General features: G+C 43.8%; 48 protein-coding genes, 4 pseudogenes and 1 other annotated feature (1 of these 53 running past the window's edge). Of the genes and pseudogenes, 44 read left to right on the forward strand and 8 right to left on the reverse strand.

What is annotated here, in order from left to right; all coding sequences use genetic code 11:
* Window positions 1-276: 276 nt before the first annotated feature.
* From DWZ38_RS19500 to DWZ38_RS19510, 3 genes are all read left to right on the forward strand, one after another.
* On the forward strand, window positions 277-1,683 hold the full coding sequence (locus DWZ38_RS19500) for an MATE family efflux transporter (protein WP_243000404.1): 1,407 nt from the start codon (window positions 277-279) through the stop codon (window positions 1,681-1,683).
* Window positions 1,684-1,952: 269 nt separating this feature from the next.
* Window positions 1,953-3,365: a sensor domain-containing diguanylate cyclase gene (locus DWZ38_RS19505; protein ID WP_178105387.1), complete on the forward strand. Its 1,413-nt coding sequence runs from the start codon at window positions 1,953-1,955 to the stop codon at window positions 3,363-3,365.
* A complete protein-coding gene (locus tag DWZ38_RS19510) occupies window positions 3,352-3,630 on the forward strand; it encodes a kinase (protein WP_243000405.1) in 279 nt (92 codons plus the stop codon). Before DWZ38_RS19505 ends, DWZ38_RS19510 begins: the two co-directional genes overlap by 14 nt.
* On the opposite strand, the pseudogene DWZ38_RS23680 reads toward DWZ38_RS19510, so the two are convergent.
* Window positions 3,570-3,800, reverse strand: a pseudogene (locus tag DWZ38_RS23680) (DUF6783 domain-containing protein). The gene DWZ38_RS19510 and the pseudogene DWZ38_RS23680 overlap by 61 nt on opposite strands.
* Here DWZ38_RS23680 and DWZ38_RS23685 point away from each other — a divergent pair.
* From DWZ38_RS23685 to DWZ38_RS19590, 16 genes and pseudogenes are all read left to right on the forward strand, one after another.
* Window positions 3,738-3,899: pseudogene (locus DWZ38_RS23685) on the forward strand (DUF6783 domain-containing protein); the annotation flags it as partial. The pseudogenes DWZ38_RS23680 and DWZ38_RS23685 overlap by 63 nt on opposite strands.
* Window positions 3,900-3,902: 3 nt before the next feature.
* The gene (locus tag DWZ38_RS19520; RefSeq protein ID WP_021924909.1) at window positions 3,903-4,091 is read left to right on the forward strand and encodes a DUF6472 family protein; all 189 of its coding nucleotides are present in this window, start codon (window positions 3,903-3,905) and stop codon (window positions 4,089-4,091) included.
* Between the two features lie 42 nt (window positions 4,092-4,133).
* Window positions 4,134-4,270: a sequence feature (ribosomal protein L10 leader region), on the forward strand.
* A 30-nt stretch (window positions 4,271-4,300) separates the two neighbouring features.
* Complete coding sequence (rplJ, locus tag DWZ38_RS19525; protein WP_117854801.1) at window positions 4,301-4,816, forward strand: 50S ribosomal protein L10; 516 nt, start codon at window positions 4,301-4,303, stop codon at window positions 4,814-4,816.
* Window positions 4,817-4,883: 67 nt separating this feature from the next.
* A complete protein-coding gene (gene rplL, locus DWZ38_RS19530; RefSeq protein ID WP_117854804.1) occupies window positions 4,884-5,255 on the forward strand; it encodes a 50S ribosomal protein L7/L12 in 372 nt (123 codons plus the stop codon).
* 176 nt (window positions 5,256-5,431) lie between these two features.
* Window positions 5,432-7,753, forward strand: coding sequence for a right-handed parallel beta-helix repeat-containing protein (locus DWZ38_RS19535; RefSeq protein WP_178105388.1), 2,322 nt, complete (start codon window positions 5,432-5,434; stop codon window positions 7,751-7,753).
* 173 nt (window positions 7,754-7,926) lie between these two features.
* The gene (locus tag DWZ38_RS19540) at window positions 7,927-11,781 is read left to right on the forward strand and encodes a DNA-directed RNA polymerase subunit beta (protein ID WP_117854809.1); all 3,855 of its coding nucleotides are present in this window, start codon (window positions 7,927-7,929) and stop codon (window positions 11,779-11,781) included.
* Window positions 11,782-11,798: 17 nt separating this feature from the next.
* Complete coding sequence (gene rpoC, locus DWZ38_RS19545) at window positions 11,799-15,527, forward strand: DNA-directed RNA polymerase subunit beta' (RefSeq protein WP_117854812.1); 3,729 nt, start codon at window positions 11,799-11,801, stop codon at window positions 15,525-15,527.
* A 478-nt stretch (window positions 15,528-16,005) separates the two neighbouring features.
* A complete protein-coding gene (locus DWZ38_RS19550) occupies window positions 16,006-17,241 on the forward strand; it encodes a glutathione S-transferase C-terminal domain-containing protein (RefSeq protein ID WP_117854869.1) in 1,236 nt (411 codons plus the stop codon).
* A 37-nt stretch (window positions 17,242-17,278) separates the two neighbouring features.
* Complete coding sequence (locus tag DWZ38_RS19555; protein WP_117854815.1) at window positions 17,279-18,136, forward strand: transporter substrate-binding domain-containing protein; 858 nt, start codon at window positions 17,279-17,281, stop codon at window positions 18,134-18,136.
* Window positions 18,137-18,160: 24 nt separating this feature from the next.
* The gene (locus DWZ38_RS19560; protein WP_207661335.1) at window positions 18,161-18,679 is read left to right on the forward strand and encodes a GNAT family N-acetyltransferase; all 519 of its coding nucleotides are present in this window, start codon (window positions 18,161-18,163) and stop codon (window positions 18,677-18,679) included.
* 25 nt (window positions 18,680-18,704) lie between these two features.
* Window positions 18,705-19,457, forward strand: a complete 753-nt coding sequence (locus tag DWZ38_RS19565; protein WP_117854818.1) for an amino acid ABC transporter permease — start codon at window positions 18,705-18,707, stop codon at window positions 19,455-19,457.
* Complete coding sequence (locus DWZ38_RS19570) at window positions 19,444-20,202, forward strand: amino acid ABC transporter ATP-binding protein (protein WP_021924465.1); 759 nt, start codon at window positions 19,444-19,446, stop codon at window positions 20,200-20,202. Before DWZ38_RS19565 ends, DWZ38_RS19570 begins: the two co-directional genes overlap by 14 nt.
* 72 nt (window positions 20,203-20,274) lie before the next feature.
* A complete protein-coding gene (locus DWZ38_RS19575; protein WP_243000406.1) occupies window positions 20,275-21,390 on the forward strand; it encodes a M20/M25/M40 family metallo-hydrolase in 1,116 nt (371 codons plus the stop codon).
* Window positions 21,391-21,560: 170 nt separating this feature from the next.
* Window positions 21,561-23,312, forward strand: a complete 1,752-nt coding sequence (locus DWZ38_RS19580) for a serine/threonine-protein kinase (protein WP_117854823.1) — start codon at window positions 21,561-21,563, stop codon at window positions 23,310-23,312.
* A 14-nt stretch (window positions 23,313-23,326) separates the two neighbouring features.
* Entirely contained in the window at window positions 23,327-24,151 is an 825-nt protein-coding gene (locus tag DWZ38_RS19585) for a protein phosphatase 2C domain-containing protein (RefSeq protein ID WP_021924462.1), read from the forward strand.
* Entirely contained in the window at window positions 24,148-25,386 is a 1,239-nt protein-coding gene (locus tag DWZ38_RS19590) for a hypothetical protein (protein WP_021924461.1), read from the forward strand. Before DWZ38_RS19585 ends, DWZ38_RS19590 begins: the two co-directional genes overlap by 4 nt.
* A 191-nt stretch (window positions 25,387-25,577) precedes the next feature.
* Here the strand turns inward: DWZ38_RS19590 and DWZ38_RS19595 are convergent, their stop codons facing one another.
* The 3 genes and pseudogenes from DWZ38_RS19595 to DWZ38_RS23690 form a co-directional block, all read right to left on the reverse strand.
* Window positions 25,578-26,774 (reverse strand): serine hydrolase, encoded by a 1,197-nt coding sequence (locus tag DWZ38_RS19595; RefSeq protein ID WP_021924460.1) that lies wholly within the window; start codon window positions 26,772-26,774, stop codon window positions 25,578-25,580.
* Window positions 26,774-27,499: an N-acetylmuramoyl-L-alanine amidase gene (locus DWZ38_RS19600; protein ID WP_243000408.1), complete on the reverse strand. Its 726-nt coding sequence runs from the start codon at window positions 27,497-27,499 to the stop codon at window positions 26,774-26,776. Before DWZ38_RS19600 ends, DWZ38_RS19595 begins: the two co-directional genes overlap by 1 nt.
* 163 nt (window positions 27,500-27,662) lie before the next feature.
* A pseudogene (locus DWZ38_RS23690) lies at window positions 27,663-27,917 on the reverse strand (DUF6783 domain-containing protein).
* Here DWZ38_RS23690 and DWZ38_RS23695 point away from each other — a divergent pair.
* The 5 genes and pseudogenes from DWZ38_RS23695 to tuf form a co-directional block, all read left to right on the forward strand.
* Window positions 27,867-27,980, forward strand: a pseudogene (locus tag DWZ38_RS23695) (DUF6783 domain-containing protein); the annotation flags it as partial. The pseudogenes DWZ38_RS23690 and DWZ38_RS23695 sit on opposite strands and share 51 nt — an antisense overlap.
* A gap of 262 nt (window positions 27,981-28,242) precedes the next feature.
* Entirely contained in the window at window positions 28,243-28,662 is a 420-nt protein-coding gene (gene rpsL, locus DWZ38_RS19605) for a 30S ribosomal protein S12 (protein WP_117854826.1), read from the forward strand.
* A gap of 158 nt (window positions 28,663-28,820) precedes the next feature.
* Window positions 28,821-29,291 (forward strand): 30S ribosomal protein S7, encoded by a 471-nt coding sequence (gene rpsG / locus DWZ38_RS19610; RefSeq protein WP_207661336.1) that lies wholly within the window; start codon window positions 28,821-28,823, stop codon window positions 29,289-29,291.
* 17 nt (window positions 29,292-29,308) lie between these two features.
* Window positions 29,309-31,432 carry an elongation factor G gene (gene fusA, locus DWZ38_RS19615; RefSeq protein WP_262579919.1) on the forward strand — a complete coding sequence of 708 codons (2,124 nt, stop codon included), beginning with the start codon at window positions 29,309-29,311 and terminating at the stop codon, window positions 31,430-31,432.
* A 155-nt stretch (window positions 31,433-31,587) separates the two neighbouring features.
* Window positions 31,588-32,781: an elongation factor Tu gene (gene tuf / locus DWZ38_RS19620; RefSeq protein WP_117854831.1), complete on the forward strand. Its 1,194-nt coding sequence runs from the start codon at window positions 31,588-31,590 to the stop codon at window positions 32,779-32,781.
* Between the two features lie 258 nt (window positions 32,782-33,039).
* Here the strand turns inward: tuf and DWZ38_RS19625 are convergent, their stop codons facing one another.
* Window positions 33,040-33,522: a helix-turn-helix transcriptional regulator gene (locus tag DWZ38_RS19625; RefSeq protein ID WP_015541737.1), complete on the reverse strand. Its 483-nt coding sequence runs from the start codon at window positions 33,520-33,522 to the stop codon at window positions 33,040-33,042.
* A gap of 232 nt (window positions 33,523-33,754) precedes the next feature.
* Here DWZ38_RS19625 and DWZ38_RS19630 point away from each other — a divergent pair, with 232 nt between their 5' ends.
* The 14 genes from DWZ38_RS19630 to DWZ38_RS19695 all read left to right on the forward strand — a co-directional run bounded on the left by DWZ38_RS19630 (window position 33,755) and on the right by DWZ38_RS19695 (window position 49,998).
* On the forward strand, window positions 33,755-33,949 hold the full coding sequence (locus DWZ38_RS19630; protein WP_055258613.1) for a hypothetical protein: 195 nt from the start codon (window positions 33,755-33,757) through the stop codon (window positions 33,947-33,949).
* Window positions 33,950-33,960: 11 nt separating this feature from the next.
* Window positions 33,961-35,046 (forward strand): site-specific integrase, encoded by a 1,086-nt coding sequence (locus tag DWZ38_RS19635; protein ID WP_055258611.1) that lies wholly within the window; start codon window positions 33,961-33,963, stop codon window positions 35,044-35,046.
* A 175-nt stretch (window positions 35,047-35,221) separates the two neighbouring features.
* Window positions 35,222-36,292 carry an AAA family ATPase gene (locus DWZ38_RS19640; RefSeq protein WP_081020991.1) on the forward strand — a complete coding sequence of 357 codons (1,071 nt, stop codon included), beginning with the start codon at window positions 35,222-35,224 and terminating at the stop codon, window positions 36,290-36,292.
* Window positions 36,293-36,359: 67 nt separating this feature from the next.
* On the forward strand, window positions 36,360-36,599 hold the full coding sequence (locus DWZ38_RS19645) for a hypothetical protein (RefSeq protein WP_055258607.1): 240 nt from the start codon (window positions 36,360-36,362) through the stop codon (window positions 36,597-36,599).
* Window positions 36,600-36,773: 174 nt separating this feature from the next.
* Window positions 36,774-37,001, forward strand: a complete 228-nt coding sequence (locus tag DWZ38_RS19650; RefSeq protein ID WP_055258605.1) for a DUF5348 domain-containing protein — start codon at window positions 36,774-36,776, stop codon at window positions 36,999-37,001.
* Between the two features lie 235 nt (window positions 37,002-37,236).
* Window positions 37,237-38,655 carry a plasmid recombination protein gene (locus tag DWZ38_RS19655; RefSeq protein ID WP_117854834.1) on the forward strand — a complete coding sequence of 473 codons (1,419 nt, stop codon included), beginning with the start codon at window positions 37,237-37,239 and terminating at the stop codon, window positions 38,653-38,655.
* A gap of 4 nt (window positions 38,656-38,659) precedes the next feature.
* Window positions 38,660-39,034: a TnpV protein gene (locus tag DWZ38_RS19660; RefSeq protein WP_055258600.1), complete on the forward strand. Its 375-nt coding sequence runs from the start codon at window positions 38,660-38,662 to the stop codon at window positions 39,032-39,034.
* Window positions 39,035-39,166: 132 nt separating this feature from the next.
* Complete coding sequence (locus DWZ38_RS19665) at window positions 39,167-39,490, forward strand: PadR family transcriptional regulator (RefSeq protein ID WP_055056227.1); 324 nt, start codon at window positions 39,167-39,169, stop codon at window positions 39,488-39,490.
* Window positions 39,487-40,074, forward strand: coding sequence for a DUF2812 domain-containing protein (locus DWZ38_RS19670; RefSeq protein ID WP_055056226.1), 588 nt, complete (start codon window positions 39,487-39,489; stop codon window positions 40,072-40,074). The genes DWZ38_RS19665 and DWZ38_RS19670 overlap by 4 nt, the downstream gene beginning before the upstream one ends.
* A gap of 220 nt (window positions 40,075-40,294) precedes the next feature.
* Window positions 40,295-41,350 (forward strand): helix-turn-helix transcriptional regulator, encoded by a 1,056-nt coding sequence (locus DWZ38_RS19675; RefSeq protein ID WP_117767285.1) that lies wholly within the window; start codon window positions 40,295-40,297, stop codon window positions 41,348-41,350.
* A gap of 837 nt (window positions 41,351-42,187) precedes the next feature.
* On the forward strand, window positions 42,188-43,168 hold the full coding sequence (locus DWZ38_RS19680) for a hypothetical protein (RefSeq protein WP_117854836.1): 981 nt from the start codon (window positions 42,188-42,190) through the stop codon (window positions 43,166-43,168).
* Window positions 43,169-43,266: 98 nt separating this feature from the next.
* Complete coding sequence (locus DWZ38_RS19685; protein WP_021924510.1) at window positions 43,267-44,877, forward strand: hypothetical protein; 1,611 nt, start codon at window positions 43,267-43,269, stop codon at window positions 44,875-44,877.
* Window positions 44,878-44,882: 5 nt separating this feature from the next.
* Window positions 44,883-45,596 (forward strand): DUF6063 family protein, encoded by a 714-nt coding sequence (locus DWZ38_RS19690; protein WP_117854839.1) that lies wholly within the window; start codon window positions 44,883-44,885, stop codon window positions 45,594-45,596.
* Window positions 45,589-49,998, forward strand: coding sequence for a hypothetical protein (locus tag DWZ38_RS19695; protein ID WP_117854841.1), 4,410 nt, complete (start codon window positions 45,589-45,591; stop codon window positions 49,996-49,998). The genes DWZ38_RS19690 and DWZ38_RS19695 overlap by 8 nt, the downstream gene beginning before the upstream one ends.
* Window positions 49,999-50,188: 190 nt before the next feature.
* Here DWZ38_RS19695 and DWZ38_RS19700 read toward each other — a convergent pair whose 3' ends face one another.
* The 3 genes from DWZ38_RS19700 to DWZ38_RS19710 all read right to left on the reverse strand — a co-directional run bounded on the left by DWZ38_RS19700 (window position 50,189) and on the right by DWZ38_RS19710 (window position 51,763).
* Window positions 50,189-50,701 (reverse strand): hypothetical protein, encoded by a 513-nt coding sequence (locus tag DWZ38_RS19700; protein ID WP_243000415.1) that lies wholly within the window; start codon window positions 50,699-50,701, stop codon window positions 50,189-50,191.
* 70 nt (window positions 50,702-50,771) lie between these two features.
* Window positions 50,772-51,251 carry a sigma-70 family RNA polymerase sigma factor gene (locus DWZ38_RS19705; protein WP_021924514.1) on the reverse strand — a complete coding sequence of 160 codons (480 nt, stop codon included), beginning with the start codon at window positions 51,249-51,251 and terminating at the stop codon, window positions 50,772-50,774.
* 161 nt (window positions 51,252-51,412) lie between these two features.
* Entirely contained in the window at window positions 51,413-51,763 is a 351-nt protein-coding gene (locus tag DWZ38_RS19710; RefSeq protein WP_317259482.1) for a MerR family DNA-binding protein, read from the reverse strand.
* 326 nt (window positions 51,764-52,089) lie between these two features.
* Here DWZ38_RS19710 and DWZ38_RS19715 point away from each other — a divergent pair, with 326 nt between their 5' ends.
* The 6 genes from DWZ38_RS19715 to DWZ38_RS19740 all read left to right on the forward strand — a co-directional run.
* Entirely contained in the window at window positions 52,090-52,524 is a 435-nt protein-coding gene (locus DWZ38_RS19715; protein ID WP_347520223.1) for an SseB family protein, read from the forward strand.
* A gap of 293 nt (window positions 52,525-52,817) precedes the next feature.
* Entirely contained in the window at window positions 52,818-53,795 is a 978-nt protein-coding gene (locus tag DWZ38_RS19720; RefSeq protein WP_117854843.1) for a hypothetical protein, read from the forward strand.
* A 13-nt stretch (window positions 53,796-53,808) separates the two neighbouring features.
* A complete protein-coding gene (locus DWZ38_RS19725; protein WP_021924518.1) occupies window positions 53,809-54,039 on the forward strand; it encodes a helix-turn-helix domain-containing protein in 231 nt (76 codons plus the stop codon).
* A complete protein-coding gene (locus tag DWZ38_RS19730; protein WP_117854845.1) occupies window positions 54,029-55,078 on the forward strand; it encodes a hypothetical protein in 1,050 nt (349 codons plus the stop codon). The genes DWZ38_RS19725 and DWZ38_RS19730 overlap by 11 nt, the downstream gene beginning before the upstream one ends.
* Before the next feature lie 117 nt (window positions 55,079-55,195).
* Window positions 55,196-55,903 carry a GDSL-type esterase/lipase family protein gene (locus DWZ38_RS19735; RefSeq protein WP_117854848.1) on the forward strand — a complete coding sequence of 236 codons (708 nt, stop codon included), beginning with the start codon at window positions 55,196-55,198 and terminating at the stop codon, window positions 55,901-55,903.
* A gap of 356 nt (window positions 55,904-56,259) precedes the next feature.
* Window positions 56,260-57,671, forward strand: partial view of a peptide ABC transporter substrate-binding protein gene (locus tag DWZ38_RS19740; protein ID WP_243000417.1) — the 5' portion only. Its footprint extends 181 nt past the window's final position; 1,412 of the gene's 1,593 nt are visible here — the first part of the coding sequence; the start codon lies at window positions 56,260-56,262; its stop codon lies beyond the right edge, outside the window.

The raw sequence follows: 57,671 nt of genomic DNA on the forward strand, positions 1-57,671 counted from the left end.
TGCGGCAACGCACGGAGCTGACTGCTACTAATAGGGTGAGGGCTTGACCTGAGCGCAAAGCGCACAGGTCGTTCCATCGAACGAAGTGAGATGGAACTTCCGATTTATTCGCAAGGTTGAGAAATGATTCGAAAAGATTCCGAAGAGGATACAGCATGTATGTAGTTTTGAAGGTACAGGACTTAAACGGTAGCCGGTTGGTTATCGTTTTTTTGTTACCTGGATTTTTTTATAGATTGGTAAAGATTTGAAAAATAGTAAACAGGAAGAAACCAGATGAAATTTAGTAGAAACAAACTAAAAAGGACAGATGAAGACACAAAGGAAATGCTGCCAATTATTTTCTCTCTGGCATGGCCAACTATGCTAGAGCAGCTTATGCAGACTGCTGTGCAGTACATGGATACAGGAATGGTTGGTGTACTTGGAACTCGCGCTACTGCGGCTGTAGGTGCTACCAGCACAGTCAATTGGCTGATCGGCAGTACTATTTCTGCAATTAGTGTAGGATTTTTGGCATACATTTCTCAGTCAATGGGAGCTGGAAAAAAACAGCAAGCTAAGAAAGCTTCTGCACAGGCTGTAATCACAGTTCTGATTGTAGGAATTTTATTTACACTTCTGACGATCGGACTTAGCAGCAAAGTGCCAGTATGGATGCAGGTAGATCCTTCTATACGAAGAATGGCATCCAGCTATTTTTTGATTTTATATTCCCCAATGCTATTTAGAACTGCAAATATTATTTTTGGAACAGTTCTCAGGGCTGTGGGTGATACCAAAACTCCTATGCAGGTAGGTGTTGCATTTAATGTTATCAACATTGTGCTGAATTATTTCCTCATATATTCCACAAGGACGGTTTCCATCGGTGGAAAAAATGTGTTAATCCCAGGTGCTGGATGGGGCGTTCAGGGCGCTGCTGCAGCAAGTGCAATTGCATATACCATTGGCGGTATAGCCATTACAATTAAATTATGGAAACACCCGGATATCTCGCCAAAAGGACAGAGCTTTAAGCTGGATAAGGTAGTTCTTAAGCCATGTCTGAAAGTGGCAGTTCCAAATATGTTTCAGCGCTTTGCAACATCTCTTGGCTACGTAGCGTTTGCATCTATGATTAATTCACTTGGCGAAACTGCAACTGCGGCTCACACGATTGCAAATACAGTTGAATCAGCATTCTACATCCCAGGTTGGGGAATGCAGACAGCTGCAGCCACTCTGGCAGGAAACGCTTTAGGTGCTAATGATAATAAGAAGCTAAGCGGACTTGCAAGAGCAATCATGCCATTAGAAATCGGACTAATGGTTGTTTCAGGCGGGCTTTTGTTCATTTTTGCACCAGTATTGATCAGGCTTTTTTCATCAGATGATCAGATTATTAGTCTGGGAAGTACAGTACTTCGTATGGTTGCTGTTTCCGAGCCATTTTACGGAGTTCCTATTGTTATAGAAGGAATGATGCAAGGTGTGGGAAAAACCGTGACGCCGTTTGTATTCAATGTAGTTGGTATGTGGGGAGTTCGGATTTTGGGAACATTTGTCTGCATTCATATGCTGGGAATGGGACTGATTTCTGCCTGGGGATGCATGATTGGGCATAATTTGCTGCTGTTTATATTATTTGCAGGACACTATTTAAGCGGAAAATGGAATCCTATGACTTCAGCCCATAGATAATGGCTCTAAGTATGTGACGTTTTGTAACTGTTCACAGGTAATATAAGGTTAACTTGACAGAGCTATGTGCAAGATTTATACTTAAATAAAAGCTTTTAATTAGGATTGGATGTCATTATATGGAAAAAAGCATGAAAGATAATTCTGAATATAGAACGAAAAGGCAATGGTTTTTTATAGTCTTAATTTGTTTGCTGGTGATGGTTTTTTTGACTACGTTCCTCATGAAAAGATATCGTCAGAAAACTGAGAGGGTTTTTTCCGAACTAATGGAAGAAACTCTATTGTCCGCTCATTCAGAGGCATTATCAGAAATAGAGGCTTTTTGTGATGATCAGGGAGAAACTGCTGGTTTAGAGAAAGCCTGGGAAATGATTAAACAGGATAAAAACAGGGTGTTCCATTACCTATGTGACTCTAAAGGTGTGATTCTGGCTGGCGATATGAAGATTTTTGATATCGAATATACAGTAGACACGGAATTGAGGTCTATTCGGATCAAAGACAAAGATATTGAGGAAATAGAAGATATCCTTGCAAATCTTACTTTCGGACAGCCGTATTTATTTTCCGAATTAGAGAAATCAGATATTTATCTGGCGGCGTCTAAACTGGAAGACAGAGATTGTATTCTGGTATCAGGCTATCGCTCCAATAAAATAAAAAATTACAGAACAATGCTTATTAACGGAAATCGTGCTTTAATAGTAACATTGTTTGGTTGTATGTCAATTATAATCATTCTGATTGGCCGCTTGTATATGAAGCAACAGAAGCGTGCAATGAAGGGGCAGGCGCGATACGATATTCTGTCTGAGTTTTCCGACACGGTACTTTTTGAATACGACTGTCTGGATAAGACACTGGTATTTACTCCGAATATAACCACCTTGTTTGGATTGAAGGAAATTGGCCAGATACGTCCATTTGAGAATGACACTGATTTTGCAATGGTACATCCGGATGATGTAGAGAAGGTAAAGAATCTTCTTTCCACTATCGGAGATAAGAAAGATGAGATTGACGATTTCGTAATCCGCTTTAAGGATAAGAATGGCAACTATCGCTGGGTTCGCTGGATGGGCCGATTGGTACGCGGACGTCTTGGTACTCCCCAGGTATTCCTTGGCAAGATTTCGGATGTGCAGGATGAAATGACCAAGGAACAGGATTTGCTGGAAAAAGCTTCGATAGATGGTCTGACCGGAGCTCTCAACCGTAAATCCGCAGAAGCGAAGATTGGTGAGCTTATGCAGAACAAAAACTGCAAAGGCTATCTGTTCATGATCGATATTGATGATTTCAAGACAGTTAATGATACTATGGGACATGCCATGGGAGATTTGGCGCTGATCAATCTTGTGAAGATTCTGAAAGAGAATTTCCGCAAGGATGATATTGTGGGAAGGCTTGGCGGTGATGAATTCATTGTATTCATGACGGATACAGAATTCGCTGCAGATGCGGAAGCAAAGGGCGCTGAGATTCTGGATGTGCTGGCGGCCTCCAAGGAGGAACCGCATTTTACCATCAGTGTTGGTGCTGCGGCTTATCCTGCAGCAGGACAGGATTACGAAAACCTGTATCTGTCTGCGGACCATGCAATGTATGTTTCAAAGAAAACAGGCAAGAACCGTATCCATGTTGATAACGGAACTGTAGAGAAGAATGACGAAAAGTGAGGTGTGCAAAATGCGGCTGCAGATCGTACAGGATGCATTAAAGAAGAAAAACATTAAATATGAATATACAGAGACAGACGGCTGCGGAAGCCTCGATTTCCTTTTCCGGGGACTGAAATTCCATGTATGGGAATATGAGGACCGGGTATGGGGCGCTGAGACCAATATCTATGAAGCAGGACGGAGCCAGGATATAGAGGGTGATTATGAGAATATTATTGCCAGAGAAATTTTGTCATGGCCGGATATGCTCCCAGGAAGCTGACGAAAGCGAAAACGCCAAATGGATTCGGGGGAAGCCTTAGAGCCTGTTTGAAAAATCATTCCCGCAATCTGCACGCCCCACTTTGCGGTATATTTTGCCCGAATTCAGTTGCCGTAGCCCGCTACGGCGCCCTCATCCGGACAAAATCTCCCACAAATTGTGACGCACATCTTGCAGAAAGCCTTTTTCAAACACGCTCTAGAGCCTTTTTCAAACATGCTCTAATTTTCCCGAATAATGAAATTCCTGTAGAAAGGCAGGTTTTATAAATAATGAAGAACAAGCAGGGAGTAAACTGCGAGTACTGTGTAAATTATTCTTATGATGACGATTATGAGTGCTATACCTGTGAGATGAATCTGGATGAAGATGAGATGTACCGCTTTGTTACCGGAACCAATCACGATTGTCCATATTTCCGCATGGGAGATGAATATCGGGTAGTAAGAAAACAAATGTAAAAAAATGAAATTACCTATTGACAAATAAAAACGAACATGGTATTTTATTACAGAACGCTGCCGAAGACAGTAGGTGCCGTAAGGCATAAGGATTAAAACGCCTACCGAGGACTAAGTATTCTTAAGTAAGAATTACGTTAAGCCTTGCTGTCTTACAGCAAGGCTTTTTTTGGCGGTATATCAAATTTTATAAGGAGGTGTACCATTTCATGGCAAAAGTAGAACTGAAACAGCCAATCGTAGAAGAAATCGCAAACAACATTAAAGACGCACAGGCAGTCGTACTGGTTGACTACAGCGGTCTTACAGTTGAGCAGGATACTATTTTACGTAAAGAGTTAAGAGAGTCCGGCGTACAGTACAAGGTTTACAAGAACACTTTAATGCGTCGTGCATTTGAAGGTACTCCATGTGCAGATCTTGACAAGCACTTACATGGAACAAACGCTATTGCAATTTCTGCAACAGACGCTACTGCTCCTGCAAGAATCCTTGCTAAATTTGCAAAACAGTATCCGGCACTTGAATTAGTTGCAGGTATTGTTGAGGGTAACTACAACGATCAGGCAGGAATCCAGGCTCTGTCCCAGATCCCGTCCAGAGAAGAACTTCTCGGCAAACTGCTTGGAAGTATCCAGTCTCCTATCACCAACTTTGCTCGTGTGCTTAATCAGATTGCAGAACAGCAGGGCGAGGGTGCAGCAGAGGCTCCAGCAGCAGAATAATTTAAGAATCTGCCGCTGAATCGAATCATTGATTCCACAAAAATTTTAAAAATGGAGGAAAATTATAATGGCAAAGTTAACAACAGCTGAGTTTATCGAAGCAATCAAAGAGTTATCTGTATTAGAGTTAAATGATTTAGTAAAAGCTTGCGAGGAAGAGTTCGGTGTATCCGCAGCAGCAGGCGTTGTTGTAGCAGCAGCTGGTGCAGCTGAGGCAGCAGAGGAGAAAGATGAGTTTGACGTAGAGCTTACAGAAGTAGGTCCTAACAAAGTTAAAGTTATCAAAGTTGTTCGTGAGATCACAGGCTTAGGTCTTAAAGAAGCTAAAGAAGTTGTTGATGGTGCTCCTAAAGCAGTTAAAGAGGGCGCTTCCAAAGCTGAGGCTGAGGACATCAAAGCTAAACTTGAGGCTGAAGGCGCTAAAGTTACTCTTAAATAATTTAAGCGAACCAAGCTCCCCGCAGAAGTCTGTTTGCAGGCAACTGCGGGGATTTTTTTTGCAAAGGATTTTGTCAGCGAGGATCCTTTATGTAAAAGGGAAACAGATGATATTTCTTTTTTACATAAAGGATCCTGCAGGGAAAGACTATGATGATTTAAGGCAGGAGGATGAATATGAAGAGACTTGTGGCTGGAATTCTGTTGGGATTGTCATTGGAACTGGGCTGCAGCGGAGCTGCTTATGCAGAGGCACCGGAAATTGCAGCTGAGTTTTCCGATACGACTGAAAGTGATAGTTTTTACACAGACGGAACTGAGAAAGTGCAGGTTCCGGATGACACAGATGATCCGGAGATGCTGCCGGAAAGCGGAGAAGAAGCTGAGGCAAGCTTTGGATCTGATTCAGAAGAACAGCAAAGTGAGGCTGCTTTTTTCAGCGGCAGCAGTGACGAGATGGCATTCACAGATGGAAGCTCGGATGAGGCACAGGCAGAAGTACAGGCTGCCGATCTTTCCGAAGAGGAAGCAGAAATTCTTGCCAAAATTCCGGCAGATGCCACAGAGGTTACCCTGGATGTCCAGGATGGAACTGATATCACCAATGTGCTGAACCTTGTTTTGAAATTTATGGGGCAGCGTGCTACAGATGTGTCTCCCTGTAAAGTGATCATTCCTCCGGGAAATTATTATATTTCCAATACCATTCATCTGTACAGCAATATGACTCTTTATGCCCAGGGTGCAGTTATCACGAAGAGCAGCACCAACAAGCACATTATTCTCCGGCTTGGGGAAGAAGTGCTTTCTGATGGCGGCTATAATGGCTATCGGAATGTTACCATTGATGGCGGAACCTGGGATCTGAACTATCAGAATGTAGAAGGCAAGGAGAATCCAGGCGGTTTCGTTGGCTTCCGTATTGGACATGCTACCAATATAACCGTGAAGAATGTCACCTTTCTTAACAACCTGAAGTCTCATTTCCTTGAACTTGCAGGTGTGAAGGATGCTGTAGTGACCGGCTGCACCTTCCGTGGCTACTGGAAAGATTATGAGGGCGGCGGACAGGAATGTATTCAGCTGGATGCCTGCCTGGACTATATTTTCCCAAGATATCAGCCGTTCGACGGTGCTGTCTGTGAAAATGTGCTGATTGAGAATAATACTTTCGAGGATGTTTTTGCAGGCGTGGGAAGCCACAGCATGGTTTACGACCGTCCGTATCGAAACATCCAGATCCGCAATAACACTTTCCGAAACATCCGCAAGCGTGCGGTATGGTGCTTGAACTATGTGGACTCCGCAGTGGAAGACAACACGATGGAACATGTAGGCGGCGGAGTACTTGTATGCAGCATGTATACGCCCAATACCCATCTGGCACCTGACGCAGCGCCGGGAACTGCTGGAAATCAGTATTCATCCAATATTTCTGTGAAAAATAATCGGATATTTATTTCTAATACAGATAAAATTAATGGAAAAAGCTGGAAGGGATATGGAATCCAAATACAGGGCAGTAAAGTGAATGCGAATGCAGCTGGTATACCAGAAGGAATCTATAAAGTAACAAATGTTACGGTAGAGAACAATTTAGTTTCTGATGTAGGCAATGCAATTTACATGTATCTTGCAGATAATTGTGTGGTAAACAAAAACCGGATTTCATTAGTGCATGCCAGTTCCTTTTCTATCACGGGAATTTATTTGGCCGGATCATCTGGAAATGTGATAAGCAGTAATAAGATTGGTGACTGCAAGGGGAATGGAATATGTGCTAATAACGGCGGCAGGACATTGAATGCTGCTTCAACAGACAATAAAATTACGGGAAATATTATAAATAACACTTTAAATGATGGAATCTACATTGGAACGGGAAGTACAGGTACTGTAATCAGCAAAAATGATGTTGGTGTCAACAATAAAAGCGGAATTGTGGTTCTGGACAGCAAGAAATGTCAGGTGATATCCAATAAGGTATCTGACTGCAGACTAGACGGAATATACCTGAAAAATATTGGCGATACTGATATAAAATCTAATAACGTAACTACTGTAAAACGCTATGGAGTACAGGTGATCTCCAGTCAGCTAAAATCCCTTTATGGAAATACGATCACAGGAAACGGGAACTGCGGTCTGCGGATCGTCCAGTCCAGGATTTCAGGCAATCAGCAAAACCGGCTGCGGAATAATGGAAGTTCCTATGCCGTCTATTCCAGGAACAGTACAGGTTCTGTTCTGGTAAGGCTTCCAGCATCCGCAAGAATCACCAGAAACACCGCAAGAATTACCGGAACGGCAGCAGGAGGCAGAAGGCTTACTGTATATGTTGTGACAAAATCCGGAAACAAAAGGATCGGACAGGGCAATGTTACTTCCAGAGGAAGATACAGTGTCTCCATTCCAAAACAGAAAAAAGGAACCGTGCTTCTGTTGCTGCTGACAGATAAATATGGAAACCGTTCCTACACAGAGCAGAAAGTATTATAAAGACTGCTTCAAATTGAAATAAATTAAAAAAACAACAGGAAAAGTGCTTGACAGGCTTTTTTTGTTGTGCTATAGTGAAGAATGCTATATTATGGCAAGATATGCCTACTATGCTTAGTAAGCAGGGCTGGCTGATGTTGTAATAAATAAAATAAAACAGGGGTGAAACGTCAATGGAAAAAAACAGAATTCGTTCTGTAAAAACTGGAAAAAGCATGCGAATGAGCTACCAGAGACAAAAAGAAGTCCTGGAAATGCCGAATTTGATCGAGGTCCAGAAGGATTCTTACCAGTGGTTTCTCGACGAAGGATTGAATGAAGTGTTCGATGATATTTCTCCAATCGCAGACTACGGCGGAAAGCTCAGTCTCGAGTTCATCGGCTTCACATTTGATGAAAAAGATGCTAAATATACCATCGAGCAGTGTAAAGAACGTGACGTAACTTATGCCGCACCTTTGAAGGTTCGAGTGAGACTGATTAACAAGGAAACAGAAGAGATCAACGAACACGAGATTTTCATGGGAGACCTGCCGATTATGACTGCGACAGGAACCTTCGTTATTAACGGTGCTGAGCGTGTTATTGTCAGCCAGTTAGTACGTTCCCCTGGAATCTATTATGCCATTGCACACGATAAAATCGGTAAAAGACTGTTTTCCTGTACAGTAATTCCTAACAGAGGAGCATGGCTGGAATATGAGACTGACTCCAATGATGTGTTCTATGTACGTGTGGACAGAACCAGAAAGGTTCCGATCACTGTACTGATCCGTGCACTTGGTGTTGGCTCCAATGCAGAGATCATCGATCTGTTTGGTGAAGAGCCGAAGATCCTTGCAAGTTTTACAAAAGATACTTCTACAAATTATGAAGAAGGTCTTCTTGAGCTGTATAAGAAAATCCGTCCAGGCGAGCCGCTTGCAGTTGAGAGCGCAGAGAGCCTGATCAATGCGATGTTCTTTGATCCGAGAAGATATGATCTTGCCAAGGTCGGACGTTATAAATTTAATAAAAAGCTTCATTTTAATAAACGAATTGTTGGCCACAAACTGGCTGATGATGTGGTGGAAGGCTCTACAGGCGAGATCCTGGCAGAGGCTGGCCAGATCGTGACCAGAGAACTGGCTGATGCCATTCAGAACGCTGCAGTTCCATTTGTATGGATCCAGGGTGAAGAAGACCGCAGAATTAAAGTTCTTTCCAACTTAATGGTAGACATGCATCACTATCTGCCAGAAATCGAGAACCTGGAAGAGCTTGGTGTTACAGAGTTAGTATACTACCCTGTACTCGAAAAAATTCTGGAAGAAAATGACACACTTGAGGACAGAATTGCTGCTATCCGCAGAGATATCCATGATCTGATTCCGAAGCATATTACAAGAGAAGACATTTTTGCCTCCATTAACTACAATATGCATCTGGAATACGGCATTGGAAATGACGACGATATCGACCACTTAGGAAACCGTCGTATCCGTGCGGTGGGTGAGCTGCTTCAGAACCAGTACCGTATCGGTCTTTCCAGACTTGAGCGTGTGGTTCGTGAGAGAATGACAACACAGGATGTGGAGAGCATTTCCCCGCAGTCCCTGATCAATATCAAACCTGTTACAGCTGCTGTAAAAGAGTTCTTTGGATCTTCCCAGCTGTCACAGTTCATGGATCAGAATAACCCGCTTGGTGAGCTGACCCATAAGAGACGTCTTTCCGCACTTGGACCTGGCGGTCTGTCACGAGACAGAGCCGGATTCGAGGTTCGAGACGTTCACTATTCCCATTACGGAAGAATGTGCCCGATCGAGACTCCTGAGGGACCGAACATCGGTCTGATCAACTCCCTTGCATCCTATGCAAAGCTGAATCAGTACGGATTTGTTGAGGCACCTTACCGTAAGATTGATAAGACAGATCCTATGAATCCGCGTGTAACCGACGAAGTTGTTTACATGACAGCAGATGAAGAGGATAACTACCATGTAGCACAGGCGAATGAGGCACTTGACGCAGAGGGACATTTCGTTCGTAAGAACGTTTCCGGTCGTTTCCGCGAAGAGACTCAGGAGTATGAGCGTCAGATGTTTGATTACATGGACGTATCTCCTAAGATGGTATTCTCTGTAGCTACAGCCCTGATCCCATTCCTTCAGAACGACGATGCGAACCGTGCGCTGATGGGATCCAACATGCAGCGTCAGGCCGTTCCGCTTCTTACTACAGAGGCACCGGTTGTTGGTACAGGAATGGAAGCCAAGACAGCTGTTGACTCCGGTGTCTGCATCGTTGCAAGAAAGTCCGGTACTGTACTTCGTTCCACATCTACTGATATCAGTATCAAGAATGATGACGGAACAAAGGATGATTATCATCTTACCAAATTCATGCGCAGTAACCAGAGCAACTGCTACAACCAGCGTCCGATCGTAAATCAGGGCGAGCACGTTGAAGCAGGAGATGTTATTGCAGATGGTCCGTCTACCTCTCAGGGAGAGCTTGCCCTTGGTAAGAACCCTCTGATCGGATTTATGACCTGGGAAGGTTATAACTACGAGGATGCGGTACTTTTAAGTGAGAAACTTGTTCAGAACGATGTTTACACATCTGTTCACATTGAAGAATATGAAGCAGAAGCACGTGATACCAAGCTGGGACCGGAAGAGATCACCCGTGATGTTCCAGGCGTTGGTGATGACGCACTCAAGGATCTTGATGAGCGCGGAATCATCCGTATCGGTGCAGAGGTTCGTGCAGGGGATATCCTGGTAGGTAAGGTAACTCCTAAGGGAGAGACTGAGCTTACAGCAGAAGAGAGACTTCTTCGTGCAATCTTCGGTGAGAAGGCACGTGAGGTTCGTGATACTTCCCTTAAGGTACCTCATGGTGAGTACGGTATCGTTGTAGATGCCAAGGTATTCACAAGAGAAAATGGTGACGAGCTGTCTCCTGGAGTAAATCAGTCTGTACGTATTTACATCGCACAGAAGAGAAAGATCTCCGTTGGTGATAAGATGGCTGGTCGTCATGGTAATAAGGGTGTCGTTTCCCGAGTACTTCCGGTTGAGGATATGCCATTCCTTCCGAACGGCCGTCCGCTGGATATCGTGCTGAATCCTCTGGGTGTACCTTCCCGTATGAACATCGGACAGGTCCTGGAGATCCACTTAAGCCTTGCTGCCAAGGCACTTGGCTTTAACATTTCCACACCGGTATTCGATGGTGCAAACGAGAATGATATCCAGGATACACTGGAACTTGCAAATGACTATGTAAATACAGAGGACTTTGAGGAGTTCCGTGAGAAATACAAAGATATTCTGGCACCTGATGTAATGCAGTATCTGGATGAGAACAAAGCCCACAGAGCACTGTGGAAGGGAGTTCCGATCTCCAGAGACGGTAAGGTTCAGCTCCGTGACGGACGTACCGGAGAGTTCTTCGATGGCCCGACCACAATCGGACACATGCATTACCTGAAGCTGCATCATCTGGTTGATGATAAGATCCATGCCCGTTCCACAGGTCCTTACTCTCTGGTTACACAGCAGCCTCTGGGTGGTAAAGCCCAGTTCGGTGGACAGCGTTTCGGAGAGATGGAGGTTTGGGCTCTGGAGGCATATGGTGCATCCTATACACTCCAGGAAATCCTGACAGTTAAATCCGATGATGTTGTCGGTCGTGTGAAGACTTATGAAGCAATCATCAAGGGTGACAATATTCCTGAGCCTGGTATTCCGGAATCCTTTAAGGTACTTCTTAAAGAGCTTCAGTCCCTGGCCCTGGATGTGCGCGTACTCAAGGATGATCAGACAGAAGTTCAGATCATGGAGAATGTAGATTACGGCGAAACCGACCTTCGAGCAGTTATCGAGGGAGATTCCAGAGGACACAGAGACCAGGAATCCTTCAGCAAACACGGCTACACCAAGCAGGAGTTTGACGGTGAGGAGCTTGTTGATGTGGACGAGGACGAAGATGAGGATTATGAATCCGAAATCGACGATTCCTACGATGATATCGAAGAGTAGAAAGGGGAAAAGAATACATGGCAGAATCAACCAATACCAATGAAACATATCAGCCAATGACTTTTGATGCCATTAAAATCGGACTGGCGTCCCCGGAAAAGATCAGAGAGTGGTCAAGAGGTGAGGTTTTAAAACCGGAAACCATCAACTACCGTACCTTGAAACCGGAGAAAGACGGACTTTTCTGTGAAAGAATTTTCGGACCGAGCAAGGACTGGGAGTGCCACTGTGGTAAATATAAGAAAATCCGTTATAAAGGTGTTGTCTGCGACCGATGCGGCGTTGAGGTTACCAAGGCTTCCGTTCGTAGAGAGCGTATGGGTCACATTGAGCTTGCTGCTCCTGTTTCCCATATCTGGTATTTCAAGGGTATTCCGTCCCGTATGGGACTTATCCTGGATCTGACTCCAAGAACACTGGAGAAAGTCCTTTACTTTGCAAACTATATCGTACTGGATCCGGCTGATTCCGGACTCCAGTACAAGCAGATCCTGACTGAGAGAGAGTATCAGGATGCCCGTGAGTCCTACGGAAACAACTTCCGTGTGGGCATGGGTGCTGAGGCCATCAAGGAGCTCCTTATGGCAATCGACCTTGAGAAGGATTCCGCTGAATTAAAGGCAGAGCTGGTTAAGGCAACAGGCCAGAAGCGTGCAAGAATCATCAAACGTCTTGAGGTTGTTGAGTCCTTCCGTGAGTCAGGCAACCGTCCTGAGTGGATGATCCTTGACGTTGTTCCTGTAATCCCGCCGGATCTTCGTCCTATGGTACAGCTGGATGGCGGACGTTTCGCAACATCTGACCTGAATGACCTGTACAGAAGAATCATTAATCGTAACAATCGTCTGAAGAGACTTCTTGAGCTTGGTGCTCCGGATATCATTGTCCGCAATGAGAAACGTATGCTTCAGGAAGCAGTTGATGCCCTGATCGACAATGGCCGCCGCGGCCGCCCGGTAACAGGTCCTGGAAACAGAGCCCTGAAATCCCTTTCCGATATGCTGAAAGGTAAATCCGGACGTTTCCGTCAGAACCTTCTTGGTAAGCGTGTTGACTACTCCGGACGTTCCGTTATCGTCGTTGGACCTGAGCTGAAGATTTATCAGTGCGGTCTTCCGAAAGAGATGGCAATCGAGCTGTTCAAGCCTTTCGTAATGAAAGAGCTGGTAGCAAACGGTACCTCTCACAATATTAAGAATGCCAAGAAGATGGTAGAGAAGCTTGAGCCAGCTGTATGGGATGTTCTCGAAGATGTTATCAAAGAGCATCCGGTTATGCTGAACCGTGCACCTACACTGCATCGTCTGGGTATCCAGGCGTTCGAGCCGATCCTTGTAGAAGGTAAGGCGATTAAGCTTCATCCGCTTGTTTGTACCGCTTTCAACGCTGACTTCGATGGTGACCAGATGGCTGTCCATCTTCCGCTTTCCCAGGAAGCACAGGCAGAGTGCCGTTTCCTGCTTCTGTCTCCGAACAACCTTCTGAAACCTTCCGATGGTGGCCCGGTAGCCGTTCCTTCACAGGATATGGTCCTTGGTATCTATTATCTGACCCAGGAAAGACCTGGAAATAAGGGTGAAGGCAAGTTCTTCAAGAGCGTAAACGAGGCAATTCTGGCATATGAGAACCAGGTAATTACCCTGCAGTCCAAGATTCTTGTACGTACCAGCAAGGTAATGCCGGATGGAAGCACTTTCACAGGCAATGTACAGTCTACACTGGGACGTTTCCTGTTCAATGAGATCCTTCCGCAGGATCTTGGATTTGTTGACAGAAGCATTCCGGGAAATGAGCTTCTTCTTGAGGTTGACTTCCTGGTTGGTAAGAAACAGCTGAAACAGATTCTTGAAAAAGTTATTAACACTCACGGAGCAACCAAGACCGCTGAGGTTCTGGATGCTATCAAGGCTATGGGTTACAAGTATTCTACAAGAGCTGCCATGACTGTATCTATTTCTGATATGACCGTGCCGCCGCAGAAGCCGCAGATGATTAAAGCTGCCCAGGATACTGTAGACAAGATTACCAAGAACTACAAACGTGGTCTTATTACCGAGGAAGAGCGTTACAAAGAGGTTGTTGATACATGGAAGAAGACTGATGATGAGCTTACTCACGCACTTCTGTCAGGACTTGATAAGTACAACAACATCTTCATGATGGCTGACTCCGGTGCCCGTGGATCTGATAAGCAGATCAAACAGCTTGCTGGTATGCGTGGATTGATGGCCGATACAACCGGACATACAATCGAGCTTCCTATCAAGTCAAACTTCCGTGAAGGTCTGGACGTACTGGAATACTTCATGTCCGCTCATGGAGCTCGTAAAGGACTTTCCGATACTGCTCTTCGTACAGCCGATTCCGGTTACCTGACAAGACGTCTTGTTGACGTATCTCAGGACCTGATCGTACGTGAGATGGACTGCTGTGAGAACAGATCCGAGATTTCCGGTATGTATGTAAAAGGTTTCATGGATGGCAAGGAGGAGATCGAGAGCCTTCAGGATCGTATCACAGGCCGTTTCTCCTGCGAGACCATTAAGAATAAAGAAGGTGAAATCCTTGTAAAAGCAAACCATATGATTACTCCGAAGCGTGCCGCACGTATCATGAAAGAGGGCGTGGACAACATTACCGGAGGTGCTGTAGAGCAGGTTAAGATCCGTACCATCCTTAGCTGTAAGTGCAAGGTGGGTGTGTGTGCGAAATGTTATGGTGCCAACATGGCTACCGGAGAACCGGTACAGGTTGGTGAATCCATCGGTATTATCGCAGCACAGTCTATCGGTGAGCCTGGTACACAGCTGACCATGCGTACTTTCCATACTGGTGGTGTTGCCGGTGGAGATATCACGCAGGGTCTTCCTCGTGTCGAGGAGCTTTTCGAGGCAAGAAAGCCGAAAGGACTTGCCGTTATCACTGAGATTCCTGGTGTTGCTACAATCAACGACACCAAGAAGAAGAGGGAGATCATCGTAACAGATCCGGAGTCTGGAGAATCCAAGACCTACCTGATCCCATACGGTTCCCGTATCAAGATCATGGACGGACAGGTTATGGAAGCTGGTGATGAGCTTACCGAAGGTAGTGTAAACCCGCATGATATCCTTAGAATCAAGGGTGTTCGTGCCGTTCAGGATTACATGCTTCGTGAGGTTCAGCGTGTATACCGTCTCCAGGGTGTTGAGATCAACGATAAGCATATCGAGGTTATCGTTCACCAGATGCTGAAGAAGATCCGCATCGAGGACAACGGAGACTCCGAGTTCCTGCCAGGAACACTTGTTGACTTCCTTGAGTATGAGGAAGTAAATGAGAAACTGGAAGCTGAGGGCTTACGTCCTGCAGTTGGAAAACAGGGAATGCTTGGTATCACCAAGGCGTCTCTTGCAACCGATTCCTTCCTGTCAGCTGCTTCCTTCCAGGAGACCACTAAGGTTCTGACTGAAGCTGCGATCAAGGGTAAGGTTGACCATCTGATCGGTCTGAAAGAGAACGTTATCATCGGTAAACTGATTCCTGCTGGTACAGGTATGAAGTGCTACAGCGATGTAGAGCTTGATACAGGAATGCCGGAGGAGCCGGAAGAAATCGAATTCGACGAGATGGATGACGATCAGGACATGCTTGATGTAGCGGAAGATTCTGAAGATCTGGAGATCAGTGAAACTCCGGAAGACGCAGAGGATGAGGATGCATTCGATGATGAAGAGGTTGACTCCGCTGACGACAGTGAAGAATAAATGAATTAGGATCCCTCAGGGTGACAGAAATGTTGCTCTGGGGGATTTTTTTGCCTTTTTACAGCTGAAGTGTGCCCAAAAATACCACCTGCTATAGCGTAAAGCTATAACTAGCTCTATAAAACTGCGATTTCCAAAACGCTATTTAGTGGTTGCATATGGTGAAGTTCTGTTTTATAATAAGCAACATCAAGAGAAATATATAAAACATATCGAGTTACTAGGAAAGGAGAAACCAATATGACAGTATCAATTAGAACCGCGAAGATGTGTTGCAGCATGAAGATGGAAAAAGAGGTTATGTGTTGTTGCTGTTGTTGCGGCTCCATGAAGACAGAAAGAAAATAGAACAGATTTACATACATATGCGTTGATGCTATATAAGAACAAAGAAGTTTTTTGAAGCAGGGATTCGGATATGGGACCTGCTATTTTTGTACCCATTTTTAGAAAATCAGACAATTCGGAGGAAAATAAAATGAGTGGATGCGGATGCAGTTTTTCACCAGCAGAGGAAATTAAGGAAGAAGTAAAATATACAGATGCACTTGCAGAGCAGTTTGCGAAAGAAGTTGGAGTTGATCCAAGACCAAATGAAACTTTAGTAGAAATCGATGAGAGAGGCGCATTTATCAGACAGCCAAACGCTTTTATCCAGCCATTCGGTGATGAAGAGGGAGACCTGAAAGCAGAGGCAAACCGTTACGGAATCTACTGGGCAACCGGATGCAACTGGTCAAACAGACCGATCATTGTAAGAGATCTTCTTGGACTTCAGGATGTGATCTCAGATACCAGAGTGACTCATTCCGGCGAGACTAACCGCTACGGACATGCATTTGGAGATCAGCCAGGATTCAAGGATCCCAAGACAGGCGCTTACTTCTTAAGCGAGTTTTACAAAAGAGCCAATTCGGATTTCAAAGGAAGAGCTACCACCCCAACTCTGGTAGACATCAAAGAAAAGAAAGCAGTAAACAACGATTATCATCGTCTTACAAACTACATTGAAGTTCAGTTCCGTCCCTTCCAGCCAAAGGATGCGCCGGACCTGTACCCGAAGAAATTCCGTAAAGAAATCGATGAATTTAACGACTGGCTTTTCCCACATGTAAACAACGGACATTACCGCATGGCATTCTGCCAGTCACCGGAGGCTTATGATGAAGCATATGAAGATTTTTATGAATCACTTGAGAAGCTGGATAAGAGACTGGAAACAAACCGTTTCCTTTTCGGAGATTACATTACAGACAGCGATGTCCGCGTTTATGTTACCCTGGTACGCTGGGATGTAAGCTATTTCCATAACATCGGTCCGGTGAAAAAGCCAATCCGTGATTACAAAAACATCTGGGGCTACTTAAGAGAGCTCTACGCAATCCCGGCATTCCGCCACGGAAGCGATCCGCAGGTACTTGCATTAGACGGCCCCAGAAAGAAATTAGGAGAGGTTCTTTTCCGTGGATACAACGACAGAATCCTTTCAAAAGTTGATTTCGAAAAGCTTTGGGCAGACGACGGCGAGAGAAGAAAATTAAGCAAAACACCAGATGAGTTATTCCTTCGCCATCCGGAAGGAGAGACCTACGAGGATTACGCAGGCCCCATTTCCAAGACTATCTGGAACAGCCCGAAATGGGAAGACAGAAATCCGAAGAATGGAACCTTATCCGTGGACGCATCCATTAACCCGCTGAAGGGACTTTTATGAGAATCAGGCAAAAAATTTACGAGAGAGGATAGAGATTATGAAAAGATTTAATAGATTAACAGCAGTTTTACTGGCAGGTGTGACAGCAGCAAGCCTTACAGGCGGTGCAGTCAGCGTATTTGCAGATTCCGACGTAAAGGTGATCAAAGGTGTTACAAGCGGTTCCCTGGCTCCTTACTTTTATGTAGGAGATGACAATGAACTGACAGGAGTTGATATTGACATTGTGAAAGAGGTTTTTAACCGTCTTCCTCAGTATGAGCTTCAGATTGATACAGCAGATGCACTACAGGGCGTAATCAGCGGCCAGTATGACATTGCAATCAACAATTACGGCTACACAGACGAGAGAGCAGAATCCTATTACTTCTCTTTCCCATATAAGACAAGTTTTAATGAGTACATTCAGCGGGCAGATGATGAGCCGCTGACCTCCCTTCAGGATCTGGCAGACAGAGGCTACAAGATCGAGCTGACAGCCGGAAGCCTGACAGCCAATGCACTGGAGCAATGGAATGAGGAGAACCCGGATCATCAGATCGAGATCGTTTACGACAACACCAATTTCCAGGTTCGTTACCAGAACATTGTAGACGGTGTTACAGACGTTGCCATTGACGATGGCCCGCTGATCGACAACCTTCTTCCAAACTTTGGACTGGAGGGACAGCTGGTTCCAAATCCAATTGACGACGAAACACAGGAATTCCTTTTCCCACAGAACAACACCTATTTTCTCTTTGGAAAAAATGAGGAGGGCGCAGCTCTTCGCGAGGATGTGGACGCAGTGCTGAAGGAAATGAAAGAGGACGGCACCTTAGCTGAGATCACCGAGAAATATCTTGGAAAAGACACAAGCCCGGACGAGAAATACTTCGAAGAGACAATCAACTAAATCAGAGATGCAAGGAGAACGATCATGGTGGAAATTTATCGCATAGAAAAAGGGGCAGAGACCTGGAAATACAAAGCTTATGATTACGTGAGGACAGATGCCTTCTGCGTGGGACAGAGCATTCCCATAGAGCTGGAATTTTCCCATGACGAAAAGGAAGAGGACCTGCAGGCTGTGATCCTGATTGAGGATCACAAGCCAGTGGCAGGCTGCCGAATCGCTTTTCCAGACGAGAAGATCGGCAAGATCGAACGTGTCTGCGTCGTCCGGGGAAAACAAAAAGGCGGTTACGGCAGAATCCTGATCCAGGAAGCAGAGAACTGGTTAAAAGAGTACGGAGTAAACCACATCGTGATCAGCAGCCAGGACCGTGCTGCTGGTTTCTATGAAAAGCTGGGTTATCAGCTGAACCCGGATGTGGACCCGTCCGTATACGACAAGCATCATAAACAGGAAGAGAAGCCGAAGCAGGAGCCTTCCAGACCGAAGAATGCGCCGGGACCTTTTGGATTTACCTGTGTGCTTGTAGAAAAATATTTATAGAAACTGAACTTGTAGGAGAAAAATCATGGGAAAATTATTTGACGTATCACTGGTATTCACATCGATCCCGGAATTGCTGGGAAAATTACCAATCACTTTGGAGCTGGCATTGCTTTCCATGCTTCTGGGGCTGATCTTAGGACTTGTGATGGCGATCATAAAAATGCATAAGATCAAGGTACTGACACAGCTTACCAACCTTCTGATTTCTCTCCTTCGAGGAACTCCTGTAATCGTACAGCTGTATGTGGCATTCTTTGGAATCCCAATGTTTTTCAAAGCCATCAACCAGAAATTCGGCACCAACCTTGCAGTGGCAGACATTCCTGGAATTGCCTATGCAATGATCGCACTTGGACTGAATCAGGCTGGCTTTATGGCAGAGATCATCCGTTCCGCACTTCAGTCCGTAGACAATGGACAGATTGAAGCCGCCCACGCACTTGGAATGACTTATCCGCAGGCACTTCGCAGGATCATTCTTCCGGAAGCTTTTGAGGTAGCGCTTCCTACACTGGGAAATGCCCTGATCAGCATTATCAAAGGAACATCACTGGCCTTCACCTGCGCAGTTGTGGAGATTACCGCACAGGGCCAGATTATTGCAGGAAAAACATACCGCTATTTCGAGGTTTACGTATCACTTGCTATTATTTACTGGGTAATTACCTTGATTATTGAGCAGCTGATCCGTATAATTGAAAATAAGATTCGTATTCCGGATCAGGTGGAGCTGGTAAATTTTGCCGAGGAGGACGCAACCCATGATAAAAATTGATCATTTGTCAAAAAAATTTAATGATAATGTTGTCCTGGATGACATCAGCCTAGATATCAAAAAAGGCGATGTAGTGGGAATCATTGGTCCTTCCGGAACCGGTAAATCCACCCTTCTTCGCTGCGTGAACCGCCTGGAAACACCGGAACGGGGCACTGTGACCATCGGGGATAAAACCATTGATCTTTCCGAGAAAAAGCCAAAAGACCTTTTATATCTGAGACAGAATACAGGAATGGTATTCCAGCGCTTTAATCTTTTTGAGAAAAAAACAGCTCTTGAGAATGTAATGGAAGGTCTGATCGTGGTAAAGAAGATGTCAAAGGCGCAGGCCAGAGAGATTGCCATCGAGCAGCTGAAGCTGGTAGGCATGGCACCCTGGGCAAATCATTATCCCAAGCATTTGTCGGGCGGACAGCAGCAGAGAGTTGCGCTGGCAAGAGCCCTTGCAATGAAGCCGCAGATCCTTCTTCTGGATGAGCCTACCTCCGCACTGGATCCGGAGCTGGTTGGCGAGGTGCTGGACGTCATCCGCAAGGTTGCAGCACAGGGCTACACTATGCTTCTGGTATCCCATGAGATGAACTTTATCCGTCATGTATCCAACCGTGTGATTTTCCTGGATAAGGGACATGTGGTGGAGGACGGAACACCGAAGGAAGTATTCGACCACCCGACGAACCCGCGTACCCAGGAATTTTTCCGAAAGATGAATATTATGGCACAGCCGGAGTACATGATTTAAACGAACACCTGAAAATTTCAAAAAGGAGAATAAAACAGCTGTATCGCGCAGCTGTTTTTTGCAATTGCGATTATGAGAGAAAATGAGAAAATAGCAGAAGTATTTGGCAAACTGGTATCCATTGATTCCCCATCCTTAAAGGAACGGGAGATGGCAGACTACCTGAAGAAATTATTTGGAGAAATCGGCGTAGAGCTGGAGGAGGACCAGACCGGAGAGGCAACAGGGTCCAATGCAGGCAATCTTTTTGCCCGGCTGGAAGGGGAGGCTGGATCAGAACCTTTGCTTCTTGGCGTGCATATGGATACAGTAGAGCCTTCCCGGAACAAAAAAGCGGTGTTTCACCCGGACGGAACTGTGACAAGCAACGGAACTACAGTCCTTGGTGCAGACGACCTTGCCGGTGTTACCGCAATCTATGAGGCAGTCCGCTATCTGAAAGAGAAGAACATTCCTCACAGGACGGTGGAGATTTTGATCACAACCGGGGAAGAGCTGTACTGCAAAGGAGCAAATGCTTTCGATTACAGCAAAGTCCGCTCCAAAGGGGCTTACGCTTTGGATCTTAGCGGCAAAATCGGAGCAGCCGCTTACGCTGCCCCAACTTTAATTTCTTTTTCTGCCTCTGTAAAGGGAAAGGCTGCCCACGCCGGATTTTACCCGGAAAAAGGAATCAACAGCATCCAGGCAGCAGCCAAAGCCATCGCCAGACTTCCCCAGGGCAGGATCGATGAAAATACAACTGCCAACATCGGTGTTTTTGCAGGGGGAACAGGAACCAACATTGTACCAGAAGCCTGCACGGCGAAAGGGGAGATCCGCAGTCTGAATCATGAGATTGCCATGAAGCTTCTTAAGGAGTACCATGAGATTTTCCAGGAAGAGGCAGAGAAGGCCAGAGCAGCGCTTGAATGGGAAGAAAAGCTGAATATTATTGCATATGAGACGGATCTTGGCGGAAAAGCTGCAGAAAATTACAGGAAAGCAGTGGAAAAAACAGGCCTTGAGCCAGAATTCGAGAAAACCTTCGGGGGAAGCGACAACAATGTGTTTGCTCAGCACGGAATCGAAGGGCTGGTAATCGCCACCTCCATGAACCAGGTGCACAGCTGCAGCGAATACTGCAGCATCCCGGAAATACGGCAGGTGTCTGAGATTCTGGTAAACCTCTGCACCGCAGAAAAATGACAGACATCCTGCCAATGAAAGGCTGGAAAGATATGGATAGAGAAAAATACAGGCGGGACTATCATTTGTGGTAATATTCTAGTATAATATTACGAAAACCCGGGCAGCAGTTCCGGGGATGATGATTGTGGTCAGCAATCGACTTTCTTTTTGGGAAAGGAGGGGCTTGTATGGAGAAAGGGGTTCCGGTTTCTGTCTGGCCAGAGTGGCAGCTTGTAGAGAAAATAGGGGAAGGCTCTTTTGGGAAAGTATATAAGGCGCAGCGGACAGAGCGTGGACGCACTTTTTATTCGGCCATTAAGATTATATCGATTCCCGGTAATAAGGGAGAGCTTGACAGCGTAAGATCAGAGATGAATGATGAGCAGTCTACCAGAGAATATTTTCGAAACCTGGTGGAGGACTGCGTTCAGGAAATATATACGATGGAGCATTTCTGCGGAAATTCCCATATTGTATCCTTTGAAGATTTTAAAGTGGTGGAATATCTGGACGAGATCGGCTGGGATATTTACATCCGAATGGAATATCTGACCAGTTTTATGGATTACTGCACAGGCAAGGAGCTTACTGAGAAAGAGGTAATGAAACTTGGCTGTGATCTTAGCATGGCATTAATTTACTGCCGGAAGCTGAATATTATTCACAGGGATGTAAAGCCGGAGAATATTTTTGTATCCAGATTCGGTGACTTTAAGCTGGGAGATTTTGGAATTGCCAGAGAGCAGGCGCACACAGTGGGGAATATGTCCAAGAAGGGTACCTACTCCTACATGGCACCTGAGATTTATAAAGGTGAGAAATACGACAGCAGCATTGATATCTATTCCCTTGGAATCGTGCTATATAAGCTGATGAACCAGAACAGGCTTCCGTTTCTGTCTCTGGATAAGCAGCTGATTACCTATCGGGATAAGGAGAATGCACTGGCACGGCGCATGGCCGGGGAGAAGATGCCGGCACCATCCCGGGCAAGCGCTGCCTTTTCCCATATTATACTGAAGGCATGTGCCTATGATCCACAGAAGCGTTACCGGAAACCGGAGGATATGCTTCAGGATCTGGAAAGCCTGCGGATCGCACCTGTGAATGCAGCCAAGGAGTGGGAACGCTCCCAGTGGCAGCTGGCTGATGCCCGTGATATAGAGCAGCGGCACCAGAAGAATTATGTGGTGGAAGAACCAGGTGCTGAGAAAATGGAACGGACCCAGGTGGCAGAAGAACCGCAGATTGAGAAAGCCATCCGTCAGGAAGAAGAGAAGGAGAAAAAGAACTCCAGGGACGCAAAGGAGCCGAAGCCATCCAAAAGCCTTCGCAAAGAAGACAGATCAGAGGCAGCTTCCAGACAGAAGCGGCAGGCACCGCAGCAGGAGAGAAGGATTTCTCCATGGACCATTTCCATTGCGGTTGTGGTGCTGGCAGCATGCATTATTGTTGGCGTTTATGTGAAGCTGATTCATGACGAGGACCGGAAGGCACAGAACACCAACATGGTTATGGAAGTGCTGGAAGCCAATGACAACAGCACGGCTCAGATCGATGATTTTTCCACAGCAATCCAGACCATTAAGGAACAGGCGAATACCATTGTGGAGGAACTGGCCGATTGTAAGGAAGTGGGCAAGGAAGGCGACCGACTTCGCTACTATGACAGCAACGGCAAACTTATAAAAGCACTGATCTATCCGGAAACTTCTGAGGACGGTGTTTATGAGGAATATTATTACTGGGATGAGAGACTGTTTTTTGCATACATATGGACCGGCAATAAAAAAGAACTTTATTATTATGATAAGCGCGGCAAGATGATCCGCTGGATCGATACGGACGGCGTTGTCCATGACAAGGAAAATGACAGTACAGAGTATACCAAGCGCGGAGAGAAATACTGGAAAAATGCTCTGGAACAGCTGGATGAATAGCGAAGAGGAATCATATGACATACCGTATTAATTATGCTTATACCTGCCATGCGGGGAAAGTGCGATCAAATAATGAAGATAATTTCTGGTGCTGTGGGGAGATTCTTCCGTCCCAGAATCTGGGAATGCAGGAAGTGCGCGGCGGTGAGCGGCTTCGGGAGAGCTTTCCGGTGCTGATCGTTTTCGATGGAATGGGAGGAGAGAGCCAGGGCGAGATGGCAGCTTATCTGGCGTCCCAGGAATTCGGGAAATACTATGGACAAAATAAGGGGAAGCTGCGCAGACAGCCGGAGAATTTTCTTCTGGAGGCCTGCCAGATTATGAATCAGGCAGTGTGCAGCTACAGCGCAAGCAACCGGATCAATGCCATGGGAACGACCATGGCGATGATCGTGTTTGCCAGGAAGTCTGTCTATATCTGTAATCTTGGGGACAGCCGGATCTATCAGCAGAGCCAGGGGCAGATCCGGCAGATTTCCAGTGATCATGTTCTGAGAAGCTATATGTTTGGGAAAGCTCCTCTGACCCAGTTTCTGGGAGTGGAGGAAAGCGAGATGAAGCTGGAACCTTCTGTAAAGGCTCTGGAATATCAGGAGGGAGACCGTTATCTTCTCTGTTCAGACGGGGTGACCGATATGCTTTCGGATAAGGAAATCGAAACGGCTATGGCTTCCGGCGAATCTGTTGGAGACACGGTGCAGATTCTTATGGATCAGGTTCTGGAGAAAGGCGCCAGAGACAATACCACGATCATTCTCTGTGAAATCCAGCGTGAGAATCATCCGCTCAGAGCCTGGCTGCGCCAGAACAAAAAAGAAAATGAAGGTGATGTATTATGAAAAATCGTATGCAGGATCTTGATTTCGAACAGACTGTGGCATTTGACGCAGTGAAAGATTTTGAATTTACCAGAAGGGCGGCGCAAAGGTTCCGGCAGGTGGTGAGCCTGGAGAGCTTTGAAGATGAAGATGCAGAAGTGATCTTCCATTATCTCTACAAGGAGATGGAGCTGGTTTCCTTTGGAGATCATCTGAAGAGATATATTTATGAGCGTGCAGGCCTTGAGGAGCCTTACGGGGAAGTGCCCCAGGAGATATACAGGGATATTGCGGTGGAATCCTTTAAGGAAACTTATACGCCCAAGTCCATGAACCCTACTTCTACCAAGCTTCCGGCACTGGTGAATAACTGGCTGACCCAGGCTTCTGTGAAGAGAGAGACGGTTTTTCTTCTGGGCTTTGGGCTTCGCATGAGTGCAGAGGATGTATCGGATTTCCTTACCAGAGTGCTCAAGGAGCAGGATTTTGATTTTCACAATCCGGAGGAGGTAATCTACTGGTACTGCTACAGCAGGCAGCTTCCCTACAGCAAGGCAGAAGAGTACAAAGATCGCTATAAGACCATAGAGCCAGCAGCTCATAATGATATTGTGGCAGAAGCGATGAGCGGGAAGTTTATCATTGATACAGAGAAGAAGCTTCTTCAATATCTAGCATGCCTGAAAGCCGGATGGGACGATCCTATGAACGAGAAGAGTCAGGCTTTCCAGGAATTTCAGCGGCTTTTGCAGCGCGCAAAGGAAATTATTGCAGCCATGTACCAGAAGGATGAGGAGGAGAAGGGACGGAATAAGATCTGGAAAGCAGAGAATATCACGCCCTCTGATCTTGAGAAGGTAATCTGCAATGGTATTCCTATCAACCGTATGGGAAACCTGAAGAAAATGTCTGCTTCCATTCTGGCCAAGCATTTCAGTCAGAAGCGTTTCAGCAGGCAGAGAATTACCAATATTCTGAACCACAAATTCCCGGTGGAGCGTTTTGACCTTCTCACAATCGAATTCTTTATTGTGTCCCAGGAGATGGAGGATGACGATCCCTATGACCGTTACCATCATTTTATAGAAGAAGCCCAGGGCATTCTGAAGAAATGCGGAATGAGTGAGATTTATATTGTGAATCCGTATGAGTGCTTTTTGCTGATGTGTCTGCTTACAGACTGTCCGCTGGCAGTGTTCTCCGAGATATGGGAGAAATCCTATGAAGAGGGAGAAGATGAGGGGAAAGCGGAGTAAGGGGACGCAGCGGTCAACGGCTAAAAAATAAGATGAGTCAATATAAAAAGAACCATGAAACTGTGCTGTCTCAAAAGCTTAGAATTTTGAGGACGGTTTACATTGTATCATGGTTCTTTTTATATTGCGATGGATGAAAAATCAGACACTTTTTGAAAAATCTTTCATGTTTTCATGTTAAGCATTGCGTCTCAGCCATTATAAGTCAGATAAATGGTTCTGCTTAACTGGGCGATGGTACTTTGCGCGGCAGCAGTATCGGTAAGATTCTCTGAAAGAAAACAGATTACAAGGTCATTGCCGGAATTGGTATCATAGAGGATTCCGGCATCATTTTCCACATTGGAAAGCTCGCCGGTTTTGTTGGCAACCTTTACGCCTTCCGGAAGGTCTGCCGGAATCTTGTTGCTGCGCTGCTGCTGTTTCAGAAGTGCATACATGTCCTCTGCGTGTGCCAGAATCGGATCACTGGAGGTATCTGCACAGCTCTGATAGATTTTCTTCAGGAATTTTCCGCAGTCGTAAGCGGAAGTGTAGTTATCCCCGAACTCGTTGCTGGCAAGAAGAAGCCGGCCCATGGAGGTGCTGTTATATCCATGTTCTGTACAGAAGCTGTTGACTTTCTCCATACCTGCACTGCTGTCACCGCCGCCAAGGCAGGACACCAGGCTGTTGGCAGCGTCATTGTCGCTGACGGTGATCATAGGCAGCAGATATCCATCAATGGTCTGCGCCCCGTACTGCTGGGTCAGGCTGTCGTAATTTTCATATACAGCACCCATAATGTAAAGCTTGATCAGACTTGCCGCCTGCATGGAAAAATCATTGATGGTGCCTTCTGACCCGCCGGACAGGTCACAGATGTAGACGCTCCAGGAGCCATTGGAGACGGGCAGTGCCAAACGGATCTGTGCAAGGAGGTCTTCCATGGTCTGGTCCGCTTTATTGTCAAAAACAGAATTGCCCTGCGATGGGGAAATGGCGCCGTCTTCGGCATTGGCTTCAGGTGTATTAGCATGTGCTTCTGACGGCTGGGAACTGTCATCTGGCGCAGGTTCCGGCTGATCGGCAGACGGATCCTGGCTGGCATCTGCCTGCTCCGGAGCCTGTGTCACTGGCATAGGGCCGGCGCTTTCTCTTTCCGAAAAGCCTTCCGGTGAATCAGAAGCATCCGCAATATCTCCGGAAGTAAATCCGTCATCAGCCTCTGCATCGCCAGAGGTGAACCCATCTTCCTCCCTGGCACTGGCGGTCTGGATTTCTGTCTGCGTGCTGGTGGAAACATTTTGCTGGCGAACGGTGAAATAAATAATTAATAAAATAAGGATTACAGCAATCGCGCTGAGAAGCATCAGCAAATAAGAAGAAGCTGGCCGTTTCTTTTTCATCAGTTTTCTACATCCTTTCCGACGGATTCAAAATAAGAATCGATACCGTCTGCAATTCCTGTGACCATGGTATCCTGAAAATCAGGATCGCTCATCTGAAGGTCATCATGTTCGTTTGTCATAAATCCCATTTCCAGAATGGTGACTGGGATGGTGCTCCAGTTGATTCCGGTCATATTATCTGCATAGGTAACTCCCCGGTTGTCAAATTCAGTTGCCTGGCAGTAGGAGTCCAGAACACACTGGGAAAGCAGATTGGACTGTTCATAGAGGGAAGCAACATAAGGGTTGGCAGAAGAGGGAGAAATGGTAAGGGCACCGGAGGCAGCAGAAGAATCAGCCCCGTTGGCATGGATCCGCACACAGATTTCCGCGCCCTGCTCAGCGGCATATTCTGCACGCTCTTTATTGCTGATCGCTGTGTCGTTATCTCTTCTGGTAAGCACAACGATGTAGCCGCGGTCTGTAAGCTCCTGTTCCAGCTTCAGGGAAACGTCCAGATTCAGCTGGTATTCTCCAAGCCCGGTGAAAGCCCCCTGGGTACCCGTGGAAGCCTTCGCCTTCATTTCTGTGGAGCCAGGTCCGAGAGGCTCTAAGGCGCTCATATCTACATTCGGTCCTTGATGCCCGGGATCAATTGCCACAGTGTGACTGTCCGTCTGGGAAAGCTGCTGGTCTGTTTCGGCAGTTTCGGCGCAAACGGTATGTATAGAACCTGGAATCATGCCCCATAATAGAGAAGAGAGCAAAAAAGAAGTTTTTATAAGATGCTTATGATAAGGTTTTACAAAATGCAAAGACATAGCATGTCCCCTTTCCGAGTATTTGCAGAATACCAAACTGTCAGGTTTTATTGGTGATACTGCAGTTGGGAAATCTTTTTACTTATTATAATAACGCATAAATAGGAATGCAATGTAAAGTTTGGTTTCTGTGAAAGGGGATGGGTTTGAAAAATGTTTTTTCGAAAGCACATTTTAATAAGAAGAAAGCAGTACGTATTAAAACTTTACCGCAATAACTAGAGCGTGTTTGAAAAATCATTCCCGCGATCTGCACGCCCCACTTTGCGGTATATTTTGCCCGAATTCAGTTGCCGTAGCCCGCTACGGCGCCCTCATCCGGACAAAATCTCCCACAAATTGTGACGCACATCTTGCAGAAAGCCTTTTTCAAACACGCTCTAGCACAACGAAAATTAAGTAACCGCCATATTGACTTGCCTGATTTTTCATATGCCGCGTTGCCGTCAGTCGCCGTAGCCAACGCTACGCCGCCATCCTCCGCCTTGCATATGAAAAAATAAGGAAAAATTGCAGAAAAACACCTTGACAGAGATATGCAGACAGGATATAATCAAAAAGCGTGCGAAATAAGGCATTTTTTTCCGCGCTTACTAAGATAATAGCAACCGCAAGGAAACCCCATAGAAGAATCTATGGAGAAATAAATCGGGAGGTGAAATGGAATGCCAACATTCAACCAGTTAGTAAGAAAAGGACGCCAGACAGCTGTTAAGAAATCTACAGCTCCGGCTCTGCAGAGAACTTATAACTCTTTAAGAAAGAAAGCAGTTGAGCAGTCTGCACCACAGAAACGTGGCGTTTGCACAGCTGTTAAAACAGCTACTCCTAAGAAGCCTAACTCAGCTCTTAGAAAGATCGCCAGAGTTCGTCTTTCCAACGGAATCGAAGTAACAAGCTACATCCCAGGAGAAGGTCACAACCTTCAGGAGCATAGCGTTGTTCTGATCCGTGGAGGAAGGGTTAAGGACTTACCTGGTACAAGATACCACATCATCAGAGGTACTCTTGATACTGCAGGTGTTGCTAACAGAAAACAGGCCCGTTCTAAATACGGCGCTAAGAGACCGAAAGTTAAGAAATAATCCATCCGTATTACTGCGGAGACTATAGAGATTTGTACGGTATTCCATATACCCTGTCGGTTGCGGGTTAAATATAGGACCATTACCAGTGCGAACATGCAATAGTTTACTGCGTGAGTACCGATGAGATAATCAGAATGATTAAGGAGGGAAGTAACGTGCCACGTAAAGGACATACTCAGAAAAGAGACGTTCTGGCAGACCCGATGTACAACAATAAAGTTGTTACAAAGCTTATCAACAACATTATGTTAGATGGTAAGAAGGGTGTAGCTCAGAAGATTGTTTACGGAGCATTTGCCAGAATGGAAGAGAAGACTGGCAAACCAGCTATTGAAGTATTTGAGGAGGCTATGAACAACATCATGCCTCAGCTTGAAGTTAAAGCAAGACGTATCGGTGGAGCTACTTATCAGGTTCCGATCGAGGTAAGAGCTGACAGACGTCAGGCTCTGGCTCTTCGCTGGATCACCATGTTCTCCCGCAAGAGAGGCGAGAAGACCATGGAAGAGAAACTGGCTAACGAGCTTATGGATGCAGCCAATAACACCGGAGCATCTGTAAAGAGGAAAGAAGACATGCACAAGATGGCTGAAGCAAATAAAGCATTTGCTCACTATCGCTTCTAATCAAGGAGGAAAATCCATTGGCTGGAAAAGAAGGTAGAGAATACCCGCTCGAGAGAACCAGAAACATTGGTATTATGGCTCATATCGACGCTGGTAAGACAACTCTTACAGAACGAATTCTGTACTATACAGGTGTCAACTACAAGATTGGTGATACACATGAAGGTACTGCTACCATGGACTGGATGGAGCAGGAGCAGGAGCGTGGTATCACAATCACATCCGCTGCTACAACATGTCACTGGACCCTGGAAGAGAACTGCAAACCAAAAGCAGGCGCTCTTGAGCATCGTATCAACATCATTGATACCCCAGGCCACGTAGACTTTACTGTTGAGGTTGAGCGTTCCCTTCGTGTACTGGATGGCGCTGTCGGCGTATTCTGTGCAAAGGGTGGTGTTGAGCCACAGTCTGAGAACGTTTGGCGTCAGGCTGATACCTACAATGTACCTCGTATGGCATTCATCAACAAGATGGACATCCTTGGTGCAAACTTCTACGGTGCAGTAGAGCAGATCAAGACTCGTCTTGGTAAAAACGCAATCTGCCTGCAGCTCCCAATCGGAAAAGAAGATGACTTCAAGGGAATCATCGACTTATTCGAAATGAAAGCTTACATCTACAATGACGAGAAGGGCGATGATATCACTATCACCGATATCCCGGAAGACATGAAAGAGGATGCTGAGCTTTATCATACAGAACTGATCGAGAAGATCTGTGAGCTGGACGACGATCTCATGATGGAATATCTTGAGGGAGAAGAGCCAAGCACAGACAGACTGAAAGCAGCCCTGAGAAAAGGTACATGCGAGTGTACAGCTGTTCCGGTATGCTGCGGTTCTGCATATAGAAACAAAGGTGTTCAGAAGCTTCTGGACGCTATCCTGGAGTACATGCCTGCTCCAACAGATATCCCGCCAATCGATGGTGTTGACATGGATGGAAACCCGACCGTGAGACATTCTTCTGATGAAGAGCCGTTCTCCGCTTTGGCATTCAAGATCATGACAGACCCATTCGTTGGAAAACTTGCATATTTCCGTGTATATTCAGGAACAATGAATTCCGGATCATATGTATATAACTCTACAAAGGGCAAAAAAGAGCGTGTTGGCCGTATCCTTCAGATGCATGCTAACAAGCGTATGGAACTGGATAAGGTTTACTCCGGTGATATCGCTGCCGCTATCGGATTCAAATTCACCACAACTGGTGATACAATCTGTGATGAGCAGCATCCGGTAATCCTTGAGTCCATGGAGTTCCCGGAACCAGTTATCGAGCTGGCTATCGAGCCTAAGACAAAAGCAGGACAGGGCAAACTGGGTGAGGCTCTTGCAAAACTTGCAGAAGAGGACCCGACCTTCCGTGCACATACAGATCAGGAAACAGGACAGACCATTATCGCTGGTATGGGTGAGCTTCACCTTGAGATCATCGTTGACCGTCTTCTTCGTGAGTTCCACGTAGAGGCTAACGTTGGTGCTCCTCAGGTAGCTTACAAAGAGACCATCACCAAACCTGTTGATGTAGACAGCAAGTATGCAAAACAGTCTGGTGGTCGTGGACAGTATGGTCACTGTAAAGTTAAATTCGAGCCTATGGATGCCAACGGCGAAGAACTGTACAAGTTCGAGTCTACTGTTGTCGGCGGTGCTATTCCGAAGGAATATATCCCGGCTGTAGGAGAAGGTATCGAAGAGGCTATGAAGGCTGGTATCCTTGGAGGATATCCGGTTGTTGGTGTACATGCAAATGTATACGATGGATCTTATCATGAAGTCGATTCTTCTGAGATGGCATTCCACATTGCAGGTTCTCTTGCATTCAAGGATGCTATGCAGAAGGCTGCTCCAATCCTTCTTGAGCCTATCATGAAGGTTGAGGTTACCACACCAGAGGATTACATGGGTGATGTTATCGGTGATATCAACTCCCGTCGTGGTCGTATCGAAGGTATGGATGATATCGGCGGCGGTAAGATGATCCGTGGATTTGTTCCGCTTTCCGAGATGTTCGGATATGCAACAGATCTTCGTTCCAGAACTCAGGGACGTGGTAACTACTCCATGTTCTTTGAGAAATACGAGCCAGTTCCGAAGAGTGTTCAGGAGAAAGTTCTGGCAAAGAAAGACTGATTTGGTTTTAAGCTGAATTAGGGTTTCGCATAAAATAATAAAAAGCTTGCAAATATCCTTGATTTGCAATATAATCAAGGATAGCAAGTTTAAAACCGATATGGCGCTCTATTTTAATAGAGAATGAGCCAACTAATCAAGGAGGACATTTTAAAATGGCAAAGGCTAAGTTTGAGAGAACAAAACCACATTGTAACATTGGTACCATCGGACACGTTGACCATGGTAAAACTACTTTAACAGCTGCTATCACAAAAGTACTTTCTGAGAGAGTTGCTGGTAACGTAGCTACAGATTTCGCTAACATCGATAAAGCTCCAGAGGAAAGAGAGCGTGGTATCACAATTTCTACAGCACACGTTGAGTATGAGACAGAGCATAGACACTATGCACACGTTGACTGCCCAGGCCATGCTGACTACGTTAAGAACATGATTACTGGTGCAGCTCAGATGGATGGTGCTATCCTTGTTGTTGCTGCTACAGATGGTGTTATGGCTCAGACAAAAGAGCACATCCTTCTTTCCCGTCAGGTAGGTGTTCCTTACATCGTTGTATTCATGAACAAATGTGATATGGTTGACGATGACGAGCTCCTTGAGCTGGTTGAGATGGAGATTCGTGAGCTTCTTTCCGAGTATGACTTCCCAGGAGATGACATCCCGGTTATCAGAGGTTCCGCTCTTAAAGCTCTTGAAGACCCGAGCAGCGAGTGGGGCGACAAGATCATGGAGCTTATGGATGCAGTTGATAGCTACATTCCGGACCCACAGCGTGACACAGATAAACCATTCGTTATGCCTGTAGAGGATGTATTCTCTATCACAGGACGTGGAACAGTTGCTACTGGTAGAGTAGAGGCTGGTGTTCTTCACGTATCTGACGAAGTTGAGATCGTTGGTATCAAAGAAGAGACTCGTAAAGTTGTTGTAACTGGTATCGAGATGTTCCGTAAACTTCTTGATGAGGCTCAGGCTGGTGATAACATCGGAGCACTTCTTCGTGGTGTTCAGAGAAACGAGATCGAGCGTGGACAGGTTCTTGCTAAACCAGGAACAATCACATGCCATACAAAATTCACAGCTCAGGTTTACGTTCTGACTAAAGACGAGGGTGGCCGTCATACACCATTCTTCAACAACTATCGTCCACAGTTCTACTTCAGAACAACAGACGTAACAGGTGTTATCAACCTTCCAGAAGGAACAGAGATGTGCATGCCTGGAGATAACATCGAGATGACAATCGAACTGATCCACCCAATCGCTATGAGCCAGGGTCTTACTTTCGCTATCCGTGAAGGTGGACGTACTGTAGGATCAGGACGTGTTGCTACAATCATCGAGTAATACAATCTGAAAATAGATTTGTTATCGCAAGATAACTTGTGTCCAAACGTAAGATACCCCAGAAACCTTGTGTTTCTGGGGTTTTTCTGTACTCTAAGAAAAGAATTGTTTGTAAAATTATCAGATTAGAAACAGTGAAACGTTTATCAGAAAGATGAAATACGGATAAATTTAAAATTGAAAAATCAGTCTAGCGGTGCCAAAACGGTGCCAAAAAGAAACTCCTGCGAATATTTGCTATTCACAGGAGTAATTTTTTTACCAGCCTTTGATCTGTTTGATCTGTTCAGCACGTTCCGGATCACGATGATATTGCAGTTTCAGACGGATCGTTTCCACAACTTCCTGTCTGGCTTCATCATCAAGCTGATAGAACGATGTGAGCAGATTATCTACATCAGGCATACTGTTCTTACCGAAAAGATACATCAACGGGTACATAGAATTTTTTAAATAAGTCTTTACACGGCTTGCGTCTAATGCTCCGTTCAAACCGTCTGGAAGTGTAGGATAAATCTCTTCTTCCTTAATTGTGCCAGAAAATGGACTGGCAGAACATATCTCATTCACATCAATTTGTAATTCATTTGCAAGTCTTAAAGCAAAATCAAATCGAATATTGGAATCTTTTTGAATAATTGAATATAAGGTTGTGGCACTGATTCCGGTTGCCTTTGCAATTTTACGGACATTTGTGCCTTTTTCATCAAGATATTTCTTTAAATTTTTACCGTCACCCATAGAATCCTCCTTTTTCATATATTGCAAAATTACGAAAAACATAAATCTATAGAATATCATAGCACAGACCTGGAATAAAATAAAGAGAAAATAATATACGAAGTTCGTAAAAATATGTTTACGAAATATTGACAATGAAATAAATACATGATATTATCAAGTTACGAAAATCGTACAGATATAGAAATACAGTAAACGTATTCTGTATCTGGAGAGGAAAGGAGGATGCAGTATGGCAAGCTACAATTATATGATGAGTGCTGATGAAGTGGCACAGGAATTAAACTGCTCAAAATCTTATGCTTATAAACTGGTGAAAGCTATGAATAAGGAACTGGCTGCACAGGGATATATTACGATGGCTGGAAGAATACCAAAGGCGTTTTGGGCAAAAAAGATGTATGGCTATGAAATAGCAGGAAATTAAGGAGGATTAATATGGCTTACAGAGAAAAAGACACAAAAAAATGGACAGCCCAGTGGTTTGAGACAAATGTTATGGGTGAGAAGAAAAAACGCAGAAAGCGTGGATTTGAAACAAAGCGAGAAGCATTGGAGTTTGAACGAAGTAAAAAGTTGAGCACTGAGCGAAGTATGGATATGAAACTGAGCGATTTTATTGAGATTTATTTTTCAGACAAACAGAATGACCTAAAAGATCGAACAATCAAAAATAAAAGATATATGATGCAACAGCATATCGTTCCATACTTTGGAAATCAGATGATGAGTGAGATCAAGGCTTCACAGATTATTCAGTGGCAGAATGAAATTCAGAAAAAAGGATATTCAGATTCTTATCTGAGAATGATTCAGAATCAGTTGACCAGTCTGTTTACACATGCAGCTAAAATATATGATTTGCCAGTTAATCCATGCAAGAAAGTGAAACGAATGGGAAATTCGGATTCGAGAAGTTTGAACTTCTGGACACTGGACGAGTACAAACAGTTTATACAGACAATGGAGCCGGGAACAAGATATTATCTTATATTTGAGATGCTGTTCTGGACTGGGTGCAGGATTGGGGAGCTGCTTGCGATTACAAAAGCTGATATCAATTTTGAAAAGAATCAGCTTAGTATCAATAAGACTTATTACCGAACAGGAATGCAGGATATTATCACAGAACCAAAAACAAAACAGTCCTTTCGAACAATCGAAATTCCAGAATTTTTGAAAGAGGAAATTAAGGAATTTGTAGATGGTCACTACGGAATGCCGGATACAGAAAGATTGTTTCCAGTTGTTCAGGAAGCGGTACAGCATAAGATGAAACGGCAGATTGAACTGGCAGGAGTAAAGAAAATCCGAGTGCATGATCTCAGACACAGTCATGTGGCTTATCTCATTGAGAAAGGTGTAGAACCGTTACTGATCCGGGACAGATTGGGTCATAAAGATATTCGTATCACATTGAATACTTATGGACATCTTTATCCAAATCAGCAGAGGAAGATTGCAAATCTGCTGGATAATGAAAATGCAGTTACCGGATTGGGAGAAGAAAGAGATGAATGTTGAAAAGGCAAAAGAAAAAGCCCAGATAAATAATCTGAGCAAGTTCTCTGATAATCAGATTAACTGATATACCATCTTGGCAGATTCAGTATATCACGAATCGAGAAATACGACAATTCCCGAATATCTGTTCATCAGAGACTTGCCCGGAAGGGCAGGAGGAGATGATGGAATGAATATGAATGAAAAAAACAAAATTAAGAATTGCAGAATAGAACCAAAACTGAAACTGATCAATATGGATTCAGTAGAGGTGGAACAGGTAGAATGGCTGCTTTATCCGTTTATTCCTTATGGAAAAGTGACCATTATACAGGGAGATCCAGGAGAAGGAAAGACAACAATGGTACTTCAGATTATTGCAAAACTGACCAGAGGAGAGCCGATTCTTCCTGTTACTGATACAACAAAAGAAAAACGAAGTGATGAAGTCGGTAGTGAGAATGAAGATCTAGATGCCAAAGATAATATTCAGGAACAGTCTTCTATGTCACCTGTAAATGTGATTTATCAGACAGCGGAAGATGGTCTAGGAGATACTATCAAACCCAGATTACTTGCTGCAGGTGCAGATTGTTCGAGGGTGCTGGTGATTGATGACAGTGACCAGCCACTGACAATGGCAGATGCCAGATTAGAAGAAGCAATCGTGCAGACAAAAGCCAAAATGGTTGTTCTTGATCCGATTCAGGGATTCCTGGGAGCAGAGGTAGACATGCACAGGGCAAATGAGATCAGGCCATTGATGAAGCGTGTCGCAGTGCTGGCAGAAAAATATCACTGTGCAGTCATTTTAATCGGTCATATGAACAAAAACAGTAACGGCAAATCTTCTTATCGAGGACTTGGCTCCATTGATTTTCAGGCTGCTGCAAGAAGTGTCCTGATTGTCGGGCGAGTGAAAGATGAACCAGAAGTAAGAGTGGTATGTCATACGAAGAGTTCTCTTGCACCGGAAGGAACGTCCATTGCATTCAGACTGGATAAGAATAATGGCTTTGAATGGATTGGAGAATATGATATCAGTGCCGATGAACTTCTTAATGGAGACGGCAGAGGGCAGAAAAGTCGGAAAGCAAAAGAATTTCTCCTTGAAATACTGGCAAATGGAGGAATGACTCAAAAGAAAATTGCAGAAGAAGCCGAAACCAGAGGAATAAAAAGTAAAACGTTATGGAATGCCAAACGGGAACTTGAAATTGATTCTGTAAAACGTGGAAAGCAATGGTATTGGATGCTGCCAGAATAAAAATGGAAGATGGCAAGATTACCATTTCTTAAGAAGAGGGAATCTTGCCACCTTGAAAGGAGAACAGATGCAAAATAAAAATGTACAGATTCCATACGAGTTATTTTTTCAACTCCTGCAATATTTTTTGATGGATAACTACGATGGCGAAGAAATAATCCGGTTGGGATTGGAGAAAAAACTGGATGCAATGGTGAATCGTGAAGTGTATAGCAAATCCAAAACAGCACCAACGGAAGAAGAAAGGGAAAAGTTCCGGCAGGAATATCTGGACAGACGGGGAATACCGGAGAACTTTCGATGGTAAAGGTTCTTTCTGACTACTTTATTACAGGAGCGTGTCACGCACCTGTAGATAGCAGACAAGTAGAAAGCTGGTAAGATGTAGCCGGGAGTTTGTTGGTGGAGAAGAGAATTTTCAAAAGGGAGCCCTGATTCAGGGCGTCCCTGCGGAAACGCTAAATGAAAGGAGAATGGCATAATGCGAGAAGGAAGATTAGGATATAACAGTTATAACAAAAGATATGGATTATTATCATCAGATCTATGGATTGATACAGGATTTCACTGTGGAGAATGCCTGGAAGTGTTGCTTGATGATGAATGGGTTCAGACTAGAATGGAAATGAATCCTGCAAGAGAATGGTATCTTGTAGGAACACCGTATTGTGGTGATCTGGAATATATCCGGGCAAGGATACCGGGATAATTCAGCCATACAAGTAACGCAGGAGTGAACCGACCAACGGGAGGAATAGCCCCCGGCAGGGCGCAAGGGTACTTTTGATGGACGGTACGGCTGTCGAAAGTGCTTTTGCGTTACTTTTGACAAAAGTAACAAAACCGCCGTATCCGGCGAAAGTTTCTTAATATCGCTATTACTGGCGTGAATAAAAATTATGTGCCATATCTAGCACTTGATTAGAAAAGAGGTGAGAAACATTATGATAAAACGAACAATTAGCGGTATGATTGGGAAAGGTTCTCTGGCTCATAACAGGAGAGAGTTTTTCGCAGAGAATGTAGACCCAGACAGAGTACAATTAAATATTTGTTACCAGAATGAAAATCTGAAAGAAGTTTACAAAGAGTTATTTGATGATGCTGTGGAGAGATACAATACCGGGAAAAGAAAAGACCGGAAGATTACAAATTACTATGAAAAAATCCGGCAGGGAAAACAGGAAAAGTTGTTCCATGAAGTGATTTTCCAGATTGGAAACCGAGAAGATATGGCTGTTGGAACAGAAGCAGGAAATCTGGCTGTAAACGTACTGGATGAGTATGTAAAAGATTTCCAGAAACGGAATCCGACACTTCGGGTATTTAGTTGCTATTTGCATCAGGATGAGGCTACTCCACATCTTCATATTGACTTTATTCCTTATGTGACGGGCTGGAAAGGAAAAGGAATGGATACCAGAGTTTCGCTGAAACAGGCATTAAAAGGTCTTGGATTTCAAGGTGGAAATAAGCATGATACGGAGCTGAATCAGTGGATAAATCATGAAAAAGAAGTACTGGCAGAGATTGCAAGGCAGTATGGAATTGAATGGGAACAGAAAGGTACTCATGAGGAACATCTGGATGTCTATAACTTCAAGAAAAAAGAACGGAAAAAGGAAGTACAGGAATTGGAGCAGGAAAAAGAGCATCTAACTGCTGAAAAAGAAGAATTAACAGCACAAATTGCAGAATCCAGAGCAGATATCCAGAATTTAAAAGACGATAAGGAACAGGCAATCAAGGCGAAGCAAGAAGCAGAACAAAAGGCAGGGAGCGCAGAAAAAGAACTAAAAAGCCTGGAAGATCGCAGAGAACAGCTACAACCGATTATGGATAGTGTGAGCAAAGAAATCAAAGAATATGGAACAGTTAAAATGTTACTGCCGGAGGCGGGCACGCTAGAACGGGCAGTAACCTATCGAGACAAAAAAATTAAACCACTGTTTCTTCAAATAAAGAATAAGGTTGCTGTAATGGCGGCTCAGGTTAAAGAACTCACGAAAGAGGTGGAAGGGTGGAAGAAAAAATATCAAAAGGTGAAACAGAAATATAATGCTATTCAGAGAGAACTGGATGATATACGTAAAGACAATCAGAAATTGTCAGAAGAAAAAGATATATTACAAGGTGTTTCTGATAGGTATGATCGTGTTGTGCGTGTTCTTGGAATAGAAACTGTAGATACAGCAGTACAGCAGGATATTCAAAACGAGAAAGTCCTGGAAGAAAAGCGACGGATGGAGCAAATGCCGAAGGGAAATATTCATGAAAGATTGGCATGGGGAATGAAAAAAAGCGAGATGGAGAATCAGCAGCGTAAGAAAACTAAATCAAAAAACAGAGAAATGGAGAGATAAGATTATGGAAACACACATTTATGATGAAAAGAACGGATTAAGCTATACTTTGCATGGAGATTATTATTTGCCGAATTTGGTATTGAATGAAGAAAAACCGATATATGGGAAATATGGAATGCTGCGAAAACAGTTTCTGAAGGAACACAGATTAGCAAAATATCAATATTTGTTGTTGACTGGAAAGCTGACGGAACACCTGAATCAGATTGATCAGGAAAGCAGAGAACAGGTGGAAATGCTTATGGAACAGATGGCAGAAAAACAGGGTGTAACTGAAGAATTAAAGGTACAGAACCAGACGAAGTGGGTTAGGCTGATGAATAATATAAAAGCCAGTGCAGAAGAAATGGTGTTGAGAGAAATACTTTATATATAAGTATTGGTTGTAAAGGACTGAACAGGAAAAGTATAATACTATCCGGCTTATTAAGATTTATTTCACATCTCTTGATTTTTATTACGGTTACTGATATAGTTATTACAGTAACCGTAATAAGGAGGGGATGCTATGAGGGATAATGTGAAAAGTGGTGCACTCACAGAAGTGACATTCTATATTTTGCTTTCACTCTATTCACCTAAACACGGATATGCTGTCATGCAGTTCATTGAAGAAAAAACAGGTGGGCGGCTTTCATTGGGAGCAGGCACTTTATATGGTGCATTAAATTCAATGCAGGAAAAGGGATGGATTGAGCTTTTCGGAGATAGTGAAGGTAGAAAAAAAGAGTATCTTATCACTGTAAAAGGAAAGGAGATAGCTGAAAAAGAACTTATCAGACTTCGTGAACTTGTAGGTATTGCAAGCGGAATTGTAGGAGGTACATTATGAGCAAAAAGTGTTATCGTTTTTTTGGCGGGCTATTGACGGTACAGAAAAACTGGCTGAATAAGATGGCTGAAAAAGGTTATCGCCTTATTCGAACGGGAAAATTACTCTATGAATTTGAAAAATGTAAGCCAGGTCAAGTTCAATATTGCGTGGAGTTTATAGGACAAAAATCAAAAGCTAATGCTGAAGATTACCATGATTTCTTGGAAGAAATGGGATATTCCGTATTCTATAAAAATATCAATCTTAATTATTCTGTTGGTAAAGTTCGCTGGCGTCCGTGGGCTGAAATTGGCGGTCGTATTGCAACAAACACTACAACATTTAACAGGGAATTGCTGATTGTAGAAAAAGAAAATGATGGAAAACCTTTTGAACTTCATACGTCCTATGAAGATAGGGCAAATTATTACAGTAATTTGCGAAATCCCTGGCTTTTATTAATGCTTATGCTCGTGGCATTTGCTACCGTAAATCGGTCTGTTATTTTAGGCATAGTTGCTGTGATTTTTCTAATCCCTGTCATTATATACCAGTTGCAAATTATGAAAAATAGGCATGAAGCGAAGATGAAGGAGTGGTGATTCAGGATAACAAGGTTGGTTTAGCTGATGCAATGTAATGCACTGTCGTTTGAGGGTTAGTAGCCCGTTCTTAAATTTGTGGGCAGTTTGTTGCTGATGATATAAATATTAGAGAAAATTAATTGAAAGTTAAAAAAAGAAAGTAATAAGTAAACAAAGGCTCAATTGTAAACATGTATTGGGAACGCTATAATGGAAATAAGGACAGGAGGTGCGAACAATGCGTATTGGTGAGCAGATAAAAAACTATCGAAAAACTGAGGGATTAACACAAGAACAGGTGGCAAATTATCTGGGTGTTTCTACTCCTGCGGTAAATAAATGGGAAAAGGGAAATACATATCCGGATATCTCATTACTTCCAGCTTTGGCACGATTATTGAAAATTGATATGAATGAATTGTTTTCGTTTCGTGAAGAATTGACCGAAAAAGAGATTGGACAATTTGTGAATGAACTTTCGGAAGTTTCATTGGACAGCTTTACAGAGGCTTTCGAGATGGCATCTCGTAAAATACAGGAGTATCCTCATTGCGACTTATTAATATATACGATCGCAACCGTTCTGAACGGATCTTTGACTTTGTCAGATCTTAATGGCGAAGAACGAATGGAATATAATGCAGCTATTATTGAGTGGCTGGAACGAACAGCAGACAGTCAGGATGAAAGAGTGAGAAATTCAAGCGTTTTTATACTTGCAACAAAATATGTCCAAATGGAGAAATATGAAGAAGCAAATGCCCTTTTGAAAAAAATTCCTGATACTGTAATTGATGCAACGATTATGAAAACAAGTGTATTAGCACATCAGGAAGGAACAGACACTGCTGCGTTATTCCTGGAAGGGAAACTGCTACAGGCAGTTGTCAATATTCAAAGCTACTTGTATAAGTTAATTGAAATGGAAGAAGAAACAGGAAATCATGATAAAGCAGAGAGAATTGCTGAGATTACAGATCACATGATATCGTTGTTTGGACTATGGAATTACGGCAACACAGTGCCATATCTGCTGATTGCTGGATATCGAAAAGATGTAGAAAAATGTGTTCAGTTAATTAAGCAATTATTAAGTGAATCACAGAAGCCTTGGAATATGACACAATCCCCTTTGTATTACAGGTATGAAGATACTGCACAGGGAAAAGCCTTTTCGGGAGTTGGAAAAAATTTTGTTCGTGAATTGTATTCGGAAATTGAAAATAAGAAAGAGTATGAATTCTTGAGAGGGAATAAGGAACTCGAATTAATTTTTGAGGAACACTTGAAATAGGTTGTAAAAATGTATGGAAATAGATATAGTTGAGAAAGAAGAAAATTTTTGACATTTCCACAGATGCGTGCTAATATGATTATAGAAAAAGAGTGCTACCGATAGACGGTTAGTCCGTTTTACTATTTAGAATATCATCAAAGATAACCGCTTAGTTTACCAGACCAGGGCGGTTATTTTTGTGGTTTATGATTATCTTTGCCTAATGTATATCCGATACTAAAGCAGGTTAAGCCGAAGCTCACTACTGCTATGAAGTCAATAATACTCATTGGCTTAGCCCTCCTTTCCAATGGATTCCTTTACAGGTTTCTATGTAATCAGAGGGTCACAGTCCCTCTGGAGAAGGACTAACCGCCTACCGTTATGGTAGCACCCATGTTTCGATTATAACAGTTAAAAATTACCGGTGCAATATAAAGTTGGTAGAGAAGTATCTAGTATCTACAGAAGAAAATCGGTTTGAGTATTCTCCGGTGCCAAAACGGTGCCAAGAAATCAGGCAAATCAAAATAGGTGGTGCAATTCAGCCGTTTTTCACTGTATTTTGGAGAGAAAACCATAAAAAATATGAGGTAAAACGGGATTAAAGTATCGTGAAGGTGGACGTACTGTTGGATCAGGACGTGTTGCTACAGTTATCGAATAATTTTAGCATAACATCTTAATTATATAAATAGAGTACCGCAAGGTACATGTGTCCAAACGTAAGATACCCCGGAACCGTAAGGTTTCCGGGGTTTTTCTGTTATAAGTAAAAATTATTATAGAAAAATACACACATCTATGATAAGATACCTATAAGAACATACATTTGTATTCGGAGGAGTTCCCTCTATGAAACGAATTTCCTTAGAAGCTCTTCTTCGCACTATGCAGGATCAGTCCTATCAGGAGCAATACGAATATATTCGGAAGCTGCTTGAAGAAGAAAAAATAAAGCCCGTGAAAGCATCCAGGACCAATGGGAAAAAGCCTGCACTTTATCGGGAATATTGGATTCTGGAAGAGAAGAAGGATTACAGCGAGTATATAGAGGAAATAAAATATAATTTTTCTACAAGGATTTCAGTAGATTATTATCTTACACATCCAGATGTTTATGAAACAGATCGACCATGGGTGCTTCTGTTGAATGAGTACCTGAAAGAACATAAGGACGCTTTGAAGACCGCAGAGTCACTGAATGAGAGAAGCTTTGAAATCTGGAGCAGAGAGAAATTCCTGGACAGGGAGCAAGGGAAGAAAATACTGAATCGATGCGGACTGGGCTTAGAATTTTTGAATATCTATCGGACGACAGAACCGTTGGCATATTACACTCATACAAGAAATACCCCGCAGAATCTCCTGATTTTGGAAAACAAAGATCCTTTTTTCAGTATGCGAAGCCATTTATTGAGCGGGCATACTGAAATTTTTAATATGGAAGTGGGAACACTCATTTATGGGGCAGGCAAAGGTATTCTCCGTTCCTTCCAGGATTTTGACCTGTGTGCGGAACCCTATATGACAGATTCTGGAAATAAGATTTTTTACTTTGGTGATCTGGACTATGAGGGAATTGGAATATATGAGAATCTGGTAGAACGATTTCAGGACAGATGGGAAATCAAGCCCTTTATTCCTGCATATGAAGCAATGCTGAACAAGGCAGACCGCCTGGAAAATTTGCCAGAGACCAAAGAACATCAGAACCGAAATATTACTTCCATATTCTTTTCCTATTTCAGCAACACTACTGTGGAAAAAATGCAGGCAGTTTTACAGAATGAAAGGTATGTTCCACAGGAAATTCTAAACAGAGCAGACTTTTAGAAAATCAGATAAGCTAATATCTAATATGGCAAAAGGCAGCAACGCAAAATATAGAATAAATTACGAAGCATATCTACCAATGCTGAAGGAGGCAGTCTTTGCAGTACGAATTCCTCAAAAATTTTCCAAGACGAATGAAAAATGTGGGACTGTATGCGGTGCTCATTCAGAACAGCGCTCAGAAAATGTCCTGGAAACAGTTTGGCTTTTCAAAATTTGATGAACAGCTGAATCTTATTTTTGCTGTTATGCTTTACATTATGGAGCAGTCCCTGAAAGAAGAAAATTGTACCATGGATGATATCGGGGCATATATTGATACCCTTAATACCAGATATCTGCAAAAGCAAATCACCTACGAGGACTGCAGGAAGCTGGGGGATTTTATTGTCAACGTCATTCTGTCCAACGAAGGCCGTGCCATGTATTTTGACGGGTACGATTTCGAGCAGAATGCCTATCATATTATGCATGTCAGTTATGTGGCGAACCGTATTGTTTATCTTGATCAGGAGGTTCGCAGAACGTCCTATTATCTTACCGATGACGGGTATAATCTTATACTTTCCACCCTTGAAATTGAAAATAATATGAAGCTTACCATTCACGAAATGATCTTTCAGATGCATCTGGAAAAGCAGAGCTACGACAAGGCTGTGGATGAGATAAAAAATGTATTTAACCTGATGCGGATCCAGCTTCAGAAGATTCAGGAAGCTATGGGAAAAATCAGAAGAAATGCATTGAATTACTCCGTAAAGGATTACGAAGAAATCCTTTTGGAAAATCTGGATACTATCAGCGACACCAAAGAAAAATTTCAGAAATACCGGGAATTGGTTCGAAGCCGGGTAAAAAATCTGGAAGAAGAAAATATTAATGTTCGTCGTCTGGGAGAAAAGGAAGAGGAAAATCTGGAGAATCTTCGTATCATAGAAGGATACCTGAACCGCACCATCGATGAACACCAGAAAATTCTCAGCAGTCATTTTGACCTGAAGGCTCTTTATACCAAAGAACTGGAATTATTGTCTCAGGTATCGCTGATCCAGAGATTTTCTTTCCGAAACGATTTTTATGATAAGGTTCTGGAAAAACCAGCGTCTCTTGGAAATCTGGAATATTTTTTGCGGCCTTTATTTAATCAGGAGCCAGAGAAAATTTATAATCTGAATAAGGCGTTGTTATATCAGAAACCCAGTGTACGAAATGAGGAAGAAGATACAGAAGAAATTCTGGATTTTGATGAAGAAGCATACCAGAAAGAACAGGAAAAAAAGCGAAAGGAAAAACTGAAATGTTATGAAAACAGCCTGGGATTTCTTATAGAACAGACGGTTGAAACAGGAGAAATTTCTCTTTTAGAAATACAAAGCAGGCAGGAAAACCTAAACCAGCTCATTCCAAATGTAGAAATTTTTAAGGAAATTATGGTAGAACTGATTCGAAATAAAGAAATTGATATGGACGCCCTGAAAAGAGAACGAAGTGAATTTATTCAGGATCAGACATCTGATTTTCAGCTCAATGAAATGCTTCTGCAGCTTTGTGAAGGAAAATTTTCACAGCAGAAAATAAGAAAAATAGAAGTATACAGAATTGAAGACGGAAATACCGTTATTTTTGATAATGTGTTGACTGAAGGTGGAGAAAGGAAGAGCATCCGCTGTTCCAATATCCTTGTCCGAATCTTAAGAAATGAGGAATAGCCCATATGGCATACGAAGCAGAAGAAGTCCTTTCCAGCCAGGAGATCTTTTACTATTTGCTGGAACATCATGAATTGAGAGAAGAGGATGAGCCTCTTTTATATAAGGCCTATACGGAAGAGGAAGCAATCCGGAATCTGGTAAAATCCCAGGGTGAGGTGGCTGCAGCCAATGTAGAACGCTATGGAAATGTTATTTATCTGATTCCCAAAGAAGAAAATAATTTTCTGGGATTTTCCAAGCAGCAGTTAAAGAATACGTTATGTAAATCTACAGCAACAGACAAAGACTACTACTTATCCCAATTTGTAATACTTACATTGCTTGTGGAATTTTTTGATGGGCAGGGAAGCAGCAGTAAAGCCCGGGAATATATGCGGGTGGGAGAGCTTATGAACTGTATTTCCACAAGGTTGAAGGAGGGTGCAGCAGAGGAGGATGATGAGAAAGATACAGCAGGCATTTCCTTCCGGATTCTGTACGAAACCTATGAGGCTCTGAAGTCTGATGACAGAGGTTCCAGAATGAAAACAACGAAAGAAGGTTTCATTTACAACATTCTGATGTTCCTGCAGAAACAGGGACTGGTTGAATATGTAGAGCAGGACGAGATGATAAAAACCACCAGAAAACTGGATCATTTTATGGACTGGAACCTTCTGAATCAGAACAATTATGAGCGAGTTCTCAGAGTACTGGGGGTGGCAAAGGATGAGTAAGATTAATGCAATACGTCTGATCAATGTGAATTACAACAACAATGCATATCGCATCAGTGATGAAACCATGTATTTCAATGGAGAAAGTACATTGCTTTCTCTTCAGAATGGCGGCGGAAAATCCGTACTGGTGCAGATGCTGACAGCCCCATTTGTCCATCAGAGATATCGCAATACCAAGGACCGTCTGTTTGAAAGCTATTTCACAACCAATAAACCCTCTTTTATTCTGGTGGAATGGGTCCTTGACCAGGGCGCAGGCTATGTCCTTACCGGGCTTATGGTGAGAAAAGCCCAGGATCTGCAGGAGGACAAAAAAGAGAACCTGGATATAATCGGCATTGTGAGTGAATATCAGGAGCCATGTATTCAGGACATCCGTCATCTTCCCGTAGTTGAAAAGGGCAAAAAAGAGATGATTCTGAAGAATTTCAATTCCTGTAAACTGTTGTTCGAAAGCTACAAAAAAGACAGGGATATGAAGTTTTTCTATTATGACCTGACCAACTATGCCCAGTCCCGGCAGTACTTTGACAAGCTGATGGAATACCAGATCAATTATAAGGAATGGGAGACTATCATTAAGAAAATTAATGTGAAAGAGTCTGGCTTATCCGATCTTTTTTCCGACTGCAGAGATGAAAAAGGCCTGACAGAAAAGTGGTTTCTGGAAGCCATTGAGAGCAAGCTGAATAAAGACAAAAACCGTATCCGCGAGTTCCAGTCTATTCTGGAAAAATACGCTGGACAGTACAAGGATAACCGTTCCAAAATCAAGCGAAGAGACAATATCCGTGCCTTTAAAGAAGAGGCAGAGTCTATCCGCACAAGGGCAGAAGAATATCAGGAAGCTGAGCGTGAAGAGGGAAAGCAGGAGAACAAAATTGCCTGGTTTATCCATGATGTGAACGCTCTTTTGAATGACACCCAAAAGGAATACAGTGCGTCAAAAGAACAGCTGGAAGGTCTGGATAAGGCTGTTGCAAGAGTAGAATATGAGGAGCTTTCCAGCAAGGTTTATGAAAGTGAAAAAGAGAAAAACCTTCATCTTAGTGACCGTGATATGATTGATATGGAACGGGAAAATCTTCAGGAAGAGGCAGCTAAGACACAGGAAAAGCTGCATATTCTGGCTTGTGCCAGAGGACAGCAGTCCGTTAATGAGGAGAAAGGGGAATTAGAGCTTCTCCGGGAAAAAATTGCGGTGGCAAGGAAGCAGGGAGAGGATCTGGAGCCAGAGCGCAGGGCACTTGGATTTTCACTGAAATGCTTTTTTGAGGGACAGCTTCGGGATAACCGCGGGCAGCAAAACATACAGAATGAAAGTGCAAAAAAGGCAGGAGAAGAGGCTGACAAAAAAGCGCAAAAAATTCAGGAGCTGGAAGAAAAAATACGTGATTGTTTTGGAAAAAAAGGAAAACTGGAAAGCCAGATTGAAGCATACAGCCGCGTGGAAGAACAGTACAATTCCAAATATCAGGAAGAATTAAGGCGCAATATTCTTGGCAGTTATGAAGCTGGAACCCTTCAGATCTGTCAGCAGATTTACGAACAGGATCTGGAAAAAGCAGTGCGGGAGCGCACCGAAAGCCAGAAAAAATGGGAAGCAGACAAGGAAACAATCCGTGGTCAGGAGCGCAGATTAGAAGATAAAAAAGAAGCTTTAATTCACAAGAAAATAAAAATTCAGAAGCAGACAGGCAGATATCAGACCTATGAAAAAGAACTGGAAGACAGAAAAGCGGTTCTCAAATATCTGGATATGGAAGAACGCTATCTCCTGGATCGGGAAAGGATTCTTGACGTTTCAGGACGAAAGCTGCGGGAACTGGAAGAACTTCGCAGAAATCTGGAGAAGGAAGAGGACACTCTGGAAAAGGAATACACAGGCCTGACCAGCGGCAAAGTCCTGGAACTGCCAGAAGAACTGGAAAATGAACTGAAAAACCTGGATATCCATGCAGTTTACGGTATGGAATGGCTGAAAAAGAACGGCTATTCCCAGAAGAAAAACCAGGAGCTTGTGCGTCGAAATCCGTTCCTTCCGTACGCCCTGATTCTTACCAGGCAGGAGATGGAAAAGCTGGGACGAAATGGGAAAAACATTTGTACTTCTTTTCCAGTACCTATTGTAGAAAGGGAAAAGCTTGAGGAAGTTCAGGAGAAATACGCGGATAAAATTGTAAGATTTCCGGGAATCAGTTTTTATATTCTGTTTAATGAAAACCTGTTGGATGAAGAGAAGCTTCAGGCAATGATCTGGGAGAAAAGGCAGAAGCTGGAAAAAATCGGGCAGGCTGTTTTACTTCGCAAAAAGGAATATGCAGAGTATTTCCAGCGTCAGGAAATGATCAAAAATCAGACCGTGACAAAGGAAAGCTGGCAGGAAGTACAGGAAACTCTGGAGAAGCTGGAAGAAGAGAAAAAGCGTCTGGAAAAGGAAATAAGGGACGATTCCCAGAGTCTTGAAAAACTGAAAAAAGACCATGATGAACTGCAGGCTTTTATTGCCAGGGCGGGAATGGAAATTCAGCGTCAGCGACAAAAGCTGGAGGATTTTAAGCAGCTGAAAAGGGACTACGACTCCTATGAAAGCAACCGTGAAGTACTGGAAAAGTGCAAAAAAGAAGAAGCACGCTATCAGGAAAATCAGAAGCTTGCCAGAGACCGGCAGAGGAAACTTCTGGAAGAAAAGAAGACTTTGGAATACAGTATAAACATGCTGGGCAGGGAAGAAGAACGGCTTAGTGAGAAGTATGCCCGATATGCCGCATATGAGAATGCGGAACAGAATTTTCACATAGATGAGAGTTTGTCGGCAGATCAGATGGAAGCACGTTATGAAGCAATTACCTCGGTTCTTTCCCAGGAACTGAAAGATCTGGAAGCACAGGAGAAGAAAGTGGCAGGACGTTTCCAGCGGGCAATGGATGACCTTGAGTACCAGCAGAAAAAATACAAATTAAAGCCTTCGCAGTGGCAAAATGTGTTTTATGACCGGAAAGAAGAAACGCACCAGGAAGTAATACTGGAAGATTTTCAGCGTAAAATCCAGACGAAAGATCTGCAGTGGAATGAGGCTGATAAAAAGGCTGCGGTTGCGCAGAGTAGGATCAGCGAACTGATGAAACGAATCCGTTCTGTATGCGGCATGGAGAATCCGCTCCCTCAGAATGAAATTCAGGGACAGGATTTTGCGGCACGAAGAAACCAGCTCCTTTTCCAGATAAAAGAAGAAAAAAAGCATGCTGATTTCCTGAATGGAAAGGTTCGAAGCTATGAAGAAAATTTAACTGCTTTGTCAGAATATAATGAGCTGATTCCAGCAGAAACAGAAGAGTGGGAAACTATTTCCTTTGATATGGAAGCTGCAGAACTGAGAAAGTTTAAAGGGATTCTCATTCGCGATTACAATCAGAGAATCAGGGATACCAGACAGAAAAAAGAAGAACTGGTGCAGCTGTTAAACAAGATAGTCCGGATGGAAGCGTTCCAGGATGATTTCTACCGGAAGCCGCTGGAGCAGATGCTGGAACTCTCCGGAGATGCAGGCCGGGTTCTGATCCAGTTGAGAACAACGGTGCAGTCTTACGATAGTCTTATGGAAAAGCTTGAAGTGGACATTTCCGTAGTAGAAAGAGAAAAGGAAAGAATCGTAGAGCTTATGGAGGATTATGTTCAGGAAATCCACAGAAATCTTGGAAAGATTGATCATAATTCCACTATTACAATTCGGGAAAAGCCTGTAAAAATGTTAAGGATCCAGATTCCTGACTGGGAAGAAAATGCAGGACTTTATCATCTTCGTCTGGAGGATTTTATAGATAAGGTTACTATGGAAGGGGTGGAGCTTTTCGAGAGAAATGAAAATGCCCAGGAATTTTTCGGCTCCAGCATTACTACCAGAAATCTTTACGATCAGGTTGTAGGAATTGGAAATGTGCAGATCCATCTTTATAAAATCGAAGCTCAGAGAGAATATCCCATAACCTGGAAAGAAGTAGCGAGAAACTCTGGAGGCGAGGGATTTTTATCTGCGTTTGTTATTTTGTCCAGCCTTCTGTACTATATGCGAAAAGATGATACAGACATTTTTGCTGACAGAAATGAAGGAAAGGTTCTGATCATGGATAATCCTTTTGCACAGACAAATGCTTCCCATTTGCTGATTCCGCTGATGGATATGGCGAAGAAAACCAATACCCAGCTGATCTGTCTCACCGGATTGGGCGGAGATTCCATTTACAACCGTTTTGACAATATTTATATTCTAAATCTCATTGCCGCCAGCCTCCGCGGCGGCATGCAGTATCTGAAAGCAGAGCATAAAAGAGGCAAAGAGCCAGATGAACTGATCACAGCCAGAATCGAGGTTGGGGAGCAGCAGGAACTGTTGTTTTAAAAATTGGGGAAACTAAGCTATAAATAAAAACAGGATGAAAAGCCTTGGATTTACTTTTCATCCTGTTATCACTTGTTTTATCACTTGTTTTATCACTTGTTTTATCGCTTGCTTTATCGCTTATTTTTCTTTGCTTGTTTTTATATCAACTGTTTTGTAAAACGTGAGGGGTAAAATTGTTCGATTGGGATTAATTAAACTCCTCCGGTTCCACATATTTCTCATTGGAATAGCTGAATCCGTTCTGATACTTCACAGTCAGGTACAGTGTTTTATCCCCGTCTGCGATTTTAACGAAGCAGACTTTGTTGTCGTTGAATTTATTGGTAATGTCAATGCTCTGGTTGTGGTAATAAACCCAGACACTGCCGTCTTCCTCGTATTCTACGTCTGGAGAGTCGATTTCTTCCATAAGCTCTTCTGCGGTAAGCGAACGCTGTGTTCCATCGGCTTCAAAGGCAATTCCACCGCCGCCGGATTCCTGGAGTTCTCCATTTTCATCGTAGTATTCCATAGTATAAGTGCCGTTATCGGAAACATTCAGAGTGGCGTTGGTCTGGTCGCCGTGGATCCAGAGCTGGATGGTACGCTGGATGCCGCCTACATTAGCCGCATAAGCGGTTCCGGTTCCACCAAGAAGAATGCATCCTGCAATAACGGCTGCTGCTGTTTTCATTTTTGTTCTTTTCTGTAATCTTGCCATATTTTTTACCTCCCGAAATGAGCTTTCAGAGGTCTGTAATACAGAAAATGCTTTTTTATATTTTTCGTGATTAGTCATTTTCCCATTCCTCCTTTAATGAATCCCGTAGCAAAGCCCTTCCCCGGGAAAGCCGGACCTTTACATTGCTTTCAGAGAGCTTCAGGATATCGGCAATTTCCCGTACGGAATAATCCTCATAATAAAATAAGTGAATGACAATTCGGTACTTGTCTGGAAGCTTCATCACCTCTTCGAACAGGTCTCTGGACTGGGAATTAGGAAAAGTAAGAGTTTCTATGTAATCCTCCAGAGAGCATTTGTTTTTCTTCCAGAAAGTCCGGTTTATATTTCTGGCCTTATTAATGACGACCCGAAGAAGCCATGCCCGGATGTGCTGCTCACTTTCAAATTCTTTTCTGCTGGTGTAATACTGAACGAATGTCTCCTGAACTACGTCCTCGGCGTCCATCTGGTTCTGGCAGGTGTTAAAAGCTGCCGCGTAGAGACTGTTCTGGTAACGCTCGATCAGCTGCTGTACTGGTTGTCTCATGAGAACTCCTTTTGCTGTTGTTTCGGTGAAACGTCAACATTTTATATTTCCTTTTAGGTACCTTCACTTATAATACAAATGAGGTAAGGGGAAGGTTACAGGAATTTGAAAATAAATTACAGAAAAGAAAATTTGCAGGAGTAACAGGAAAGGCGCCGATCTCAATCAACAATCGGCACCTTTGCAAGATCTCTCTTTAAGTTGCGAAACTGAGGGGGAAGTTCCTCCACAGACATGGACTGAGGCACCTGAACCGTTCCCGCATCCCTGGCTGTCTCATAATACCAGCATTTGAAATCCAGCACATCCATAGTATGCTGCAGTTCTTCCATCTGAGCCTGAAGAATCTGGCGCTGCCTGTAAAAAAGCTGGAGCCGTTCTTCAATGGTGCTGTCTCCCTCCATGGCAAGATGGATGTATTCCCGGATATCCTTCAGGGACATTCCGGCCTTTTTTAGAATTCCTCCCGTCGTAAAATTGCCCGCAGCTGTCGCGGCAATCTTTCGTATAATGAAAAATTATATCATAGTTTGATAAGGATATCAAAGCTGGGATTAAGATTCACAGAATACCACCAAATTTCGGTATGAAATTATGCAAAGAAAAGGTTGAATACATCACGAAGCGTTTTTTACGCAGGTCATGAACCGTAATTTAGCTTGCGGTAAATACTGCAAACATGATATGCTATACAAAGGTGTTTCGGAAAAAGTGATTCTATGATAACGTTTCAAAACAGATCATTATCAGTGGGCTGATTTGAAACGCTGTGTGTGCGGCAGAAAAGCTGCCGGATTAAAAAGATATAAAAAGAAATATAAGAAAGGAATTTAATATCTTGGAAAATAAAATGGATAACAAAATCGACGAAGATTTATTAGGAAATGAAAAAATAGAAGAAGCCATCGCAGGTCTTCAGCAGAGTCCTACCGAAGAGCTCCTGGCTCATGCACTGACTGTTGTGCGCAGGCGCATGCGGGAAAATGGTCAGGTGATCATTGCCGTAGAACCAAACGCGGCAGCAGACCAGATGAAGCTCCAGGCAGTGAAAACTTCCGACGGAAACAGCTGGTGGACAGTATTTACCAGCTTTGACGAGGAAATGAAAGGCAGCGGAAGCGTAATGTCTACCTTCATGACAGACATTGGAAAAGTGCTGGAAGCTGCACTGTCGGAAGAGGAAATACACGGCGTCATAATCAATCCCTGGAATCGCACATTGATGTTAGACAAGACCCTGATCCGGATCATTCTGGGAAATATGGCACAGTAATTTACTGAGGCACTTAAAGCCTGTTGGGGAGGTGTAGAAAATTTTTTTCTTCAGACAGCCCGGGAGATATTATCAAAAATCAAATAGGTTCGCGTTAGAAGCTGCCGGATGCAAGTTAAAAAGCATCTGGCAGCTTTTCCTATAGATAAAATTCTATGGGAATCATTCATTACAAAGAAAATTCACAGCACAGAATTGTTTCCAATATTTCCTATAAATTATTGACAAACGATAATTATAAGTTATAATAAAACTATAAATTATCGAAAAACAATAATTAAAGGAGGACAATCATGAAAGAAAAACATCTGCTCACTTTACTGTCAATAGAAGCAGCTGCCTGTGTCCTGTTCTGTATTTTGCAGCGAAGCGTATCCGGCTTTTTCTCAACCATAGTGGCATTTCCATTTGAACAGCTGGGAGAGGGACTAAGAGCGCTGTCACTTTCTGGAGGTGCCGGAAATGCAGCTGCCATTCTTTTTTACGTCCTGCTTAGTCTGATTCCAGCTGGAATCTGGCTGATCTTAAAGAAGAAACAGAAAGCCATGCCAATTGATTTTACGCTATTCCTGCTCAGCGTTCTTCTTTTTGTAGTCCTGTATTATATGATCAATCCGGGCCTTATGGGTTTCGCTGTACCAGGGACGGGAAAATGGTCTCTTGGCAGCACCTTTTATTCTGTGCTTCTGGGATATCTTCTGATCCGTGCACTTTTGAAGTATCGGAACGCGGGAGCGAAGAAACTGCAGGAAGGACTGTGGCTGCTGCTTGGGGCTGTGAATATTGTGCTGGTATATGGGATCTTTGGCCAGGAACTGGGAAGTCTGCTGCTGAATCTGGAAACGGTTCAGAAAGGAAATACAGGTATCACTCTAAGTGATGGATTTTTCGCCTATTCCGATTTGAACACAACCTATTTGTTTTTGTTCCTTCGTTTTGTAATTCGCATTTTGCCTTACGTGCTGAATATTATAATCGTTTTCCTGGCAAGAAGGCTCCTTACTGCTATGAGAGAAGATCTGTATCGGGAAGAGAGCGTGAAAACCGCAGACAAATTAGCCAGATTCTGTATGTGGACCCTGATCGTCACCATCGGACTGGACGCTGGATTCAATCTGCTGCAGCTGTTTTTCCAGAGGCAGCTTTACCAGATGGATTATGTGGTCACGGTTCCCGTATTTTCTCTGGCCTTTGTGCTTGCAGTGCTGCTGTTTGCCAGATACATCCGGGAAATGCAGCGGCTGAAGGCGGACAATGATTTGTTTATTTGAAAGGAAAATGCATATGGCAATTAAAGTATGCCTGGAAGAGGTTTTGAAAAGGCGGGGAATGACATCCAAGGAATTGTGCAGCCTGGTGAATATCACGGAGGCCAATCTTTCCGTTCTGCGAAGCGGCAAGGCAAAGGGCGTGCGATTCCACACGATCAACCGAATCTGTTACTTCCTGCAATGCGATGTTGGCGATATTCTGAAGTTTGACGGAAATCTGGAGGACGAGGAAAATGAAGAATAGGAGATATGAGAAAATAAAATCTGGCTTGCCGAGAGAAGAGAAACCGAAATCTGGTCTGGAAAAATCCGGAAAAGCGAAATGCCCGTTTGCGAAATATCTGACAGCGGCTTTTGCAATCCTTATTGCTGGTACTATGGGCGGCTGCACTTTGGCAGTTCCCTACGCCGGGAAAGAGGGAAGTGGTGATCGGATGATTGTCGCTTTTATCACTACAGAATATCTGGATCTTTATGATATGGAAAGCTACCTGAACGATCACGCCTCATCCCTTGTGAACGATGGCAGTATTACATTAGGAAATGACAGTAAATATGAGGGAAAATTGTTCGCAGATGTGGAAAAAGGAGAGGCAGATTCCCCCTCTGAGTGGAAAATTTCCTTCGGCAATATGGATGGGCAATATATGCTCATGCCTGTTTCAACAGATGAGAACGGGGAACAGTATATGGGAAATCTTTGCTCAGACGCAATCAATGAACTGTATCTTCATAGTAACGTTTCGGATGATAGCGAGGAACAGGAACTGAGCGGCACTATTTATGAATCTGCGGATGGGAAGGAGAAAGTTTGGTACGTGAATCCGGTATATCAGACAGAAAACAGTGAAATCTACGCAATAACGGGAAATAGCTATTCCAACGGAGGCCGTGATACAGAGGGCAGCACCATGGCAGTCACGCTTTCCGGAGAAAGCACCGTCACAGAAAACGGCAAAAGCCAGAAAGAGTCCAGCAAGGTGACGGTCCAGTTTGCCATCATGTACAAGCCTGTGAAAACCGTGATTTACCAGATGAGCGATTCCAACCAGGTCCTGAAGCGTGACGAATATGAACCGACGGAAGTTCCAGATACCCTGAAAGTGGAATCTGAGACTGCATATATTATGGAAGAAACTCAGAAAGAATCCCCCTCTGGAAAAACAGTGACCAGCCGCAGCATTGTGGATCTGAACTCAGAAGAAGAGGAAACCTGTCTGGAAGCCTGGTATTCTCTGGATAATGGGTTTATCAGCAAAAAGGATGTGGAAATCTTGCACTGATATAAGAAAAAACTATAACCCGGTATTATTTATCTGTATTAGACTGAAACCTCCAAAACTGATATTATAAAACCAAGAAAACACAGTTGATTGATAGGAAATATGGAGATAATACAGATGAAACAGATTTTATGCTTTGGCGATTCAAATACATGGGGATATGACGGGGAAAGCAGGAAGCGGCTTCCCTGGGGAAAACGGTGGACAAGTCTTTTACAGGAGAAATTTGATGTGGAAACCGCGAAGCAGGGGATTCAGGCTGGAAACAATACGGCTGACCAAAGGGAAGCTGGTAATGCAGAACATAAATCCGGCGAATCCGTCCGGATCATTGAAGAAGGCCTGTGCGGCAGAACCACCATATTTGAAGACCCGCTGCGTGACGGTCGCAGAGGAACTGCACTTCTTCCCACTTTATTGGAAACCCATGACGGCGTAGATGTAATTGTTTTGATGCTTGGCACCAACGACTGCAAAACGGTTTTCGGCGCTTCCGCAGAAGTGATCGGCAAAGGCATCGCCCGCCTTCTGGATCAGATCGCAGCCTACGCTCCGGAAGCGAAGGTACTTCTCATTTCCCCCATCTATCTGGGAGAAAAAGTATGGCAGGAAGGATATGACCAGGAATTTTCCCGGGATTCCGTGCTGGTATCCAGGGACCTGGAAAAAGTATACCAGCGCATTGCTGATGAAAAACACGTAGAATTCATGCGCGCCGCCTCCTATGTAAGCTGCTGTGCCGCTGACCAGGAGCATATGAACGCTGCCGGGCATCAGGTATTTGCAAAAGCAGTGTACGAGAAACTGGAAAATCTGGTAGCATAAAAAATCGGATGCAGCCATTCCCTCATGGCAGGCATGATAATGTCGCCGGTAGGCGACATGTCCGTTTTGTGTGAAAAGAATACGTAATTCATACAAAATCAATTCCAAACAATAAAAAGTAATAAAGAATAATAAAAAACAATTGACAATACTACAACACTTTGCTATACTAAAATTACCAAAAAGAGTTGAGCAAAGAGAACATTTTTTATTTATGCAAAGGCGCATGAAACTACATCGTGACTATGTTGCAGGAATAGAAAATGTTTTTTTACTATAAAGCTCCATACAGACTCTGAACGGCAAAGGCTTACTACCGTACCTGCAAAAAGGACGGATAAGAAAGGAGAAAAAATATGAAAATGATGAAAGCAGCAGTAGCACTTGGCATGGCACTCACCATGACCGTAACAGGTGCGTCAGCAGTATTCGCAGAAGGAGAGACTCTCAGCGTTGCTACTGATTTCGAGGTTAAGACTCTGGTACCGTGGGCTGCATCCGAGGAGAATGCATTTATGGTACTGAACCAGGCAGAAGAAGGTCTGTTCCGTATGGACGAGAACAACCAGCCGCAGCCGGCTCTTTGCGATACCTACGAGGTAACAGATGACAAGCTTACATACACCTTCCACTTAAGAGACGGAATCCAGTGGAGCAATGGTGAGCCTGTAACAGCAGCTGACTTCGTTTATGCATGGCTGAAACAGATGAGCGCTGACGCAACTAACGGCTACAGCTTCATTATGACAGACTACATCGTAAACGGCCAGGAGTACAACGAGGGAACTGTTGACGCTTCAGAAGTAGGCGTTAAGGCGGTTGATGACCAGACACTGGAAGTACAGCTGAAGAGTCCGACACCATATTTCCTGAACCTTACCACAATGGATATGTTCTTCCCGGTTAACGAAGCATTCTGCGAAGAGCAGGGCGCAAACTTCGCTCTGTCTCCAGACAGCATGCTCTACTGCGGACCATACGTAATCACATCCTATGACCCGGCTGTAGGTGTTACTTTTGAGAAGAACGACAACTACTGGGATAAAGACAACGTAGCAATCGAAGATGCACAGGTTCGTGTAATCAAAGATGCAGCTGCAGCTTTAAGTGCATACCAGGCTGGTGAGCTTTCCCAGGTTAAGCTTGATTCTGCTAACGTAGTAGCATACAAGGATGATCCGGAATTCAGCCAGGAGATCGACTTCCGTACAAGCTATGTACAGTTCAACCTTACAGACGACGTAATGAGCAATGTAAACATGAGAAAAGCTATTTCTCTTGCTATGAACAGAAGCGCTCTTACAGACAACATCCTTGCAGATGGTTCTGCACCTGGATTTGGCCTTGTAGCAGACGGCATGAGCGGTGATGGAGAGAAGACCTTCCGTGAACTGAACGGAGACGTTTCCCCATATGATCCGGAGCAGGCAAAAGAGTACTATGACAAAGCTGTTGAGGAGCTTGGCGGTGCCCCGTCTGAGGTAACTCTTCTTGTAGCTGATGACTCTGTATCCAAATCCGTTGCAACATTTATTCAGAGTGAGCTTGTTACAACTCTTGGACTGAACGTAGTAATCGACACCAAGACTGTACAGGGACGTGGAGAACTGATGGATGCCAACAACTATCAGTTTGCTGTAACTGCATGGGGTGCTGACTATGATGACGCTATGACATACCTTGACCTGTGGACAAACGGAACTCCATACCGTGGAAACTACAATGATGATGACTACAACGCACTGATCTCCGATGCTAAGACTCAGAC

It is taken from the genome of Ruminococcus sp. AF31-8BH, assembly GCF_003460605.1.
GTDB lineage: Bacteria > Bacillota > Clostridia > Lachnospirales > Lachnospiraceae > Blautia_A > Blautia_A acetigignens.

Coding starts and splice junctions, on each gene's coding strand:
- DWZ38_RS19500 (WP_243000404.1), top strand. CDS start 277: ATGAAATTTAGTAGAAACAAACTAAAAAGGACAGATGAAGACACAAAG.
- DWZ38_RS19505 (WP_178105387.1), top strand. CDS start 1,953: ATGGAAGAAACTCTATTGTCCGCTCATTCAGAGGCATTATCAGAAATA.
- DWZ38_RS19510 (WP_243000405.1), top strand. CDS start 3,352: ATGACGAAAAGTGAGGTGTGCAAAATGCGGCTGCAGATCGTACAGGAT.
- DWZ38_RS19520 (WP_021924909.1), top strand. CDS start 3,903: ATGAAGAACAAGCAGGGAGTAAACTGCGAGTACTGTGTAAATTATTCT.
- rplJ (WP_117854801.1), top strand. CDS start 4,301: ATGGCAAAAGTAGAACTGAAACAGCCAATCGTAGAAGAAATCGCAAAC.
- rplL (WP_117854804.1), top strand. CDS start 4,884: ATGGCAAAGTTAACAACAGCTGAGTTTATCGAAGCAATCAAAGAGTTA.
- DWZ38_RS19535 (WP_178105388.1), top strand. CDS start 5,432: ATGAAGAGACTTGTGGCTGGAATTCTGTTGGGATTGTCATTGGAACTG.
- DWZ38_RS19540 (WP_117854809.1), top strand. CDS start 7,927: ATGGAAAAAAACAGAATTCGTTCTGTAAAAACTGGAAAAAGCATGCGA.
- rpoC (WP_117854812.1), top strand. CDS start 11,799: ATGGCAGAATCAACCAATACCAATGAAACATATCAGCCAATGACTTTT.
- DWZ38_RS19550 (WP_117854869.1), top strand. CDS start 16,006: ATGAGTGGATGCGGATGCAGTTTTTCACCAGCAGAGGAAATTAAGGAA.
- DWZ38_RS19555 (WP_117854815.1), top strand. CDS start 17,279: ATGAAAAGATTTAATAGATTAACAGCAGTTTTACTGGCAGGTGTGACA.
- DWZ38_RS19560 (WP_207661335.1), top strand. CDS start 18,161: ATGGTGGAAATTTATCGCATAGAAAAAGGGGCAGAGACCTGGAAATAC.
- DWZ38_RS19565 (WP_117854818.1), top strand. CDS start 18,705: ATGGGAAAATTATTTGACGTATCACTGGTATTCACATCGATCCCGGAA.
- DWZ38_RS19570 (WP_021924465.1), top strand. CDS start 19,444: ATGATAAAAATTGATCATTTGTCAAAAAAATTTAATGATAATGTTGTC.
- DWZ38_RS19575 (WP_243000406.1), top strand. CDS start 20,275: ATGAGAGAAAATGAGAAAATAGCAGAAGTATTTGGCAAACTGGTATCC.
- DWZ38_RS19580 (WP_117854823.1), top strand. CDS start 21,561: ATGGAGAAAGGGGTTCCGGTTTCTGTCTGGCCAGAGTGGCAGCTTGTA.
- DWZ38_RS19585 (WP_021924462.1), top strand. CDS start 23,327: ATGACATACCGTATTAATTATGCTTATACCTGCCATGCGGGGAAAGTG.
- DWZ38_RS19590 (WP_021924461.1), top strand. CDS start 24,148: ATGAAAAATCGTATGCAGGATCTTGATTTCGAACAGACTGTGGCATTT.
- DWZ38_RS19595 (WP_021924460.1), bottom strand. CDS start 26,774: ATGAAAAAGAAACGGCCAGCTTCTTCTTATTTGCTGATGCTTCTCAGC.
- DWZ38_RS19600 (WP_243000408.1), bottom strand. CDS start 27,499: ATGATTCCAGGTTCTATACATACCGTTTGCGCCGAAACTGCCGAAACA.
- rpsL (WP_117854826.1), top strand. CDS start 28,243: ATGCCAACATTCAACCAGTTAGTAAGAAAAGGACGCCAGACAGCTGTT.
- tuf (WP_117854831.1), top strand. CDS start 31,588: ATGGCAAAGGCTAAGTTTGAGAGAACAAAACCACATTGTAACATTGGT.
- DWZ38_RS19625 (WP_015541737.1), bottom strand. CDS start 33,522: ATGGGTGACGGTAAAAATTTAAAGAAATATCTTGATGAAAAAGGCACA.
- DWZ38_RS19630 (WP_055258613.1), top strand. CDS start 33,755: ATGGCAAGCTACAATTATATGATGAGTGCTGATGAAGTGGCACAGGAA.
- DWZ38_RS19635 (WP_055258611.1), top strand. CDS start 33,961: ATGGCTTACAGAGAAAAAGACACAAAAAAATGGACAGCCCAGTGGTTT.
- DWZ38_RS19640 (WP_081020991.1), top strand. CDS start 35,222: ATGAATGAAAAAAACAAAATTAAGAATTGCAGAATAGAACCAAAACTG.
- DWZ38_RS19645 (WP_055258607.1), top strand. CDS start 36,360: ATGCAAAATAAAAATGTACAGATTCCATACGAGTTATTTTTTCAACTC.
- DWZ38_RS19650 (WP_055258605.1), top strand. CDS start 36,774: ATGCGAGAAGGAAGATTAGGATATAACAGTTATAACAAAAGATATGGA.
- DWZ38_RS19655 (WP_117854834.1), top strand. CDS start 37,237: ATGATAAAACGAACAATTAGCGGTATGATTGGGAAAGGTTCTCTGGCT.
- DWZ38_RS19660 (WP_055258600.1), top strand. CDS start 38,660: ATGGAAACACACATTTATGATGAAAAGAACGGATTAAGCTATACTTTG.
- DWZ38_RS19665 (WP_055056227.1), top strand. CDS start 39,167: ATGAGGGATAATGTGAAAAGTGGTGCACTCACAGAAGTGACATTCTAT.
- DWZ38_RS19670 (WP_055056226.1), top strand. CDS start 39,487: ATGAGCAAAAAGTGTTATCGTTTTTTTGGCGGGCTATTGACGGTACAG.
- DWZ38_RS19675 (WP_117767285.1), top strand. CDS start 40,295: ATGCGTATTGGTGAGCAGATAAAAAACTATCGAAAAACTGAGGGATTA.
- DWZ38_RS19680 (WP_117854836.1), top strand. CDS start 42,188: ATGAAACGAATTTCCTTAGAAGCTCTTCTTCGCACTATGCAGGATCAG.
- DWZ38_RS19690 (WP_117854839.1), top strand. CDS start 44,883: ATGGCATACGAAGCAGAAGAAGTCCTTTCCAGCCAGGAGATCTTTTAC.
- DWZ38_RS19695 (WP_117854841.1), top strand. CDS start 45,589: ATGAGTAAGATTAATGCAATACGTCTGATCAATGTGAATTACAACAAC.
- DWZ38_RS19700 (WP_243000415.1), bottom strand. CDS start 50,701: ATGGCAAGATTACAGAAAAGAACAAAAATGAAAACAGCAGCAGCCGTT.
- DWZ38_RS19705 (WP_021924514.1), bottom strand. CDS start 51,251: ATGAGACAACCAGTACAGCAGCTGATCGAGCGTTACCAGAACAGTCTC.
- DWZ38_RS19720 (WP_117854843.1), top strand. CDS start 52,818: ATGAAAGAAAAACATCTGCTCACTTTACTGTCAATAGAAGCAGCTGCC.
- DWZ38_RS19725 (WP_021924518.1), top strand. CDS start 53,809: ATGGCAATTAAAGTATGCCTGGAAGAGGTTTTGAAAAGGCGGGGAATG.
- DWZ38_RS19730 (WP_117854845.1), top strand. CDS start 54,029: ATGAAGAATAGGAGATATGAGAAAATAAAATCTGGCTTGCCGAGAGAA.
- DWZ38_RS19735 (WP_117854848.1), top strand. CDS start 55,196: ATGAAACAGATTTTATGCTTTGGCGATTCAAATACATGGGGATATGAC.